The sequence below is a fragment of the Lysinibacillus sp. NPDC093688 genome (genome assembly GCF_050280145.1).
Lineage (GTDB): Bacteria > Bacillota > Bacilli > Bacillales_A > Planococcaceae > Lysinibacillus > Lysinibacillus xylanilyticus_B.
In genome coordinates, this window is sequence record NZ_JBNNUX010000009.1 from 1 (window position 1) to 57,671 (window position 57,671).

Sequence of the window (57,671 nt, forward strand, 5' to 3'; positions counted from 1 at the left end):
AGGCAAAATTAAAAATGAGTCCGGTGCAATACCGAACTCATTTTACCCAAGCTGCCTAATGAAATAACCGTGTCTAACTTTTAGGGGTCACTTCAATGTTCGCAAGGTTTTATCAAACTCAGGTATTAAGAATTTAATAATAAATCTTCTGGGTTTTCAAGTAATTCTTTAACAGTTTTAAGGAAGCCTACAGAATCTTTACCATCGATAATACGGTGGTCATAAGAAAGAGCTAAGTACATCATTGGGCGAATTTCTACTTCACCATTCACTTCAACTGGACGTTTTTTGATAGAGTGCATACCAAGGATACCAGCTTGTGTACCATTCATGATAGGTGTAGACATTAATGAACCGAATACCCCACCATTTGTAATTGTGAATGAGCCACCTGAAAGATCAGCTAAACCTAATTTTTTGTCGCGTGCTTTTTTCGCTAGATCTGCAATTGAATCTTCAATTTCAGCAAAGTTTTTGCGGTCAGCGTCACGTACTACTGGTACTACTAAACCTTCTTCTGTTGATACAGCTACACCAATATCAAAGAAGTTGTTTAAGTGAATTTCATCACCAGAGATTTGTGCATTCACATATGGGTATTTTTTAAGTGCTGCAACTACAGCTTTTGTGAAGAATGACATGAAACCAAGTTTGGAGCCAGTTGACTCGAAGAATTGGTCTTTTTTACGAGAACGTAAAGCCATAACGTTTGTCATATCTACTTCGTTGAATGTTGTTAACATTGCTGTAGATTGTTTTACTTCAAGTAAGCGTTTTGCAATTGTTTGACGACGACGGCTCATTTTCTCAACTGTCACGCGTGATTCATCTACAGCTGCAACTGCTTTAGGTGCTGCTGGTGCTGCTTGTGGTGCTGCTACTGGAGCTGTACCATGAGCTGCAACGTCTTGTACACGTACACGTCCTTGTGGATCTACTGGAGATACAGCAGCAAGGTCAATACCTTTTTCGCGAGCAAGTCTACGTGCTGCTGGAGATGCGATTACACGCTCACCAGAAGTTTCTTCTACAACTGGAGCTGCTGCAACTGGGGCAGGTGCCGCTTGTGGTGCTGCTGGTGCTGGTGCTGGTGCTGCCTCAACTGGAGCCGCCGGAGCAGGTGCTGCACCTTCGCCAGCTTCTACAACTGCGATTACTTGACCTACAAGTACAGTATCGCCTTCTTCAGCTAAAATTTGAGTTAAAACTCCAGCTTCTTCAGAAATGATTTCAGCGTTTACTTTGTCTGTTTCAAGTTCAACGATGAATTCACCTTTTTCAACGCGATCGCCCACTTTTTTAACCCACTGTGCGATACTACCTTCTGTAATCGATTCTGCTAATTCAGGGACTTTAATTTCAGCCACTTTCATTTCCTCCTTTAATTAACGTGCATTGGTGCACATAAAAGGGCTACTGCCTAAGCAAGTAGCCCGGCTTTTAATAGTTATTATGTGATTATTTAACCTTTACAGGCTCAGCAACTGCTTCTTCTACAAGTGCGGCTTGAGCTGCTTTATGAGAATCTGCATCACCTTCAGAAGTCGAGCTCATTGCAGGACGGCCTACATAACGTAGCTTTTTACCTTCTGAAAGGTCGTGTAATGTTTCTAATGCATAATTCCAAGAACCTTGGTTTTTAGGTTCTTCTTGTACCCAAACGATTTCTTTTACATTAGGATACTTAGCAATAATACCAGCAACTTGCTCTTTTGGGAATGGGTAAAGTTGTTCTACACGAGTAATGTGTACGTGATCGAAGCCTTCACCGTCTTTAATACGGTCTGCAATGTCGATCATGACTTTACCTGAACCTAAAACAATGCGCTCTACAGCTTCTGGTTTTGAACCTAGGCCTGGTTGCTCAATTACTTCTTGGAATGAACCATTTGCTAATTGATCAGCATTCGCTGCAGCTAATGGGTGACGAAGTAAGTACTTAGGTGATACAACCACAAGTGGACGAACGCCTTCTGTACCTAATAATGCTGCTTGACGACGTAATAAGTGGTAGTAGTTACCTGCGTTAGAGCAGTTTGCTACGAACCAGTTGTTTTCAGCAGACATTTGTAAGTAACGTTCCATACGGCTTGAAGAGTGTTCTGGACCTTGACCTTCATAACCATGTGGTAAAAGAATAACTAGACCAGATTTTTGACCCCATTTAGCACGTGCACCTGAAATAAAGTTATCGAACATAACTTGTGCCATGTTAGCAAAGTCACCAAATTGAGCTTCCCAAACTGATAGTACATGGCCATTTTCTAAATTGTAACCATATTCAAAGCCCACTACCCCAGCTTCTGTAAGTGGAGAGTTGTGTACTGAAAATGATGCATTTGCACCTGAAATATGGTGAAGTGGCGTGAATAAATTGCCATTGTTTTTGTCATGTAACACTAAGTGACGTTGAGAGAACGTACCACGTTGTGCATCTTGACCTGTAAAACGAACTGGTGTGCCATCTTGAATAATTGTTGCATAAGCTAAAGTTTCTGCATGACCCCAATCGATTTTTGCAGAAGCAAATGCATCACGGCGTTTTTCTAAAATTTTGCCAAGTTTTTTCTGTGGTTCAAAGTTTTCTTCAAACACTAAAAGCTCTTCATTAATTTTTTCTAAACGTTCCGCACCAACTGCTGTATCAATTTGTGGGCATTCTACTTTTAATTCTTCTGGCATTTCTAAATGTTTATGCTCATCTTTATCTGCCATTTCTCTTACATGATCATAAGCTGCTTGCATTTCTGCATAAATAGCTTTATCTAGTGCAGCTACTTCATCAGCAGAAACTACACCTTCAGCCGCTAATTGAGCACCGTATAAAGCGCGAACTGGTTCATGTTTAGCAACTAATTTATATGTTTCAGGGTTTGTTACAGTCGGATCATCCGTTTCATTGTGACCATGACGACGGTAACCCATAAGGTCAACGATTATATCTTTACCGAATTTTTGACGGTAGCTAGCTGCGAAACGACCAACTAAAGTTACAGATTCAGGGCTATCTGCATTTACATGCACAACTGGTACTTCGTAACCTTTTGCTGGGTCAGAAGAGTAAACAGATGAACGAGAGTCTTGTAATTCAGTTGTAAATCCGATCATGTTGTTAGCAATGATGTGAATTGTACCACCAGTAGTGAACCCTTCAGTTTTTGCAAAGTTTAATACTTCTGTTACGATCCCTTGACCTGGGAACGCAGCGTCACCATGCACAAGAATACCTAATCCTTTAGTGCGGTTATGAATAGCTTGCCCTGGTTTAGAAGTGTCATCTTGTGCAGCACGTGCAGTACCTAAAACAACCGGATTTCCTACTTCTAAGTGAGATGGATTGTAAGCAAGTTTAACATTCATACCAGATTCACGGTTGTAAGAAGCACCCATGTGGTACTTTACATCACCAGTCCAGCCTTTAGTAATTTCAAGGCGACCATCTTCTGGCATAAACAATTCATTAGAAACATGTGCAAAGTCAGAGAACATCATGTCGTATGGTTTATTTAAAATGTGTGTTAACACATTTAAACGACCACGGTGGGCCATACCAATACGTACATTTTCAACGTTATTTGTTTCAGATGTTTTTAAAATTTCATCGAAAAGAACGATTTGAGTATCTAAACCTTCACCAGAGAAACGCTTTTGACCTACAAAAGTTTTATGAATAAACTTCTCGAAGTTTTCAACACGAGTTAAACGATCTAATAAAGCTTTTTTCTCATTAGAAGCTAATGCTTGTTTAAATGAGCCTGTTTCAATTTGTGCTTGAATCCAATCACGTTCTTCTGTTGTTACTACGTGATTATATTCAAATGCTACTTTATCTGTATAAACAGATTTTAAGTAATCGATTGCATCTTTACCATTTTTCACGTTTGCTGGCACATCTTTGAAGAAGACAGCTGCAGGAATTTCAGCTAAATCTGCAGCGCTTAAGTTGAACGCGCTTTCTTCAATTTGAGCTGTTTGTAGTTCACGGTTTTTCAAAGGATAAATATCTGCCGCTAAATGACCGTTTGTACGGATTGCATCTGCTAATTTCACAGCTGCTAACACTTTCTTGTAATCGCCAGCAGGAGCTGCTGCTGCATTACTAGCTACAGCTACTTCACCTTCTACTACTACTGGTGCACCAAATTGTTGGAATAATAATACTAACTCCGGTTCTACTTCTTCAGGAGACTGTAAGAATAAGTCGTATTGCTCCATCACATATCCTAGGTTAGGACCAGAGAAAGCTGACCATGGAGAACTTACAGTTGTAACGTTGTTCGACATGAAAAATGACCTCCAAATTTTGCCTTTCGGCAGTTCCATTAATTAAATTACAATTAATTATATAATATTTCTCCGCTCTTTAAAAGGATGTTTAACACAACATACCCATAATTTAAAGAACGTTTTTTCCATCTCAATCTTACTACTCTTCACAAAAAATACAACTCTTTTTAGCAAATTAAGCAAATTTTTTCCCAAAGGATAGAATAATGAAATAAAGCGTGTATTTTTCTCAATATTTTAGCGGGAATTTCATGAAGAAAACGGTTCCAACATTTTTTTCACTCTTGACTTCTACAGAGCCATTGTATTTTTCTAGTAACATTTTCGTAATACTTAGTCCTAAGCCAGTACCTCCGATTTGACGATTTCTGGCCTCATCAACCCGATAAAAACGGTCAAAAATAAATGGAATATTTTCCTCCACTATTCCAATTCCATTATCCTCTATCCTTAACAACATTTCCTTTCCTGAAACAGCTAGTGAAATTTGAATTTGAGGAGTTATTTCACAATAACGAATTGCGTTTTCTATTATATTACGAACAATTTGGCTAAGTGCATTTTCTGTTATAAATATCCGCCCTATTTCCTCATCATTCGACAGCGTTATTCGAGCTTCTGGGTGAAGGAGTCTTGTCTCCTCTATAACTGATTCTATTACAGCTACTGCATCAGCCTCACAATCGATATCTTTTTCCTCACGACGAGCAAGTTCTAGTAATTCTTCGATCATCTTACGCATTCGTGCAATTTCCGTTAGCGAAGTATCAATAGATTCCTCTAAAATTTCCGGATCATCCTTCCCCCATCTTTTCAAAAGGGAGAGATGCCCTTCAATTGCTTGAATAGGCGTTCGTAACTCATGAGAGGCATCTGCAACAAATTGTTGCTGCTGTGCAAATGAAATTTGTAATTCATTCATCATCGTGTTGTACATTTTCAATAAATCACCTATCTCATCATGAGAGGTGTAAGTTAATTGAATTGGTTCATTAAATCCTTTATCCATAACGGTTTTCATCGATGAACGTAACGTACGTAGTGGTTTCATCAAATAATTGGCAAGATAATAGCCAATAGATGCTGACAACAATAATGCTCCTAAGCCCGCTATTAACATCGTCGTCAATAAATAATGCATCAAAGACTGGAACTTTGATAATGGATGAATCACCTGAATATATCCTTGAAAGAAACCAAGTTGAATTGGTTCATTAATGACAAAGACATCTTTTTTATCAATCGTCATATCAATGATTTCCCCCATTGAAGTAAGCGGTGCAGCCTGAGAAGTATTATTAATACGAAGAATCTGAACGCCATCTAAATTAAACATTCTAATGGTTTGATCACGATCAGCAATAGAATCTATAAGACCTTTATTTTGCTGAATTTCCTGTATGGTAAGATTGGGTCCCTGTGACTCTAAAAAATACACCAAATCATCACTTGTTCGTTTGATATTACTGGCCTCATCATTTGATAGCCATGTATGAAGTGAAATATATACGACAATACAAATAATTGTATAGCTAAAAAATATAACAGCACTAGATGTTAGCATCCATTTTCTTTGTAATGACTGATTGACTAAATAATCTCTCCATTTTTTCATTCACGCATCACATACCCAACCCCACGAACGGTTTCGATATAGGCATTCACATCACCCGGTAGTTTTGTTCGTAAATGCCGAATATATACATCTACGACATTTGTCTCTATATCCGTATCATACCCCCAAACAGAGGTTAAAATTAGCTCTCGTGTACAAACTTTATTTTTATGTTCTATTAATAATTTGAGTAAATCATATTCTGTTTTCGTTAAATCAAGCTTGTTCCCTTGTACAATAACTTCATAGGCCTCAATATCAATTTCGATGTCTCGAAAATGTAATGATCCTCCCATTTTTTCATCAGGTGACACCCGACGTAAAATAGTACGAATTCTAGCTAATAGTTCTTCAATAGCGAATGGTTTTACTATGTAGTCATCTGCACCAGCATCTAAGCCAGCTACGCGATCCATCACGGCATCTCGTGCCGTTAACAATATAATAGGTACCTTTGACTGTAAACGTATCCGACGACAAATTTCAATTCCATTTATCCCCGGTAGCATCACATCTAATAACAGCACATCACAATTTTCGGATGCAGCTAGCTCAAGTCCTTCACGTCCATCAAAAGCAACTAATACATCATAGCCTTCATGCTTTAATTCTAGCTCCACAAAACGAGCTATATGCTTCTCATCTTCCACCAGAAGTATTTTTTTAGGCATTTCATCACCTTCTAATTTAAATTAACTAAGAGGGGTTTCCTCTTTAATACGGTTATAGCATACCATCAAACAAAAAGTCTGTACCACAAGCAACTACTTGTAGTACAGACTTTTTTAACTTCTAAAAGAAGTGGACGCATTGTTTATCTGCGTGAAACCGAAGCGACAGCGGCAAATATGCCGAAGCATAATTGATTAAATGTCAGTAATATAGAGATTATTTTTTCCGATTTCCTTCGCTTTATACAAAGCTTGATCTGCTAATTCTAGCAATTCATTTAATGTTTGACCGTGATCCGGAAAATAAGCGATTCCAATGGATGCTGTTGGAGCAAAGTGATGTCCTTCAATCGTCCAACCTTTTTTTAGTTCATTACGGATGCGATGAATAATATCCATCATTTGAGTATTCCTTTTCTTATCATCCCGAGTTAACCCTGTTAAAACAACAATAAATTCATCGCCACCTATACGAATCACTAAATCGTGATTACGTACCGCAGTAAGTAATACTTGACCAAACCTTCGGATAAAATCATCCCCCGTGTCATGACCATGCCGATCATTTACATGCTTAAAGTCATCACCATCGATATAGAGCATAGCTAAGCAATCATTATGTTCCTTTGCTTCTGCCAATAATTTCGGGAACTCCTTGTTTAAAAAACGGCGATTTGGTAGTTGTGTTAACGTATCATGATAGGCTAAATACAATAGATCATTCTCTCGTTTCTTACGATGAGAAATCTCACGAGATACCATCATTATTTGTGAAACTTTTTCGCGCTTTGGATCATGAACAACTGTTACGTTTCCTTCTGTCCAAACAGGCGTACCGTCCTTCGCCTTTAGCAGTAGCTCAAATTTTGTTTCCGTTTGACCAGAAAAATCATTTAGAAACGTTTGCCAAGCCTTCTTGCTTTGTTCATCGACAATGTTATTGTAAAACTGACCTTGTAATTCTACATTTTCGTAGCCCAAATACATCTCATAGGAGGGCGAGGCATAAATAATGATGCCATCTTCGCTTGTAATAACAATTAAATCATTTGTATTTTCTGTAATTAAACGGAATGTGCGCTCAATATTTTTCAATTTCGTTAACATTCTTTTCTTGTCCGTAATATCATAGTTAATGGATAAAAATTGTTCTGTCTCGCCAAATTCATTTTTCAATGGAACAATAGTTGCTTCTACCCAAAAATCAGCATGGAATTTTGTACGATAGCATAGCTCCCCTCGCCAAATACTCCCCGCTTGAAGTGTTTTCTTAAGTAATTGTAATAACTCTTTTGTATTGTTACGAGGCTCGATTAATTCTAAAGAAGATTGACCTATTAGTTCTTCTGCTATGAAGCCAGTTGCATTTAAAAACAAATCATTCACTTCTAAAATTTTTGCATTTCTATCTAAAACAGCAATGGAAGCTGCAGAATTGAGAGCAGCCTTAAAAACCTCTAAACCATGAGATTTTGAGCGTAACTCTGCCTTTTGATCGGTGAATTGTGTGAAATCCTGCATGATAAGAAAAATAGCAAAAGAGTTATCCCCCTGCATAACAGGGGATAGTGAAACTAAATACTTGCGTTCTTTTTTATCCAGTGTATGAAGCGTAATGAGTTTTTCACCAATATTTTCGCCCATAGCTGCTCTTTGTAAATAATTTTGGATGTTTTCTACTTCATCTTTAGGAACGATGGGTAGATAAACGAATAATTGCTGTTTAACCGATTCAGTATCTAATTCAAAGTCTTCTGTGAAGCTGGAATTCACTTCAAAAATAGTCCCCTCAGCTGATAAGATGACCGTCGAAAAGAAGGCATGATCAAACATTGAGCGCAGAAATAAAAACTTATCTTCGATGCTACGATCATAGAGAATCTCTTTAGTTATGGCTAAAATATAGTCTTCTTTATTATGTTTAAGCGGTCGAACAGATGTCTCATATTTACGAACCTCTGATTGATAATAGGCATAATCCACATAATCAACTTGACTATGCATCGAAATCGCTCGATTGTAGTTTTCTTGTATTATAGAAAAATTACGACTTGGGGTAAGGGTAGAAAGCATTTTCCCAATCGCCTCATGTGGAAATAAAGCTCTAGCTGCTTGATTTAAGCGAATATATTGATATTCGTCTCCCACTTTTTTCATTAAAAAGACAAAATCTTTGCCATTAAATAAGTCATTAAATAAGTCTTCGCTTAAAAGATATTCCATGCTGTCCACCCCATAAGTCGTTAATAGTAATATAGAATTTTCATATAGTTTTTGTTCATACAAAAAAATCAATACTACTATTATAACATAATTTAAAAGAACTACCCTTCTCGAATTGGAAAATTTATATCCTTTTAAGGATAATTTTTGATATTTTACCTCTTTTGAAGAAATAACATAATCCTAAAGAAACATTATTTTATTCATAAATTGATATTTTAGACTTAATACTCTTTGAAATTATATATTAACAATTTTTAACCATATACCCGATTACCTATTTTTCAGAATTTTCCGACACGGAAACTTATTTTTCGTTTTAGCGAGGAAAATGATTGCATAAAGCAGTCTGATTGTTATATTATATTAAAAAAACTAGCCTTTTTTCGGTATGGTCGAAAAATCAGTAAGACAGCGGGAGATTATGGTTATCATAGTTTTAACGTCTAGTTCTTTGGGTTTTAATTCCAGTACGAATTTTAGTTTTCTTCTTTATGTTTTAAAGGAATTGTTTTAACTACCCTAGTAAAGGAGGCGTTTCGTATGCTTAAACATCGAGACCTACATGAATGTACAGAGCTCTATGAGCTATTATCACACCCTTCTGTATTCCCTTTTGTCCGTCAAAAAGCCACATCTGCTGATGAATATTGGTTTATGACAAAACAATTGATTGAAGAGGAAGCGAAGGGACTCGCTATTTCAAGGACAATTACTGATGATTGGGGTCAACCAATCGGCACCATTAGCATTCATGATGTGGAGGATGGTGCAGGCTTTATAGGAACGTGGATTGGACTCCCTTATCAAGGGTTAGGTTATAACCAAAAAGCTAAAATGCTTTTTTTGAACGAACTATTTTTTGATTATAACTTCCATACGGTATTTCTCCGTATTCGTGTTGAAAATATAAAATCGCAGCGTGCAGCCTTAAAGCTACCTTATGTTATGAGCGCAAATGAAAGTCACCCAACATTGTTAGCTCAGGTTAACAGAGGCGAGGCGCAATTTAATTTATATAAAATTCCAAAAGACTTGTTCTATCTTACAACTGCCAATCAAGTGGCAGAAGGCGAAGAACAAGCGATGTAATCTATTTGTTTTTTTCATTTATCGAAACTGTAATCAGCGGGGGTTTTCTTCACCCCCACTGATTATTTGTCTTCATCAATCGGGCTTTTACGTCACAGGTAAATTACTGTCCGTTCATGCATGATAAAAATAAGCTATGTGCACTGACTTCATGACAGGCACATAGCTTTTATTTTTAGGCTTTCTACTTTTTATATTGTAAAATCAATTTCGCCATTTCTTCTGGCGTTTTCGGGCTTTGTGTTTTTTCCATCGTTGCAACCATTTCTGCTTTGCTCTCTGTTAACACATGAACCGATTTTTTAAAGGATTCCTTTGTTAACTCTTCCTCTTGTAACACTTCCGCATAGCCTTGTTTTTTAAATAACTTGGCATTTAATATTTGGTCACCACGACTTTTTTGTGCAGATAACGGCACTAATAACATCGGTTTATGAAGTGCTAAAAATTCAAAAATCGAATTAGAGCCAGCACGTGAGACGATAAAGTCTGCCGCGTGTAATAAATCTGGTAATTCCGTTGTCACATATTCAAACTGTTTGTATCCAGCCGTAGATTCATATGATTTGTCGTAATTCCCTTTACCGCACAAATGAATGATGTGAAACTGCTTGACAAGCTCTGGTAAATTTTGACGAAGTGCATCATTCAAGACAACTGACCCTAGACTCCCTCCCATCACAAGAAGAACAGGTTTTAATGTGGTAAAGCCACAAAGAGATAATCCTTTCGCTCGATCTCCCATAAATAACTCTTGGCGAATAATGGAGCCTGTGCATGTGGCCTTTTCTTTCGGTAGGTGCTGTAAAGTTTCCTCGAAAATCGTAAAGATGTGAGATGCAAATGGTAGCGCAATTTTATTGGCCAAGCCAGGTGTAACATCTGATTCATGAATGACTACTGGAACACCAGCAAGTTTCGCAGCCATGACAACAGGTACAGATACAAAGCCGCCCTTTGAAAAAATGACTTGTGGTTTCACTTTTTTGATAATACGAAAAGCCTGCATCATTCCAGCAAGCACTTTAAATGGGTCTGTAAAATTTTTCATTGAGAAATAGCGGCGCAATTTCCCACTTGAAATACCGTAAAACGGAACACTAGGAAACGCCTCACCTATTAATTCTTTTTCAATGCCTTGGTCTGAGCCAATATAATGGACATCATAACCTAGTTCTTGTAAAGACGGGAGTATCGCTTGATTAAGCGATACATGACCAGCTGTCCCTCCACCGGTTAAAATGATTGTTTGTTGTTTCACTTAAATTCTCCTATTCCATCAATTATGCACCGGCATAATTGCGTCCGAAATCGGCTTTGTGTTTAGGCCTGCTGAGGGCCGACACAATGTCGGTCATTTCGGTAATGCCACAGGATGTGGCGTTTTTACCGATGCAGGTCAGTTAGCCGTTATCGCATGGATGCGATGATTTTAGGCTAACATCCTATATTGAACACCTTTCCAATTCCGTGACATCCGCCGGAGGCTTTGGGCCAACACGATGTTGGTCACTCAGTCATTGCCACAGGACGTGGCGTTCTTAGACTGAGTTCCTTCTTTCAGTGGATGCTTGGACACGCACTAAAAAGTAACTTAAACTCGTATTCATCTCGTCACCTATATAGGTGGTGACTTTCGCTGAAAGAAGTTAAAAGCCATTGTAGCCATCACTACTTTTGTATACAGTCTCTTATTTTACTATATGCGAACGAAAAGATACAGATGAAGCTTTTAACTTCTTTCAGCAAGTGTTTTATGTAACGTAAGTGAAACGGCAGTTACAAGTGTCTTTTGTACCGAAAAGCGTAGCGACAGGTACAGAGGTCCAATCACCTGAAATAGAGGAACTCAGTCCGACGAATTATCTCGAGGCAAAAATTGATTTTTTCAACTTTTCTCTATTTAGTATGCTATACTAATTCATTATGTTAATGAAGGAAGATTATTCACTATGAATCAAACAACTACGTTAAAAGAAAAATATGCATTAATCTTAAAAATTATCGTACCTATTTTAGTCACGCAAGTAGCAATTTATCTGATTTCATTCTTTGATATTTTAATGTCGAGTCGGTACGGTACCGCTGACCTAGCTGGAGTATCAATCGGCTCCTCTATTTGGATGCCAATTTACATTGGGTTATCTGGAATTCTCCTTGCGATCACACCTATCGTCTCACAGCTCGTTGGAGCTAAAAAAGAGTTGGCAGCAAAGAAGGCTGTTCAGCAAGGAATCTATGTAGCCATCGTTTTAGCGGTACTTATTTTTATTGTGTTAGTAGTCGGTATAGATTGGATTCTTGGCAATATGGATTTAGAAACCTCAGTACATACGATTGCTAAATCCTATATACAAGCAATGTGCGCCGGACTAATACCACTCTTTTTATTTTTTGTCATGCGCTGTTTTATCGATGCGCTTGGAAAAACTCGCGTTACAATGATTATTACATTACTTACAACTCCTATTAATATTGTCTTGAATTATATTTTTATTTTCGGCAAGTTTGGTGCACCTGAGCTTGGCGGAATCGGTGCAGGCGTTGCAACGGCGATTACATACTGGCTTGTTTTCTTGATCACAGTTTGGATTATTGCAAAACGCGTGCCCTTTGAACACTTCCGACTATTCCATGACTGGCCAAAATTAGAATGGCTTCGTTGGAAGGAAATTTTAATCATTGGTGTACCAATCGGCATATCCTTATTTGCAGAAACGAGTATTTTTTCTGCTGTTACGATGATGATGAGTAGCTTTAGTACAGAAATCATTGCAGCTCATCAAATAGCATTAAATTTCACCAGCTTGTTGTATATGGTACCTCTTAGTATTTCGATGGGCGTTACGATATTAGTTGGTTTTGAAATAGGTGCTGGACGTATGCACGATGCTAGACTCTATAGCTATTTGTGTGTCGGGACCGCGATTTTATTTAGCTTTATTTCAGCTTGTATCCTTTTTATCCTTCGTGAACCCGTTGCAAATATGTATACAACTGATGGAAAAGTGCTTGAATACGCCGTTCATTTTTTAATATTTGCAGCCATTTTCCAGCTATCAGACGCTATCCAAGCGCCTGTACAAGGCGCTTTAAGGGGATACAAGGATGTTACTGTGACCTTTATTATGGCCATCATTTCGTATTGGGTTATCGGTTTGCCTGTCGGTTATGTACTGGCTACTCATACAGACTTCGGACCGTTTGGTTACTGGATTGGACTAGTGGCAGGTCTGACTACAGGAGCAATTACTTTATTAATACGCTTATTACTTGTTCAAAAAAGATATGCAAAGACGGATAAAACAACAATAGCAAACTAGACTTTGTTCTAGTTTGCTTTTTTCATTATTTAACGAATCCTCCAAGTTATATGAATAAAATCTTCTTTCTCCTTACGTTACAACCCCTCCCCTAACATTAAGCCTGCTTTGAAGGTATTGAAAAATAAAATTTCCAAAAAATGATTTACATGTATTTTTTTACAGTTTATAATACAGTTAATATTTATTAACCGGTTAAAAAGGTGGTTATTGTATGAAGCAAAAATCTATTTCAATGATTGAATCTTACGAACAATTAAAGGCTATAAGTGATCCACTGAGAACAAAGATGCTGATTTATTTGGTCGAACAGCCCTATACTGTACACATGTTAGCAAACGAGCTTAACCTATCCAGAGCCAAAATCCTATATCACATTCGGGAATTAGAGAAACATGGAATCATTAAGCTTGTAAGGACTGAAGAACGAGGAGGAAATTTATTAAAGTATTATCAAGCAATAGCAAGAGGATTTATCCCTGCAGATCATTTGCTTAATTATGTTGAATCTAAAGAAGCTACAAGACAATCATTTTTAGAAGTATTAAGTCGCGCTAAAACGCGTGTGCTAGCTGCACCTGATGAAACATTCAGATTACATTCCTCAAATGTAGAAGAATGGAACAATCTTTCTCTCCAAACAGAATTTAAAGTTAGCCAAGAAAAGTTCCTAGAATTCACTCAAAAATATAGAGCGCTTCTAGAAGAATTAATTGGTGGTAACACCGAAGAAGAAGAAAAACAACATTATTATTTAATGACGACTGCGTTTCAAATTGAAGAGCCTATTTTTACGAAAAAGAATTAACGTGAAAACATCTTTGTGATGGAGGGATTGGATTGAGTAATCAAGAGGTACTTTGGTCACCCCCAAACGAGGGGAATTCTTCATCTTTATTTAAAAATCGCGCTTTTATTTTTCTATGGCTATCGAGTACAGCCTCTTTTATAGCTTTATCTACCTACTTATTCGCTGAACAATGGTATATTATTACGGTTTTGAAAATGGAATCAGCCTTAGGAATCGTTATGATGATGACAATGATTTTTCGCATTCTCTTTATGATAGTTGGAGGAGTATGGGCAGACCGGTTTAGAAGGTCACGTATTATGCTTGTTTCAAGCTTTATACGATTTGTTATAGTTGCTGTTATGATTCTCTTCCTTCAAATGAGCATCCTTGAAATTTGGTCGCTTATTGGTTTTGCCATATTATTTGGAATTGTAGATGCATTCTTTTCCCCAGCCAATACGTCAATGCTGCCATTGTTAGTTTCGAGCAGTTCTATAACAAGAGCTAATTCATTTTTACAAAGCTCAAATCAGATTGCCATGTTTTCTGGACCTATGATAGGCGGATGGATTTTATCAAAAGGAACGTTTAGTCTTTTGTTTTCCATGATTGCTGCTTTTTTGTTTATGACCTTCCTATTTTCATGTTGTATTAGAGAGCAGAAAAAGAACGCTCCCTCGAATAATGGTTCTACGAAAGACGAACTTTTGGATGGACTAAAGTATGTTTGGAATATGTCATTTCTGAAAAACATGCTCATAATTCTTATTATCGTTAATTTTTTCTTTTTCGGCCCCCTTCAAATGGGTATTCCTCTTATTATTAATAATGTAATCCATGGAGAAGCATTACATTTAAGTTTTTTACAGAGCTCCTATCAGGGAGGAATGTTGGCAGGGGCGTTAACAGTAGGAATCGTTAATTTCAGAAAAAAAAGAGGTTTATCCATCTTAATCATCATCAACGTACTTGGCATTTGTTTATCCTTACTTGGGTACATTCATTTTCTTTGGCAAGGTATTTTTTTATTATCCATTATGGGGATACTTTCTTCTATCATCAATGTATCGCTTATTTCAATAATTCAAGAAAAGAGCCAGCAAGATAAAATAGGCAGAGTGATGAGCCTAGTAAACGCATTTTCGAACGGGCTCGTTCCACTCTCATATGCTTTTGTTTCTATTGCCCTTGTAATGAATATGACTATATCCAATATAATGTTATATTGTGGATGTCTAATTATGATTATATCTTTGTTGTATATTTTTAAGCCAAATGTTATTAAGGACGTAGATTAAAACAACTTTTTCACACTTTTAAATAAAGATAATTTCGGTTCCGGGCTACTCACTTTCCTATGAGCGTGCGTCGAGCCAATTACTACGACTCGCTTTAATTAATGTGAGTGATGCCAGAAGGTTCATATGAAATCAACCCCTCGTTTTGCCAAAGAGCCATACTTTATTGCCATACTTTATTTATTATGGCACCTTAATTTCACTGACATAATAGTTTTTTGCACTATGAATTTTAACTATAATCATTTCTAATTTGTATTTTTGCAAAAAAAGATGTCCACTAAGCCATTTACGACTTAGTGGACATCCTATTATTCAATGAAGCTATTCAATTTATACGATTATTTTTGGATAAATTGTTGAGTCCAGTAGTTACCTGATTTCACATAGCCAACACCAATATGCGTAAATTTCTCATTTAAAATATTCGCACGGTGACCTGGTGAATTCATCCAACCTTGTACTACTTCTTGAGGTGTACGTTGACCTTGTGCAATATTTTCACCTGCACTCTTATACGTAATACCTAAAGCTTTCATACGATCAAATGGTGAACCGAATGTTGGGCTTGTATGTGAAAAATAGTTTTTAGATTGCATATCTTGTGATTTTTCACGTGCAGCTGCCATCAATTTATCATCTGTTTTAAATGGTGCTAAACCTGCTTTTGTACGTTCAGCATTCGTTAATTTCACAACTTCTTGTTCAAAAGCATTCACATCTGAAGTAGTTGTTGATGGTGAAGATTGAGCTGGTTTAGTAGCTGTATTATCTTTTTGAGTTGTTTGTGTATTGTTATTTGTTGTTGCTTGTGTATTGTTATTTGATGTTTGATTATTTTCTGGTACTTGTACTTCTTTTGATGGTGCTTGTGATTGTGGTAGATTTACATACCACTTATGATTTGACCACTGGTTTGACCATTGATTGGACCATTTATAAGAATAAACTTTATTACAGTCTGTAGTTGTGTTCCCCTCTGTAGTATTTTCTGCAGCGGAAGCCATTTGAATTGGAGCTGCTAATAAAAATGTTGCACAAATTGCAGTTAGTGTTTTTTTCATTTTTGCAATTCCTCCTTCTCTGCAAACAATCGTAAAGTACGATTTTCATAAATTTCTTACCAGCATCTGCTAGCAACACCATCATAGAAATAGATTCGCGTCAAATAGAGGGTTTTTAGCATTGGTTTTTAGCAGGTTTCACCAACCTATGAAATACTTACGTTATAAATAGGGTTGACACCTCTTAAAAACTATCAAATATTTTCAAAATTCAAATAGTTTTTAACGCGCACTCACACAAAAAAACTGCCATAATTTCTACTAACAGAAAGACGATACGAACAAAACTTTCGTCTGACAAGTAGAATTTGACAGTTTTAAGATTTCTATTTTAACTAACTTCAGCGTTTACTCAATACCAATGACGTTTAAACTACTTACATCTTCACCAATGATCACGAGTTTTGCGGGCATTTTTACATACTCTGGAAGCCATTGGACCATGCCGTATGCATATTGAAACAGCATAGGATTTTTGACACCTTCAATTGGCACATAACCTTTCATTCGATACACAGTTTCAGGCAATGTACGTACCCAATCCTCAAATTGCTCTTGTGTAAAGTTAACGTCTTTAAATTCAACTAATCGTGAGCCCAGATGCATCGATGCTATAGGCGCTTTCACAATATCTTGTTTATCCACCTGTACTGTTGCCTTTAAATCTTCTAATAATCGTAACGGCACGCGCCCATTTGTAGTTTGCAAAATAAAGGCATGAGGATTAAAACCTTGTAGCTCATAAACAACCTGTGCCTGCTCAGCTTCTGTTAGTAAATCCGTTTTATTGGCCAATAATAAGTGTGCGTGACGGATTTGTTCCATAAATAAAGAGCGCACTTGCGGAGTTAATGTCTCTCGGTTTAGCCACAGCTTCGAATCAGCAACTGTGACAATTCCTTTGATATTTAACTTTTCTGCAAATAACGGTGAGTAAACAGCGTCTAATGCTTCCACAGGATGTGCAGCACCTGTTGTTTCAATAATGAGGACATCAAAGTCACTATCTAATAGAAGAGATTGAATTTGTGCCTCTGTTTTTTCGGCGCCAGAGCAGCAAATACAGCCCTCTAACATTTCCTTTAACGGAATATCCTTTTCCACAGCCTGTGAGTCAAATGGTAGCTTTCCAAGCTCATTCATAATGACAGCGGGCTTTAAATTTTTTTCCTTTAGTTGTCGAATAACATCTGTTAGCATAGATGTTTTTCCGCTACCTAAAAAACCACTAAATAAGTATACGTCCTTCATAATTATTACCTCCATAAAAAAAGCTGTCGCAAAAGGCCATTAGAGACGCCTACTGCGACAGCTACTTGTTAGTTTGTAGTTTACTCAGTTTTTGCTGGTGTACCTGTTAGCAGTTCCTTTGCTTTTAACAATTGAGGATCCTCTGCTTTTATTTTAGCGCGTAATGCATCCATTAAAGCATACGTTGTATCGCCAGTTAAAACACCAGTTTCTTCAAAACCATTTGCAGCTTGCAGTTTTTTCACTGCACGTTCTGTATTTTGTTCAAAAATACCGTCTGCATTTCCAGGCTCGTATCCTAGAACTTCTAGCATCTCTTGAGCTGCTTTTACAGAGTTAGATTGCACACCCATTTTCATTTCCACAGTTGGATCTAAGTATGGTAATGATGCATAAGGTGGGTATGACACTTTAACATCTGGAGCAATGCCTTTTTCATGAATCCAGTTACCATTTGGTGTTAACCATTTACCTGTTGTGTATTTAAGGTTAGAGCCATCTTTTAATGGTGTGACATTTTGCACTGTACCTTTACCAAACGATGTTTCTCCAACAATTTTAGCACCAACAGATTCTTTTAGTGCACCAGCTAATATTTCAGAAGCAGAAGCACTGCCGCTATCGACAAGTACTGTTACCGGAACATTATATTTTTTACCAGAAACAGCTGTTGTAATTTCCGGCTCCTCGTCTTTTTGTTGCACTTGTACAATCGCTTTACCTTCTGGAACGAATAAATTTGAAATCTCTACTGCAGCATCTAGGAAGCCGCCAGGATTTTGACGTAAATCTAATACGATACCTTTGGCTTTACCATCGTAATCTGCAAGAATCTTCTCAAATTCTTTTGCTGTATTTTCACTAAATGACGTAATTTGAATATGGGCAATATCCCCTTCAAGCATTTCTCCGTAAACCGTTTCAACCGGAATTTCGTCACGGACAATCGTCATATTAATAGGTTCAGCATTAGTTCCTCGTTTCACGGTTAGTTTTACAGGCGTTCCCTTTTCACCGCGAATACGCGCTACCGCTTCAGAAGCACTTAACCCGTGAATGCTTTTTCCATCCACTGTTAAGATAATATCTTTCGGTAATAGCCCTGCCTTTTCTGCAGGTGAGTTTTTAATAGGTGACACAACAGTAATAGAACCGTTACGTTCTTGAATTTCCGCACCAATTCCTTGGAAACTTGAAGACAATCCAGACTGAAATTGTTCTGCTTCGTCTTTCACCATAAAATCAGAATACGGATCATCTAATGCGTCGAACATGCCGTTAATAGCGCCGTCGACCACTTTTACATCGTCGATATCTTTGTAATATTTGTTTTTAAGTAAATCATAGGCTTCGTATAGTTTCGCAAATTCTGCACGCCCACTCGGTACTTTCACTTCAACTACTTTCTTTTCACCGAATGTTAACGCAAATATCGTTAAGCCTGCAGTAATAAGAATTGTAAAGAACATCAACATGATAAATTTAAACGGTTTCATCTGTACAAATCGTACTGCTGGTTTTATTTCAGCAGGGGATGTTTGTTCTGGCTGCTGTTCTACACTATCTTTTTTCTGTTCATCCATCTTGATTGTCACCACTCTCATATACACTAACTTGTTGTCACACTAATACCATCTTAACAGGTTAAAGGGAAGACGAAAAGAAAAAGACTGTCAAAATTTCATGACAAATCTTGTCCTACAACAATCTTCATAAAATCCATCATTTCTAATCACTATATAAGCTCTTTATTCTATGTAGGTGATAATGCTGTAGACTTTGTAAAAGTGAAGGTGTCAGAGAAGCACTTGCTATAGACACCTCAGTTATCTGCTAAGTTATAGGTATATAATGGTACTGATTTTCTATTTTACCTGTTTCCTAGTAGCAGTCAACTAAAATCCTCATAGAATATTAGAAATCACATGTACTCTTATGCAATTATATATCATTTGCGCTGTTGTTATTGCATAAGTTCTCGTAATTTTTTTATCACTGAATGTATTGTTAGCCTCTGAAATGAAAGAAGCTGTCCCTTATAAATGACAGAAAAAATACCATACGGGGTTGGCACCAGTTCCATCAACGCTTCTCTATCTTTGAGATCAATAATTTCCACTTGTATATTTAATTTATTTGCACCGGCTATAATATTTTCTGATGCAACTTCGACATATGGACATTGGAATGAACGTAAAATCGTCAAGTTGGTGAATTTTTTTAATCTCTCCTCCCAATCATTCGGAAAATATGGTTGTTCGGCTTCGCTGCACAAAGGGTATACCAGTAATTCAAAATCATATGGTGCAGTATCAATAAGTTGAAAATCGTTTTTCAAAAAAATTTCTTTACTTGGCGCCCAAGACGTAGTTGAATTTGTAACAACAACAACACCTTTTTTTGCAAGTTTTTTTGCATCTTCTAAACATTTATTAATTAATCGAGTACCGTATCCTTTTCCAACTTCACTTATCCATAAACAATGAATGACTAAATAACCATCAGCATGAACCACTCTTGATGAATTTTCTGCTTCTGTATATTCAATAAACCCAACTTGTTTATTATTGGCAATTACTTGCACATATTTCAAGCCTTCTTCAAATCTATTATTCAGCCATTTATTCTTATTTATATATCCATTTGATTTCTTCTTACTTCTAAGACAATAACTCCCAATGCCCTCTAAAAGTTCATCATTAAATTCTACCAATTCAACTTTACACAATGCCAATCCCCCTCTATTTATCAAGGTGATTATACCATTTTTTAGGTCATGAGCATAACGTGGGATTGATTTCCGTTCCGGCTGGGCGCTTTCCTGGGGGCGTCCGATGAGCCGCTTCGCTTCGCTCCAGGGTCTCATCTGTGACGCTGATCCCCGAGGAGTCGCCCAGCCTTCACTCCAATCAACTAATATCATGGCACTGTTTTAAATAAATTTAATCTTTATTGTATCGAACCCTTTTTGAATAGTATTTAAATCCTTTTGAAAAAAATCCAAAAACTTAAACATACAGCTCCAAATGAAATACAAACATATAAGCTAAATAAATAATTCATTCTTAAAAAATGGAAAAATCAGACTTTTTATATTTTAGCCTGATTTTCACATAATTTATTATTTTTATCAAATTTTTTCTAATTTTTAGCACATAAAAAGAATACAAAAGTGACACTTTTAGTTGTAATTTAATCCATTCGGATACTTATTTGTTTTTGTCCTTTTTACCCTGCACGTCGAGTAATTCAGAAACTGTGACAAATCGATAGCCTTGACTGTCAAGTTCAGTTAAAATTTTTTCCATCGCTTTCACAGTTTGATGACGATTTCCGCCTCCATCATGAAAAAGAACGATATTGCCTTCTTTAACACCATTTATCACAGTATTCACAATTCTATTTGTACCTGGACTTTTCCAATCTAATGTATCTAAATGCCATGACCACATAACCACTTTATATCCTTCTTTAGCAATCGCTTCAATCATTGCATCTGAATACTGGCCTTCAACAGGTCGGAATAAAGTAGGCTTAGTTCCAGTGATGTTCTGAATAGTGTCATCTGTTTGTTTTATTTCCTTAAGTAAATTCGAGACATTTGTTCTTAATGGGTGGGTAAATGTATGGTTGGCTAGTTCATGACCTTCCTTATACATTCTTGCTACAACTTCAGGATTTTTTTCTGCATTTTGACCGACAATAAAAAAAGTTGCTTTCGCATCGTGTTTGGCTAACACATCTAAAATCTGAGATGTGTACTTTCGATGTGGCCCATCATCAAAGGTAAGGGCAATAATTTTTTCATCTGTATTAATTTCCCAAACAATTTGTCCGGCTTCTTCATAATACTTTCTCCCCTTATGTTCATATTTTTCTGCGCCGACTTTTACATAAAAAAAGGAGACAGTTAATAGGCAAATCGGTAAAAACAACAAGAATTTTTTCAACTCTTCACTTCCTCAAATTAATTTTTACTCTTATTATTTGAGGAATGATAAAAAAAATGCTCTTTTTTGATTTTTTGTTACCGTGTATTATTTGAAGCTAAAATGATTGAAGTTAGAGGTTGTCCTTTTAGGATTGTTAGATACATTTTGTCGCCAAGTGATTTGCAACAAAATGCTACTTACTTTTCTAAAAAAGCCTACGCTATATTTAAAATCTGTTTTTTTATATGATGTTCCATATGTTCCAGGTAGTCTTGGATAAGCCACTGTAGCGTCATGAGCTCATTATTTCCAATATCACATTGAAGGGTTAGCTTTTCATTGGGGATATTTTTAATAACATTTAATATTTTTTTATTTAAGCTCACCCACAAATTCAATATTTCATCAATCGGTAATTCTTGATACCCTTGGATTTTCACCCACTGAACTTGATCATATGGAGTTAGTACAAAAGGAACCTTATCGTATTGTACTTTAATGAACCTCTCCAGATTATTAATAGCAGAATCGCATAGATGTCCTAATATTTCTTTTTTTGACCACTTTTGAGGCGCCGGTCGTCGCGAAATCTCTAGTTCAGACATTTGATGGAACTCTACCGGTACTTTATTTATCCATAAATTTAATTGATCAATAATATTTTGCATAATTCCCACCCCCTACTTATAAAAGCTTAAATAATAATCGATTAATTTAATGACTTCGTATATTTTTTTATATTCTTTTTCTATTTTATAGGAAATAAACAATACAGCTACATTAAAACTTAAAACAGCGAGAGCAACTATTTGGACAAATGAGATGCCAATCATCAGCTTTGTATTAATCGCAGAGGCAATGATTGTAATCAACGATAATAGCACACCACATAATGTAATAAACATCGGCTTTGATCTAATAATTTCATTTGCTTGCAATTTTAAAACATCTAGTAAAAATTGAATTTCTTTCAATGTATATTGTTGATCAAAAATCACGAAATATGACATATAAACATCGTTTGCTATATTTTCATTTAGAATATTTTTATGGATTTTTTTCACTAATCGATCGCAAAAATCTTTATCTAATGCTTTTTCAGGTATGAATAGTTCCTCTTTACTTTCAAAAACATTTGTGCCGGGATGCTTCAAACCCCTCATCCTCTCATACTGGTTTACCAGATTTAATGACCTTATTTACAATAGAAAACGTTTATAGTCAAGTCACTCAAATCTTTCAGATAGTTAAAGTATATGAAGGGACGGAAAGGTTGTATGTTATTTTCGACAAAATTTTATTTTAAGTTTGTATAAGGAATTAATTAGTTTAGTTGTCGATATACAGCTAATGCATCTGTAATATTGAACTGCTCTGTTCGTGGGTCACCCTTAGCACCTACTGTTACTAGAATATACTCCTCGCCATTAATTGTCGCTAGACTTGCTAAACATAAGCCTGCTTGTTCTGTGTAGCCAGTTTTGCCGCCAATTATTTCACCGCTCGCCTTTTCATTACCATTCAAATAGTTAAACATACGACTCGTCACCGTAATTCCCTCTGGATGAAGATTCGTTGACTTTATTGAGTATCTTTCAGCCGTATAGATATCCCGAAAGGTGTTATTGGTTAAAGCATATTGTAAAAGTAACGAAATATCTTTCACACTTGTATAATGATCAGGATGATGGAGTCCTGTTGCATTCATAAAATGTGTGTTTTTCATTCCAAGCTGTTTAGCTTTATCGTTCATTAACTTTACAAATTTTCTCTCTGACCCAGCTATATTATCGGCTAAGCCGATAGAAGCATCCGCACCAGAAGGTAGCATTGTAGCATAAAGTAAATCCTCTGCTGTTACCTCCTCATTTGGAAGAAAACCTGCCATAGAAGCATTTTCTTCATACAAATTCTTAAATACACTTTTAGGAAGCAAAATCTTTTCTTGTAAATTCGAGATATTTTCAATTGCGATTAGAACCGTCATTATCTTCGTCAAAGAAGCAGGAAAAATAATTTCATCACTACCTTTGTCCAGTAAAATTTTGTTTGTGTCTAAGTTCACTAAAATAGCATTTGAGCTATGTAAATTTACATCAAGATTTATATCACTTTTCTTCGGTATTTCCAGACGTGGATTATCAAAGTTTTCTAACTTCGAATAAAATGGATATTCTTTTACAAACATGTACACCAGAAAAATAATAATCAGAAATATTACGCTATAAATTCCTTTTCTTTTAAACATAAAAACAACTCCTTCTTTCTATGCCTCTATTGAAACATAAAAGAAGGAGTTGTTTTTTAATAATCCATTATAGAATTCTTAAGGTTTCTTAAGAAAGTGTTGGCAGCATAACCGTGAAAACTGTTTTTTCATCATTACTTGAAGCTGATATCGTTCCTCCATGTGCATGGACTATTTCATTGGCAATTGCAAGACCAAGTCCCGCCCCAGCTACCTGAGTCGATCTGGAGGAATCTAAACGATAGAACTTTTCAAAAATCATTTTTAATTTTTGTGGCGGAATTGTTTTTCCCTTATTTGTAAATGAAATAAATGTCCGGTCATTTTGATGGTGTGCACTAATATGGATTATACTATTATCATCACTATACGCTATGGCATTTTTAAAAATATTGTTAAATACCCTTGCTAATTTATGGGCATCCGCAAAAACCTTAATTTCCCCCTCAATTTTCACAATTGCCTGTTGTCCTTTTGGGGTCAATAAGGGATAAAATTCATCTGCCAATTGCATTAGCATATAATTCAGATTAATGGATTCTTTATCTAACATTATGGCCTGTAAGTTAAATCTAGTGATCTCAAAAAATTCATTAATCAACTGCTCTAGCCTATATGATTTTTCTAGTGAAATCTTCACATACTTTTCTTTTTGGTCTACAGGCATGTCCTTTGCCTCATCCAACAAACTTAAGTAACCAATCATAGAGGTCAGCGGTGTTTTAATATCATGTGCTAAGTAAACAACGAGATCATTTTTGCGTTGCTCAGCCTCCTGTGCATCCTTTGCCCGTTGTTCTAATTTATTTTTAGCATCATTTAATTTTTTCTCCATAAAATCTAACTCAGAAGGAAGACTTATTTCCTGATTTGACTCCTCTGAAAGCATATTAACACCTATAGCAATTTTGTTAAAATACTTCGTAAACTGAGAAAGTGCAAAATAAAAAATTACTAATAGTAAAATAATTAAGCCAATCGCTAACCAAAGGGATTTATTTTGTTGAAATAATTTTAAATAGATTCCCCGTGCTGCATAAAAATCAAGTAACAATACGTTTTCGCAAAATCGAATAAACCAATCAGCAAAAGGAGCCTGAAATACACCATCAATAAGAATATAACTAATGAAAGACCCTATAACCAATGCTATGACTAAGATTATCATAACTTGAAGCATTATTTTCCTTTTCAGTTTCCCAAAGTCATTTTTCAATGGTATACCCAACTCCCCAGACAGTTTTTATGAATTTAGGGTTCTCTACGGTATCATTCATCTTCTCTCGTAAATGTCTAATGTGAACCATTACCGTATTGTTACTGCTATAATATTTCTCCTGCCACACTTCTTGAAATAATTCTTCTGATGAAACGACACGCCCTCGATTTACACATAAAAACCACAAGATTGAGAACTCTGTAGGAGTAAGAGACAGTTGTTTTTCATTTAACATACATTTCCGAGTTTTTTGCTCTATAATCAAACCTGAAAAATCAATAATTGGATTGTTTTGTAATATCCCCTGCTGATTGTACTTTGTGAATCTGCGAATTTGAGCCTTAACCCTTGCAATAACCTCCAATGGACGAAATGGCTTTGTTATGTAGTCATCAGCCCCTAATGTAAGTCCCGTTATTTTATCTATTTCTTCTTCCTTCGCTGTTAACATAATCACCGGAAAATGATATTGTTCCCGAATTCTTCGGCAAATTTCGAAACCATCGATTTCAGGCATCATTACATCAAGAATAGCAAGATCCAATTTGACAGAGTGTATACACGCTAACGCTTCCTTAGCATCATAAAATTTATAAACATTAATATTTTCATTTTTTAAATAAAGCTCAATTAAATCTGCAATTTCCTTTTCGTCATCAACTACAAGAACATTTATATCCATGCTCATAACCACCTTTATTCTAGCTGTTTAAAACCTTGATTTAACAATATTCCCAGAGGCTCCACTAATCATTCAACATCATATCATTCCGTTAATCTTATTGTCATGCAAAGTCTTATTATTTAAGAAAATCTAAAAATATACACTAAAAAAACCACTCCTTTTTTCAACGAAGTGGTTTGAATGTTTCTCAAGCTGGAATACGAGTCATTTGAGTTTTCATTATCTTGCTTGATCATCATAGTAAGCTTCATTAGCAGCCTTTTCATTATTGCCTTTTATATAAGCAAAAATCATATCTGGACGCTTTAATAACAACCAGTCTCCATAATGGTCAAAACGTCTACAAGAAGTGATCATTCCATTTTTAATTGTTCCGTATTTTTTTCCGTTCTTCTTGCCCCATTCTTTTAAACGCTTAGCAAAATCAGCATCCTCTGCCATTAGCATATTCTCATTAAAACCTTTTATTGCCTGAAAGTCTTTTTTATAGCACCAAAAGATGCCGACAGAGATCAAACCGTACTTGAACAGTAAAGGAACAATTAGCAGCATGCTAGAAACTACTATACCTAAGGACATTCTTTCAAAATTACCATTCACGCCTCCTCCAATGTACTGATTAGATGATAAGTGCTTTTCAGCTTCTGATAGCAAATGTTCTGTCATTCGAGTATCAGCATCAATTGTAATTAGAATTTCGCCTTTTGCTAACGCAGCTCCAGCATTTCTAATTTTGGATAAGTTTTTATCGTTATTATTCAATGTTACGCAATTGTAGGACTGTGCGATTTCTTTCGTTTTATCCGTACAACGATTGAGGATAACTATAACTTCTACTTGATCTTTATAAGGTTGTGCAGATTTTGCAATTGACGCTAAACACTCACCAATATAATTTTCTTCATTATGAGCAGGTATGATTATTGAAAATTTCACATCTTCATCAGGAACATCTTTTATAAATGGTGTGTTTTCCGACATTTAAAATCTCCCCTTCATAATTAGTTCTCGTTATTTCAATTTAAGTATATATCCAAACGGCTCACTTAAATTTTTTATTTTTGGGTTTTTATGTCTTTTCCGTAACAACATTAACACTGTGTCAAAATGAATTAAGTCACACTATAGAAATAACATTTCACCCTACCGTTCACATGTAGATCTGAAAAGAAATCATAATCCCATTCATTTCACCATCATCAGTGGCGGGAGTTTTTTGTATCTGTCGCTACGCTTTCGAAAAACATCTGCTGTATGAAGATAAATGGTCAAAAAAATAGAGTTGGTTTGTGATTACCAACTCTTGATTCTTATTTAGTATTATCTTCATTAGACATTAGAACTTTTTTTATATAATCTACTTAAGGCGAAAATCGCGGATGAAAACATAAATATACCTGTACATAGCCACATTGTTATGCCATTCCATTGACCGTTTAATAATGTGATGTTTGTGAGGATAATTAGCTGCATGATACAAGTTGCGATATAAAGAACTAAGGAATGGTTCATGTAAACACCTCCATTCAAAAGCAATTCATTTATTATGTATATTCAGCAAATATTTCAAATATCCTTTATAACAGAACAAAAGCACTGCAATGTTTTATTGCAGCACTCTTAAATCGAATGGTCTTAGCTTCCGAATGCGAAAATAAGCTCTGTTTCACAAGCAATTTCACCGTCAACCGTTGCAACCCCACGTCCTTTACCAATGGCACCCTTTAAACGTGTAATTTCCACTTCAAGACGCAATTGATCACCAGGTTTCACTTGTTTCTTAAAGCGACAGTTATCAATACCTGCCAGCAATCCAAGTCTCCCCTGATTCCCTTCTTTTGTGAGCATAATAATAGCACTTACTTGCGCTAATGCTTCAACAATTAATACACCTGGCATTACTGGGTAATTAGGAAAATGCCCATTAAAAAACTCTTCATTTATCGTTACGTTTTTAATGGCTACTGCTCTCTTTCCCTCTTCTAATTCTAATACTCTATCCACTAACAAAAAAGGATAACGATGTCTTAAAACTTCTTGTATTTGTTGAATATCTAGCATCTAAAAAAACCTCCAAAATTCTTATCACCTAATTCTATCATTAAATATTAGTAGTTGGTACTATTTTTATGTTTTTAAGCAATTATGCCTCGGCATAATTGCGTCCGGGATCGGCTTTGTGCTTGCACAAAGCACCCCTTTCCGATTCCGTGACATCCGCCGGAGGCATTGGGCCAACGTGATGTTGGTCACTCAGTCGTTGCCACAGGACGTGGCGTTCTTAGACTGAGTTCCTCTATTTCAGCGAATGTTTGGACACCCGTTGAAAAGTGATTTAAAACCGTATTCATCTCACCAACTATAGAGATAGGAGACTTCTGTAGCTGACGCTTTGCTTTCGCTACAAAAAACTTTTGCTGAAAGAAGTTAAAAAATAAAGCCACATCCCTTTAGATGTGACTAAAATATTTTTTGTATTAGTAGTCTTCCTTATTTAATGGCCAAATAGAGGCAGGTACATTTTGATATGGGAAGTTTCTCAAATAATTTGAGGCTGCACCTAGTGCATCCACATAAATAATATCTCCCACGATTGGTTCAAATGCTGCTCTAAAATGATTTTTGGCTTTCAGTACAAGTAATTTTTTGTCTGAAGGTTCTATTCCAATATGGCGGAACATCTCTGGGTCATTAGCAGACATTGGAGTACCTATTAATAAGACTTCAACATCTTCACATTTAATATGCACAGCATTTTTCAAGTCCATACGATATTTTTTCTGGAAAGGACCAGAATTATAAAATACACCATCTGAAATAGCAATAACATCTGCCGATACTTCAATAGGAAGTCCGTATTGAGGATTAATCTTACCCCCTAATTGTAACTGGACTTTAGATCCAATTCCTGCTGCCTTACATTTTTCGATACTTTCAACATCGTATATCCCACCGATTAAACAATCTTTAATGTTTAGCGTTAAAACTTCTCTCATTAGTTCTGTTGTATCAGCGCTACCACAACTTAGTGGATTGTCGGATATATCAGCTAGTACAACTGGCTTATCCCCTAAAAGTTGAAGCGCCTGTGAAATCGCTTCTTTAGTTGTTGGTAGAGTTACTAAGAACTCTTCTTTTACATCCATGTATAAGTTTGTCAGATTTTCAAGTGCTTTATTTATAATTTCTTCATCTGTCCCCGTCACAATAATACCTGCTCCCACTTGTGCTACATCCGCATAGGGAAATCCCCCTAATATCGTGATATTATAAATGCCTGCTTTTGATTCTAACATCTTAGATTCTTCCATCAATTTATGCATTGGTCCCTCGGATGTTCTCATATTAATAGAAGGGGGCATTAAGGAGAGTTTTTTCATTTTAACTTTAAATTGCTGCCCAGAAAGTAATTGAATGAGAGCGTTTGCTGCAATTTCACCAGTCTCATACATATCAATGTGAGGGTATGTTTTATAACCTATGATTGCATTCGCTAAATCTATGTAACTTTCTTTGATGTTAGCATGCATATCAAGGGTAATAACTAAAGGAATATTTCCAACAATACTTCTGATCTTATTCATGTATTGCTCTTCCGGATCTTGTAATCCCTCTACTACCATAGCGCCATGTAGTGCTAATAATAGTCCGTCTAATGCCTTTTCTTGCTGAAGTAATGTGACCATTTGATGTTCAATTTGAGAGTAAGCACTTGCCGTAACAATACCGGATGGGATCGCCGCTGCACAAAGTAACGGTACAATTTCAATATCATTATAGCGTTCTAAAACATCAATGAATCCACCTAACTCTGTATTTGTGTCGCGAAATTCAGTCACTAGCTTTTCACCTTTGCAATATCCATAATTTTCAAATTGAGGAATATCGGTTTTATAAGGAACAAAACTATGTGATTCGTGATAAAACATAGCAATACCTATTCTTCTCACCATTATTTAATTCTCCTCCAGACAAATTTTAACGGTCTTCGTTTTTCACTCCATGTATCTTTCTACAACCATTGCCAACCCTTGTCCACCTGCTATACATATAGCAGCTACGCCATAACGTAACTTGCGCTTTTCTAAAGCGTGAACTAATGTAGTTAAGATTCTAGCACCAGACATACCTAGAGGATGACCTAAAGCAATGGCGCCACCGTTTACATTGAGTTTGGATAATGGAAGAGATAATTGTTTTGCGCATGCTAATGTTTGTGCAGCAAAAGCTTCATTAATTTCGAATAAATCTATCTCACGGATATTCAATCCAGCCTTTTCTAACGCTTGCTCAATAGCTGGAACAGGACCAAGACCCATTTCTTTTGGGGAAATGCCAACTGACGAAAATGATACGATTTTTGCAAGTGGCTTACATCCAAGTAAATGTGCCTTTTTATCATCCATGAGTAACAACATTGAAGCTCCATCATTACGTCCTGAGGCATTACCCGCTGTTACGCTACCGTCTTTTTTAAATACGGGTTGCAATTTAGCTAGAACGTCAATATCTGATAGACGAGGGTGTTCATCTACAGCAAAATGGATGGTTTTCTTTTTTCCAGTTTTGACTTCTATTGAGACAATTTCGCTTTCAAAATCACCTTTATCAATAGCTGCTTTAGCTTTTTTCTGACTTTCATATGCAAAATAATCTTGTTCTTCTCTTGAAATATTGAAATTTTCCGCTAACCATTCTGCAGTTTCTCCCATTGAAAAAGTACCGTAAATCGATTCTGGCTGTGACTTTGCTTGACTTTCAATATTCGAGTCATAAATAGTAAGATTTCCGTTTAATGTATTTGTTCGGTCTGGGATGAGGTAGAAAGGTGCTTGTGACATACTTTCTACACCACCAGCGAGTATTACATCAGCTTGATTCGCCATAATGGCCATCGCAGCATTCATAACAGCTTGCATCCCCGAACCACATTGACGATGTACAGTATACGCCGATAGTGTATCGTGGAATTTCGCTTTTAATGCTGCGACCCTTGCGATATTCGGAGCGTGAGTACTTTGTTTCGTTTGTCCTACAATAATTTCATCTAAAATTTCATCCCCATAACCTACAGAAGATAGATTATTTTGCATAACATGGGCAATTAAATCTTCAGGCAAAGTTTGTGCTAGAGATCCTCCGAGTTTACCTATCGGTGTTCGAAATGCATTTACTATAACTACCATATATATTTCCTCCTTGCTACTGTTGTAAAATGTAGTATAAAAATAAAAACCGAACCAAACGTATTGTATATAGTTACATAAAAATACCTATATTTTTCTACGCTCGACCGGTTTTAAAAAGATCCTGAAAAAGGAGACTGCCTTACCTTTTTTAAACTACCAAACATTATTCATTTACATTGTCCCAATAACGTTGAACAGCTGCTTGTAGCGCTACAATTATTGCTTGCTGGCTAGGGGCAAAATAGTTTCTCCTTATTTTCTCAATTAAGTCATCTACCCCTCCTTCTAAGCAATATCCTATTAAAAGTCTTTTGAAGAAAGATTGTGTAAGCTCTGTAACTACTGTAAATTCTGCTTCTACAATTACATGCCTCTCTCTATCTATTTCTAGTACAATCCCTGCATACTTGTAGATTTCATACATCGAAGTCCCTTGAGGTGCTTTGGCATAACCAGTTACAAGTACTGTATTAATTTCTTCCACATACTCGCCTCCTAACATCTATAAATATTACAATCGCGACCTAATATTATCTTAATAGATATTGGGAATATAGGTTCTATTGTTTTTGATTTGGTTGTTTAAAGTTGGTTATGCGCAAGTGCAACTTTATATATTGCTTCGGTATGTTGTTGTACAGTTTCTAATGTCACACCAGGCATTAAATCGACCAAATATAGTTCATGATCTTTAACATGAAATACCGCTAAATTAGTAACAATAATATCAACAGATCTTGTTGAAGTTATTGGAAATGTACATTCTTTTACAAGCTTACTTTTACCTTCCTTAGAGCAATGTGTCATAGCGACAATTATTTGTTTTGCACCTGATAACAAGTCCATTGCGCCTCCGACACCTAAAATAGTCTTGCCGGGTACAGCCCAGTTAGCGATTAATCCTGTTTGATCTACTTGCAATGCTCCTAGTATGGCAACGTCGATATGTCCACCACGAATCATCGCAAAAGAATCTGCGCTATTAAAAAATGAAGAGCCTACTTTTTCGCCAATAGGAAGCTTACCTGCATTGACTAGGTTGGGGTCAATATTATTAGGATCTATGTCTGTAACACCTAATAGTCCGTTTTCTGTATGAAAAATAATCTTATCATCTTTGACATATTCTGATACTAATGTAGGAATGCCGATTCCCAAATTCACAACCGCAGGCCCTAGTATTTCTTTAGCTACACGACTAGCAATGAGATGTTGTTCATTCACAAACATTTCACCCCTTCTTTCGTTAAAACTTTTTTTGCAACTACAATTGCATCTACGAATAGATGAGGAGTAACGATTTCTTCTGCATTTAGAGAACCTACAGGCACAATTTCATCCACCTCTGCAACTACATATTCAGCAGCTGTTGCCATTAGAGGATTAAAATTTCGAGCCGTTTTATAGTATGTTAAATTTCCTAACTCATCTGCCTTATGAGCACGGATGAATGCAACATTGCCCTTAATAGAATGTTCAAAGATATACGTTTCATTATCTAAAACTCGTTGTTCCTTTCCTTCTGCTAATTTTGTTCCAACAGCTGTTTTAGTATAGAAACCACCTATTCCTGCTCCACCAGCTCTTAATGCTTCAGCCATTGTACCTTGGGGTAAAAGTTGAATAGCTAACTCCCCCTTCTGATACTTTTCACCAACATCTCTATTACTTGTGAAGTAAGAACCAATAACTTTCTTAATCTTATTTTGATTTAGAATAAGACCTAACCCTTTACCAGACTCACCTAAATTATTACTGACAACAGTTAACTCACTTACTTCCTTCTCTTTTAAAGCATCTATTAACGTTAGAGGGGCTCCAATTAATCCAAAGCCACCAACTAATAATGTGTCTCCATTTTTTAAAGTATCAAGTGCTTCCATGATCGAACTTTTTATCTTGTTCATACAATTCACCCCAATAGCATCAATTATGCCTCGACAAAATTGCGTACGGAATTGGCCGAAGGCATTAGGCCAACAAATGTTTTCTGTGCGAAAGCGAAGCGGCAGCACAATTGTTTTTTGCGCGAAAGTGAAGCCGCATTGCTAAATGAAGTTAAAACTTCTTTTTCATGCAATAACGATGTTCATCTTTACCAAATTCGTTTTCGCGTGTTTCAATAATTTCAAAACCAAACGCTTCATATAGTTTTATCGCTGCTACATTCTCTGTGTTTACAGTCAGTGTTACATGTTTAAAGCCTTGTTTTTGTATATAATCGAGAAGCTCTACTAAGAATTTCTTTCCTATACCTTTACCTTGTTGATCCGAACGAACATAATAACCAAATACGTAAGCTTCATCAGGATTATCAAAATTACGCATTAATTCTCCAACTGCGATTGGGCGATCATCACCTTCTTCTTTAAACCAAACCATTTTTCCATATCGAGTTAGTGGTACAAGACATTGTTCATCAACGGCACCTACTCCTGGAAAAGCATCTTTTTCTAGTTCCATCATCATATCAATTTCATTAATCTTTAGTTTTTTTGGAACTTCAATATAATATGTTGCTGTCATAATTCACACTCACTCTCTTTTATTGATAGTATTTATCCCAATGTAATTGCATTTTTTCTCTTCCGTTAAAAATATTAGAATGAAATTGGATTGGAGAGGTTTCTCTTATTTTCTTTAATTGTTCTAATGATGCTTGAAGCTCTTTCGAATTCAGCAGTTTATCCATCTTATTTAAAATGCTAAGTCCTGCAACATGACCCTGAGCCATGCAAACTTTAGCACCTTCAATTCCTGTAATATTTCCCGCAACGAAAACGTTCTCAACTGTTGTTTCCAATCTCTCATTATGAATAGGTACTTTGCCACTTAATCCATCAATATCTGCAAATTCACATTTTAAGACAACCGATAATTCCGTTTGAGGTGTTAATCCCGCAGAAATACAAACTGCGTCTACATTTAACGTTCTTGCTTTACTTGTAAGCTCACCTTCAAATGTTACATTTTGTACTTTCACGGCCTTTACTTCTTGATCGCCTTGAATTTCACTGATGCATTTATTTAGATATATTGGAATTTCCCACATTTTTATGCCTCTAGGTGGATAAAATTTATGGGCTAGCTTTCGCCCTACATTACTTTTTATGACATTTGTGCCCATTTTCATAAATGCATTTGGAGCATGACTACCCATTGAGCTAAAAATTTGCATGACTAGATTTGGATTAGAAATTGATTTATTGAACAAGTTTTTAGGAGGTAAATAAATCCCTACGACTTCTACCCCAGCTAACTTCATAGCTCTAGCGATTGAAATTGAAAGAATATCAGCTCCTATAATTGCTACTCTATTTCCTGGCTTAACGAAATATTGATTTGTCAGTACTTGGGCTCCACCCACAGTAATCACTTTAGGTAATGTCCAACCTTTGATAGGAAGCCCTTTTTCAATAGCTCCTGTAGCTAAAAGTAAATAATCCGCTTCCACTATTGGTAGGATCTCTAACCCATCCACTTTCGAAAGGTAAAGCTTATAATTTGCATCAATATTCCATACTTGTGTACCAAGAATAAAAGTAATATTGTTATAACTTCTTGCTTCGTTGACTAGCCTTTCAGCAACGTCTCTACCAATCCACCAATTACCGTTATTTTCTTCATGTAACTGTCCTAAGAGTTTACCACCTAGCATATTATTTTCTTCTATAACAACTACAGAAACCTCTCTTCTTGCTAGTGTAATTGCTGCCTGTAAACCTGCTGGTCCTCCACCAACAATAGCTACATCGTATTTCATACTATTCGATCCCCCTATCAGTGGAGAATACTTCTAACCCTTCAACTATAGGTACGTTACATGCTCTAACCATTCCTTGGTTTTTAATATATACGCGACAATCAAAACAGTTCCCAATACCACAAAATAAACTGCGTCCCATATTATTTTTCTCCGTATGTCTCAAGGTTGTTACACGATTCGCCCAAAGTGCAGCTGCTATCGTATCGCCATCTAGTCCAGTGTATATTTGTTCGTTAAAATAAAATGTTACCTGTTTTTTTGGTGAAATAGTTACAATCGGATGATGTTGAATGCGCATTAAACGTTATCCTCCCTCGCTGCAAGTTGACAAAGTGAAACAGGACGGACAGGGACATGTACTGTTAAACTAGAAGGCTGTGACATACCTTGTGGAATTTGATCAGACATATAATTATCGATTAATGAACGACAAATTCTTCCTTGGCACATTCCCATACCAAGACGTGTCGCCATTTTTATTTCTTGTGATGTTATCAAGCCGTTTTCTTTAGCGGCTTCGATATCTCCTAAACTAACTTCCTCACAACGACAAATAATAACGTCTTTCATAGTTAATCACCTGTTTCTTTCACTTTTTCAAAACGGTCAACACTTAACTTTTTTAGCATGTCTTTTATAACATCGTCCAGTTCGGTATGGTGTATATAGTCATATAAATACGAGCTCATTAGCTTCCCCATTACTGTGGATATACCAAAACCATGCCCATTGTAACCAGCTGAGACGAAGCCATTTTCAAGTGTCATTAATTTACCCATTATTGGTGTAAAATCTGGAGTTAACTCTACTGTTCCCGCGAATGTGCGTAGTAATTTTTTATTTTTCAATTTAGGAAATAACTCTAAAAAACGTCCTGATTGTAGTTGGATGGCTTGGATTGTATTGTTTAATTCATACCCGTCTAATTCCCACGGGCCCCCTCCACCAAAGAGTATATTCCCAGCATGTGTTTGTCTTAAGTATATTCCGTTCCCTGTAAAGAAAGGTTTTATAATATTTTGACGAACAATTTCTGTTGCAAACAATTGGGACCGTCGAGGTCTAATTGGAATATGTTCACTTAGTTCCTTGCAGATTTTTTGAGTCCAAGGACCAGTGGAGATGATGAAATAATCTGCCGTAAAACTTCCTTTTGGCGTTTGTACCGCTAAGATCTTATTTTTTTCAGTAACGATTTTTTCAACATAACAATGATTATAAAGTTTAGCTCCACCTTGCTTTAAAGATTTAATTAAACTTTGAGAAGTTGTGAATGGATAAGCTGATCCATCGTCATGGCTATAGATCCCTAATGGAATATCATCGCTTAAAAATGGCACATACTTCTTCATTGATTTATTGTCTAACAATTCCACATGTATTCCTGCTTGGACATATAATTCATATGATTTTCTTAATATATTTGCTTCTATGTCATTTCGAGCCACCATCAAATGTCCATTTTTTTTGAAGTGTGTTTCAATACCTTTTTCACTTAATTGGCTCCAAATTTTTAAGGCATTTAAAGAATACGGCATTTCTGATAACTCTCGTCCTAATGTCATAATGGCCCCGCCATTTCTACCAGAGGCAGCAGCAGCAAATGATTTCGCTTCGACAATACTTACTTCAAAACCAATTTCTTGTAAAAAATAAGCTGTTAATAGCCCGATGATTCCTCCACCAATGATCAGAACACTTTTTTTCTCAGATAATGATCGCGCTTCATTTAAGTACTGTTCCAAAGCATTTATTTCTTGTTTAGTTCGATGAACATCTTCGATCGTTTCTTTTTCAATGTCGAGAGCTAACATTGTTAATAAATTTTCGGACATAGTATTATCCTCCATAGCTGATATAAACTGATTTCCATTCTGTCATGAAATCTAACATATGATGTGAAACCTCACGTTGCCCATTGCCAGACATTTTTAATCCCCCAAAAGGGACACCTAGTTCTGCATTTGCTGTGCCAGCATTGATATACACTAGTCCAGTAGATAAATCATTTTGTGCTTGCATAGCTATTGATAAATCATTCGTAAAGACAGCAGTTGAAAGTCCATATTTCGTATCATTGTTCCAAGTGATAACTTGCTCGTAATTTTCAAAGGTGATAATTGAAAGGACTGGGCCAAAGACTTCTTCTTGAGCAATTTCAAAAGTAGTCTCAATATCATCTAAAATCGTTAGGGCGTAGTAATATCCTTCATCTTCCATAAGAATGTGTCCACCAGTTACTAATCTAGCACCCTCTTCAATGGCTTTTTGTACAGCGCAGTCGATTTGATTTAAACTTGTTTCATTAATAATAGGACCGATTTGCGTACTATCTTTTAATCCATTGCCAATTCTCAGTTTGCTAGTCTCTCCGATTAATTTTTGTAGAAAAAGGTCTTTAATACTTTCATGTATAAATACTCTTCTTGTCGCTGTACAGCGTTGCCCGCTTGTACCATAACCTGAAGCTATAATCTGTGATACTGCTAAATCTATATCAGCATCTTTCATTACAATGGCAGCATTAATACCACCTAATTCAAGTGTGACGCGCTTTAGTTGTTTTGCAGCTTCTTGTGCAATTTTAATGCCTATATTCGTTGAGCCTGTGAAAGTCAGTAAGGGTACATCTTTATGGCTTACAATATACTCGCCAATGTTTGGAGAACTAGATGTCACTAAGTTCAATATACCTGGCGGTAAACCACTCTCAACCATATATGAAGTAAATTGTGTCGCTGTACAGTTTACTTCCGGAGAAGGTTTCCAAACTACTGTGTTCCCCGCAATAAATGCTGAGAAGATCTTATATGCAGCAAGTGAGATTGGATAATTCCAAGGAGTGATACAACCAACAACTCCTGTAGAAGTTCGCACAGTATGGATATGACGGCCTTGAATCATCGATGGAATGACTTCCCCCATAGCTCTTTTACCTTCACCGCTAAAGTATATTGCGGTTTGAATGGCCACTTCTACTTCTCCTAATGCTTCGTGTAAAGGTTTACCCATTTCTTTAGTGATTAATTCGGCTAACGTATTTTTACGTTCTGATAATATCGTTGCAATATTTTTTAATACTTGAGCCCGTTGTACAGCGGTAAATTTACTCCATTTTAAATAAGCTTGACTAGCATTATTAATGGCCGCTTCTGTATGATTAATTGTAGCCTCAGAAAAGTGACCAATAACTTCCTTCGTTGCAGGATTGAATGAAGGCGTTAAATTTTCTGTTTTGTGCCACTCACCGTTAATTAAAATACTTGCAGATTGTTCATTTTTCATAGTTTGCATTTTCAATTCACAACCTTTTCTAGATTATTTTTAAACCCTAAAAAGGCTGCTAGTTTAGAACTTTTAGGATTGGTTAAAACTTTTTTGGGACAACCTTGTTCCTCAATTTTCCCATCAACCATAAAAATAACTCTATCTGCCACATCACGAGCAAAGTTCATTTCATGTGTGACCACAACCATTGTCATACCTTCACTTGCAACTTGTTTCATTACGTTTAATACTTCACCAACTAATTCAGGATCTAGTGCAGATGTTGGCTCATCGAATAGCATGAGCTTCGGTTTCATAGCCAATGCACGTGCAATCGCAACACGTTGTTGCTGACCACCGGACAGTTTTTTAGGATAATAGTCTTTCTTATCCAAAAGACCGACCTTACCAAGTAGCTCTATAGCCTCTTTTTCAACTTCATGTTTGTTTCTCTTTAAAACATGTAAAGGTGCTACCATAATATTCTCCAGCACAGTCATATGAGGGAATAAATTAAATTGTTGGAATACCATTCCTACTTCCCGTTTAATATGTGCTATATTAGTTTTATTTTCATTTAAATGAATGTTATCCACTGTTATGTTGCCGCTTGTGATTTTTTCTAAATGATTTATACATCTTAGTAGTGTACTTTTCCCAGAACCACTTGAGCCAATTAGAGAAACAACTTCACCCTTTTTTATTGTTATGTCAATGCCTTTTAATACTTCTAAATCACCGAAGCTTTTATGCACATCCACCATCTCAATCATGACCTCTTGTAAATTTTTATGAATATGATTATCTATATTTTTCATTAGGTGTCCTCCTCTACATTTCACTTACAGACATTCTTCTTTCCACACGGTTTAATATAAATGTAAAGAAGGTTGTCATTACTAGATAGAATCCCGCTGCAACTAGATAAAATTCAATAAATGCATAGTTAGAAGCTGCATAGCGTTGCGATACCATTAGTAACTCCGATACTGTTACTAGTGAGGCTAAGGAAGAGTCTTTAAGCATCATAATGGCTTGATTTCCCAATGACGGTAAGGAAACGCGTAACGCTTGAGGTAAGATAACTTTTCTCATTTGTAAAAAATAACTCATCCCTAATGATTCAGCGGCTTCAATTTGGCCTTTAGATATTGACATAATGCCACCGCGGTAAATTTCAGCAATATACGCAGCAGAGTTAATGCCTAATGCAATTACAGCTGCAACCATAGGTGATAGCTCAATCCCAACTTGAGGTAAACCATAGTAAATAAGAAATAGTTGTACAAGCATTGGAGTACCTCGAATAATCCATAAATAAAAGTCCGCTATTAAACGAATAATCTTTACTTTAGAAATTTTCATTAAAGCAACAAAAAGCCCTAAAATTAATCCAACAATTGTGGAATAAAGTGTTAACTTTAACGTTACCCACGAAGCTTGCACCATGAAGGGTAAAAAGTCTGTTACTAAGCTGAAATCCAACATATAGTATCTTCCCTTCTATTTAAAAATACTTCTACCAAACCATTTTTTACTAATTTCATCATAGGTACCGTCTTTCACCATGTCTTTAATATGTTTATCAATTTCATTGACTAAGTCTTTTTGGTTTTTGTTGACTGTAATGCCCGCTGTTTCATCGTATAGTACGTTACCTACAGGAGTAACATCGTAACCGTTTTCAAGAATGATATTGCCACCTACTGCTTTATCAGTAATTGAACCATCAATACGACCGTTAACTAGATCTTGGAAAGACAGTAAATCAGACTTGTACAATACAGGTTCTCCACCTAGTCTAATGACTTCATCTGTAAAAGTAGTTCCTGTCACAACACCAATTTTCTTCCCTTTTACATCAGTTTCTAGATTTTTAATAGCTGAATTAGACTTCGTGAATAGTTGTGCACCTGTATAATAATAAGGTTCTGTGAAATCGACTTTCTTTTTTCGATCCTCTGTAATCGCCATACTTGAAATAATAATTTCATATTTTTTAGAAAGTAGTCCTCCAATGATTGAATCCCATGGTGTAGCAACGAATTCGACTTTTACCCCCATACGCTTAGCAATTTCATTAGTAATGTCTACATCAAATCCTTCTAATTCATTTTTTGAATTGTAGAAGTTGAATGGTGGATAGGCTCCTTCAATACCGACTTTTATGACACCCTCTTTGTTAATTTTTTCGAAAGAATCATTAGCTTTAGAATTATCACTAGAGCCACATGCTGATAAAACAGCAACAAAAATTAACATCAACATACATAAATATTTTTTCATCATTAAGCCTCCCCCGATTTAAATGGTTCTTTCCATTTCATATAATGTCTCTTCAAATATGTTCATAAGCTTTTCGACATCAGCTGTTGTAATATTTAGAGGAGGCGCTATTAAAATATGCTCTCCTTTAGTACCATCTAGACCACCACTACCCGGGTAAAATACAGCACCTTTCTTCATTGCAAGTGAATTAAATTTTGCTGCAAACAGCATTTCTTTATCAAAATATTTAACTTCTTCTTTATTTTCGAAAAATTCAACACCTATTAATAATCCCTTACCTCTTATACTTCCGATTGTCTTACTATTTTTTTTAATTTCATTTAATCGCTTATAAATAAACAAACTTTGATTCTTTACATTCTCTTTAATGTTTTGATTTTCATACTCTGCAATAGCACTATATCCAGCAGCTAAGCACACAGGGTGGCCACTGTATGTAAAGCCATGCAAAAACTTACCGTTGCTATATTTTTTTAATTGTTTCATTAAATTTTCATGAACAATCATTCCTGCTAATGGTGCATAACCCGCAGTAACTCCTTTACCGAAAGTAATAATGTCTGGTACTACATCTTTTTCGTGTAGAATGGCGAAACTCTCACCTGTACGGTAGAAGCCAGTCATTACTTCATCTACAATCATATAAATATCAAATTCACTACATATATTACGTATTCCTTTTAAGTAGATACTTGTAGGCACCATTGCACCTTGTTGACTTCCTACAATAGGTTCTACAATAATAGCTGATACACTTTCTGCTCCTACCTCGTTTATAACTCGTCGTAACTGATTTAAACATCTTTCATCTTCTTGTATCTTATCTCCTTCAGAAAAGTGAGGTGGATAATATGGTGCATCAATATGTTCGGTCTTATTAAGGAGAGGAGTATATGGATAACGTCGTTGAACATCTCCACCAACAGAGAGTGAGCCTATCGTATTACCATGATAAGATTGCCATCTACCGATACTAATAAATTTGGTTGCTTTTCCTCTATCACGATTCATTTGTCTACAAAGTTTTATGGCAGATTCATTTGCCTCAGATCCACCTGAACAAAAAAATACTGATTCCATATTTTTAGGCGCTAATTCTATAATTTTTTGTGAAGTTAAGTGGAGAAGGTTTGTCTCAAACCTCATTGTATGTACAAAACCAATTTTCATAGCTTGTTCATACATAGCTTTGGCAATATTTTCGTTGCTGTGCCCCAAATTAGCGGCTACTGCACCAGAGCTTCCATCAATGTACGCCTCACCATCTTCGGTAAATACATGAGAGCCCTCACCATGTGTAATTATGGGATAATTAGTATTAAAATCTCGATGAAAAACAGAATCAATTATTTTTTCCATATCTCACACCATCCTCTTTTTCTGAATATTGGAATAATTTTAAAGAAAAAAAATCAAGCAGAAGAGAAAAAAGTAATTTGGACATTACTTTTTTTAACTTTGCTTGATTTTATTGAGACCATGATTAGGGGATACCTGATCACTTCAATATAACCGCAATAATTATTTTTTTAATATAAAACATTCTTTTTCGAGCAAATTTAAATCAAAAAGGACGAAAAATTATTTCTTTAAATTTAAATCAATTATTGATGTCTGTCAATATACTTTATGTTTTTAACTATGTATGTATGTAATAGATTCTTTCACTACTGTACGAAGGTTGGTGTTATATGGTGAAGGTATTATTGACATACAAAGATAAAATTTAGCCCTTAAAATGATAGTGGAACGTATCCTATCACTATAAACACAAAAAAATAATTAGAGTGGATCTAACATCTTGATCATATCCATTCCACTATAATTCAATAATACACAAAATTATACAAATATAACTAAACCATTTTCAGATTTTTGTAAATAGTTATATTCTTTCTTTTCAGTATTTCATTATCGACATATATATAGAAGATAGCATATAATATTTTTTGCATTCATTAAGTCAATTTTATTATTCTCTTAACTGGATGTTTAGTTTATTAGAATAGGATGGATAAACATGTTATCTTTTATTGCAATAGTTCTTCTCTTATTTTTAATTCCTGGTCCTGCGGTGATCATTACCATTACGCAAACGCTGAAAGGTGGTAAAAAGAACGGTATTTTCACTGCATTAGGCATTGGACTAGGTGATTTAGTCCATACATTAGCAGCTGTCTTAGGGTTATCCGCAATTTTAATGAAATCTGCTACTGCGTTTGAAGTAGTGAAATATATTGGTGTTGCATATCTTGTTTATTTAGGTATTCAAATGCTAATAACAAAACCACAAAAGATTGAAAAACCAACTGTTGAACAAAGTCCGGCAAGTACTTCGTTCCGACAAGGTTTTTTAGCGGAAATTTTAAATCCAAAAACGGCATTATTTTTCTTAGCGTTTTTACCACAGTTTGTTCAACATAATGGCCAATCCATCACTGTACAATTATTAATTTTAGGCATTACTTTTGTTGTGATGAGCGCTTTGTATACTATTTTGTTAGCTATTATTACAAGCTTTATTGGTGAAAAAATCTTTACGAAAACAACAAACAATGGTTCGCGTTGGCTTGAAAAGGCTGTTGGTTTCGTTTATATAGGGCTAGGCGTTAAATTAGCACTTCAAACTCAAAGTAGATAATAAATATAGTTTCTTAGGGAGAACACGATTAAACGTGCTCTCCCTTTTCTATTTCAAATTTTATCTTTTATTAATGCTGTTTTAGTAAAGATTGTTGCTTAATACCAACGTGATGTTTGTAAAACATATTTGTAGCTAACGTGTACAAAAAACAAAGAGGGACGATGTCTTTTTGTACATTCGCCCTCTAGGAATTCTCTAATCTAACAGCCCTCTTCGAATGAGATTTGCCGTAATTGGTTCCCGTCCAATTTCTCTCGCCCATATTGATAACTGACCTATGTGATGTATCTCATGAACGATGACATGTCTTATAACTTCACCGTATGTGAAATTAAAAAATTTATGAACTTCAAGTTCTCCCGACCAGTCCATAACAAATTTCTCTATGTTTGGGCGACAAGTATCTGATAGTTCTTTAACTGCATCAAGTGATGTATAGTCCTCGTAACTGTAATGAAACTCAGGTTTCCCCTGCAAACCATTAATCCAAGCTTGCTCAACATCTACAACGTGCAATAGAGTTCGAAGAATGCAACCTACTCCACCTATACGGTGCTGTGATAATTCATCAGAAGATAGCTGCTTACACCAATTGAACCATTCATCCCGAACCTGCCAATTGTATTGAAATAGAGCCTGCATTGTGAAACACCTCCTACCAGTATTTAACTTTCTCTGACTAATTCTACAAAGTGTTTTATATCCTCTTTCTCGGCTGTCCTAGTTCAATAATTTGTCTTCATCGGTTGTATTCATCGTCTAGTAGTGGATGAATTCCGCTCATTTATTACTTCCTGAACATTTTGATTCATCAACGTTTAACCCTCCGTTCTATGAACTAATCTGTCCTTTAGTTGAATAACGATTAGATAATTATTCTACAACTAGCAATTATTTTCCTTTACTAATATTTTATTTTATAAAAGCCACAAACTTTACGAAAAGAGCCTTTATTTAAAAAGGAATTTGATCAATTTTATCTAATAATAAACTTAAAAAAAGAAAAAGGAGTTTTAATATGAAGCAACGTCATAAAATTCTATTTCAACAGTTGGAGAGCTATCGAAGTGAAGTATTGCATGTAGTAGAAACCGTTAACGAAGATCTTGCTGACATTACACCCACTGGATTTCATAATAATATTCGCTGGAATATGGGTCATATTTATTTAGACCAATTTTTGTGGATTGAGGCTTTGACAAATGAAAAAGAAGATAAGGAGCTTGTGGCATTTCAGTCTTGGTTCGGCTATGGTACATTTCCATCTAATTTTAATGATGAAACTCCGTCGTTTGAAGCATTAAAGAAGTTATTAAAAGTTCAGCCTTCACAATTAAAAGAAAAGTATGGTGATCGTTTAGAGGTGGAATTTCCTCCTATTGATATGAGCATGAATACGATTGAGCAAGTACTAATTCGAACAATTTTCCATGAAGGAATGCACTTACAAACAATACTTGATATAAAAAAGTTTCTTTAATTGCTAAAAACCAAGTTTACATTTTGTCTTTTCATCAATGAAATTAAGGTGTCAAATTTATTAATGTCTGTCTTCTTCAGCAAAACGAGGGGTTGATGTCCGTTTCGGCTGGGCGCTTTCCTTGGGGCGTTGGGCCAACAGATATTTTTTGCGCGAAAGCGAAGCGGCAGCGGCACCGAGGTTGGTCACGAAGGCGTTATCACAGGACATGATGCTTTTAGCCTTCGTTCTCCTACCCGCTTCGCTGACGCTCCAAGGTCTCATCTGTGAAACTAATCCCAAAGAGTCGCCCAGCCCCCACTCTAATTTATAGTGATACAATGATTTTCAGCAATACTAAAACCATTAGGTAAATCTCCTTAAAAACTGATATTTTACCTTATCGTAAACAATGCTATCTGCAATACTTTGCACTCCTTTCTTTCGATAATTATGATTCAAATACAAATCCCATTTCAATCCTTACTTCCCTTTTTTCAATATCTTTATTTGAGTAACTTACTAAATCACATCCAATAAGATGAAATCCATGCTTTCTGTAAAATTGTATAGCAGGATAATTAGAAGTTTGTGTTTCTAAAACGATTGCCCGCACCGCCATTTCTGCTGCTCGTTTTTTGACCAAAGCCATGAGTTTACTGCCTATGCCTTGCTGTTGATAGGCTTGATCAATATGAATATCATTAATTCTTAACACATTGTGCCACTTCTCATGACTAAAGCTAACAATTCCTGCTTCTTCTCCATCAAAATCAACAATATAGCATTCAATATCCTCTATATGATCCTCAAAAATTTCACCTTCCAAATACTTGTGAAATGGCGTGTCGAGATGTTTTAACGTAAAATCAATTGCCCAGCCATTTTCTTTTTCTTTAAAGGAAACATCATAATAATTATCGGAGCTGTATTGATAAATAATTTTTTTGCCTTGCGGGAAATTTTCTTTATAAATCCTTTTTATTTGTATCAAGTAGAATCACCCTTTTCTCATATCCTTATAATAAAAAAATTTTCTTTAGACAATCATATTGGAAATGGGTATTTCTGCAAACAACATACCCTGCTTTTTGGCAAACTCAAAAGTAATTCTACTTAAACCGGGCCTTAGGAATGTGATGTCAATGGAAATAAAGGTCGTTCTGTCCCGAATTTTATCATCGGCCGAATAAACAATACATCGTCCTCGGCTTCAATTACTTCAGACTCTAGATCCTGGCAATCAGGGATAAAATGAAAAATGATTCTTTTTATATCCGATGTTGTGATGTAGCCTAAAACCTCTTTTACATCAATGTTACTGCGACTAATTACATCAAATAGATGTAATTCCTCACCCTCTTTTTCGAATAATACAATAACGTCTTCTTCTTCGATAAAATAAATTGAATGAGGAAATGCAATTAGAAAATAAAACATAAGTAAACTTTCATTATTTTTCACACCTAAAATCGACGAAGATGGAATTCTTTCCTTCGCATACAATTTCAATAAAGATAAATCGTTGTTATTCTCAACATCTAATTTTCGAATCATTGTGTTTGATTTTTTCTTTAATTTATCAGCATTTATAAAATATCTACTTTCTTGTACTCGCGAAAACCCAAATTTCGGATAAAAATCAAGAACTGTTTCATTCGCAAATAAATAGATAAATTCAAATTGCTCCTCATATTTATCAATGATATCGTTCATTAATTTTCTTGCTAAACCTTTATGACGATAATCTGGATGCGTCATTACTGTACCAACTTGTATGGCTTTATAATCCTTACCGTTTACAGTAACAGTCATTTTACTTATGGATGCATTTGCAATTACTCTTTCTCCATCGATATATGAATAACAAATATATTGATCGTTCCAACATCCTTTTTCATACCATTGGCTAAAATCTAAATCAAAAACTAACTTTGCTAATTCATTAAAACTTTCTCTATAGTTTTGATTGTCCTTATAATCAAATATTAATTGATAATTTATCATAAATACGTGCCCCTTTGCGTTTAATATATTCAAATAAAAAAACGATTACCATTTTCCTCACCTCCTTACAAAACAAAAAAAGACTATAAGAAGAAATCCTTCTCATAGTCAAATTTAAATTCAATATAAATCGTTGCCCCTCAACGTAATTGTAGCTGTCGCTTTGCTTTCCACAGAAATAATACCGCTGGCGCTTTGGCTCCCGCATAAATTATACATTCAGATTTTGCCTTTGAATCCTACTTGAGGCTTATAGCAGATATTGAATATATGATTTGAATAGATATGATGACTTCTAATCGCTATTGTGCAAATGGGCGAACTAAAAAGAACTAAGGTATAAACCTTAATTTGCCTTATTACACTTTAAAATTCTGTTGAATTTCCATTAGCAATTAATAAGTTTCATCATAAATAATCAAACCCTCATTTCAATATGTATTTATCACCACTATACATTTTTATGGATAGTTCTGTAAAGAAAAATTAAAATCCAGTTTTTAAGTACAAGCTTATAGACCATTAGCAAAGCGAAAGTCTATAAGCTTGATGTTGCTTATTCTATTTACTGTTTTGGTGTATTTGCAGTAAGTGGATTACTGTTTGCAACTAATTGTACTGGTGTCGTGCCTTGCTGAGAAGACGGTGTCATTTGTTGTGCATCGTTTGACATTCCATAACGTTTCACTACACCAAAAATAGCTGCCGCGCCTATAATTCCCCATGCTAAAAATCTCACTGAAGAACGCCTCCTTTCTCATACTGACTATTTTTAAAAACAGCCTTAGTATCGGAAATTCTATGCGGTTTATACTGTGTTAGCTATATGAGTTTTTTATTCCATTTACCTAAAAATCACAGAATATGGTAAAATAAAATGGAATGAAATTCGATTGGAGGTAGAGCATGAATATAAAAATTGCAACAATAAATGAGATCCCACAAATAGAAGTATTATATGAAGAACTGTTTGTAGAGATGTCAAAACTACAACCAAAGTACCTCCAGCAAAACAGGATGTGGAGTTTCTTACAAACACAATTTCAGAAGATAAATCAGATATTTTAGTGGCTGAAATAAATAACAGTATCGCCGGCTTTTTGCTAATTCAAGAATTATCTACTCCTCCTTATTCTTGTATCGTCCAGCATAATTATGCATATATTATGGATATAATTGTTGGAGGACAATATCAAAGTAAAGGCATTGGTTCAGCATTGCTACAAGAGGCAAAAAAATGGGCTGAAGAACGTAAATTAGATCACTTAGAGCTAAGTGTATTAGCAGAAAATATTGGCGCTTTTGCCTTGTATGAAAGACATGGATTTAAAGAAGCGAGCCGTACTATGCGCTTAGAAATTAATAACTAAACAAACAAGTAAAACAGATAACTAATAATAGTTATCTGTTTTTACACGCAAATCACATTCTCAGTTTATTAAAATGCGTATCCTTCACCATCTTCTGGCACGAACACATGAGCAGTGATTCCTCTTTCGTTGATAAAGCTTCTTAAGTCCTTTCTTGATAATGTCCAATGATTGACCGCTTCCATATGACTCACGATAATTTTTGCGTTTGGAGCAGCTTTGTATACTTCGTAAATATCATCTTTCCCCATTATGAGAGAGCCACCCTCTAAAAATTGATTGTCTCCTCCATTAACAACAATAATTTCCGGATGATTTTTTTCGAGCACTTCTTGAACTCCGTCATACCATACAGTATCTCCAGCGATGTATAATTTTTTCTCGTTCGGATGGTTAAAGACAACGCCACACACTTGACCAATAAATTTTAAAACTTCTCCTCTGCCATGTTCACCTTTTGTTTTGATTAATTGAATACCTTCAAACATGGTATCTTCTTGTAAAATTTCCACATTGAAAAAACCAGCATTTCTAACCTCATTAGCATCTTCTTCATTTTGAACAAACATTTTAAGATCTTTCGGTATGACTTCTTTAGCGACTTTATCGAAATGATCTAAATGTAAATGAGTTACGATTACAGCATCGACGTTAATGAGATTGTCAATGGATGTAGGTAATTCAACTAATGGGTTATTTTGATCCTGTCTCACAGAATTTTGAACAGGAGGATATGCACCTTTATTCGCTAAAACTGGGTCAACTAAAAATCTTTTCCCTGCATATTCGATTATTAAAGTGGCATTTCGAATTTGTTGGATTTTCATATTTATAACTCCTTTTCTATCAATTATGCCTCGGCATAATTGCGTCCGGAATCGGCTTTGTGCAAGCACAAAGAACTCCTTTCCGATTCCGTGACATCCGCCGGAGGCTTTAACTTCTTTCAGTAGAAGTTAAATTAAATTTAGTTTATACTATGTCCGAATAGTCATTACATAGATAAAATCAAGTCTTTTACCGATTTGACTTGAATAATGAAAGGAGTTGCTACATGTTAGATAGTACAGATCTGCGTATTATAGATGAGCTTTCTAAAAACAGCCGTATTACGATGAAAGAATTGGGTGAGAAGGTTCATTTGACTGGGCAAGCAGCGTCATCGAGAGTGGCAAGACTTGAAGATAATGGGGTTATTGAACGCTATACAATTAATGTGAATCATAATAAATTAGGTAGCAATGTCCATGCATTTATTAATATTTATACAAAAAGTCTGTACCATGAACCTTATCTGTCATTTTTAAAAACGCAGGAGCAATTTGTTCTTAATAACTTTAAAATCAGTGGCGATAGTTGCTATCTTCTTGAATGCAGGTTTCCATCAAACGAAGTATTAGATCAATTTTTAGTTGATTTAAATAAGCATACGAACTATAAATTGTCTATTGTCATTAGTAAATAAGAAGAATACCAGGCCTCTCTAGATTGCCTGGTATTTTTAAATTGTTGAAGATTTGATTTCCCACTTTTACATAAACACTACCGAATAACTTGCCATCAATATAGGCATCCAGCTTCCACATGCCGCTTTTTGGGAAAGTCATATTGGTCGGAGCATGGTTATCTGCCCCACTGTTCGGTCCAAGTAACTTAGCATCTGTAACCAATTCAATTTCTTTATGCGTTAATTGATGAGTACCCTTTACGCTAAGTTTGTCTCCTGTTTTAATGAACTCTCCCCAAAAGTGCCAGCCGTATTTTCCTGGTTTACTAGCAATTATTTTTTCTTCTTTACTTTTCGTAAATCCTACTAATTGCGGTTCACCAATCAAACTTAAATTTTTAGATGTGAAATACTCGCTTTCTTTCCACTCATTTTCCTTGGCTAAAACTTCTCCTATAAGTTTCGAACTATGATCCTGTTGAATGATGTCGTTTGATTCGTTATGTGAGCAACCTACTAATACCAATCCGCAAATTGTGATGAATCCAAAAATTCTTTTCACGCCTATTTCCCCTTTTATTGTTAAACGTTTATTTTTCATTTTTTGTGACAAAGAAAATTTTTATCATCGCCATTTCCGTTATATTCTAAGTGGAATTGCGCAATCTAAAACGTAACAAACAATAACGGAGGTTGTAGCAATGAAAAAATTCTTGTATGTCGGGGCAATGAGCGCATTCTTTCTAACTGCCTGTTCTTCTCATGACGAAGCTCCAGCTAGTGAACAAGCAGAAGCAAAAGAGAAAACCGTAAATGCTGAAACAAAAGAAAATCTTGAGAAAAGTTTTCTATATGAAGCGGAAGATCCATTTACAAATTGATTGCTGAAGACAGATAACTAATTAAGGTTATCTGTTCTTTATTATGTACTTAATATCACTTATAAAAGATACATCACGATGGAAACTTACTAATGGTTTCAAGCATCTGACCAAAACGATTCATCCTATCATGTGGATTTTAAACAAACCTATGCATACCTTATGCTCTTTAGACGGAAAACGGATATTGGACAACATTTTACCACCGATTCCTGAATCTACAGATTTGATTATTATTTTAAAAAAACCAACAAAAATATATCTGAAAGTTGTTAAATTTTTTTGGGTGATGTTTATAAAAAATAATTTTATAACTTTAATAAGGCTTCATTAACTGCCCAGCTTTGATGTTCGTGGAATAAGCTATCAATTGCTTGATTTGGTTCAATCCATTTAAGGAAGTGGTCTACTTCAGTAGGTCTACTTATTTGTCTACCCGCAACGCATAAATAAAAATAACCTTCGCTAAGGTAATATTTATATTCATTGGTAGAATAAAAATATCTCCGGGCACACCCTATAAAATGACCTATTTCAATATCCATCCCCATTTCTTCAAGGGCTTCTCTTTTCAAACACTCTTCGTGTGTTTCATTATTTTCTATTCCACCACCAGGAAGAAAATAATTGCAATCATTTGTTTGAATAATTGCTATTTTATCTTTCTGACTATTGAACATTAAACCATAAACAGCAGGTCTACATATGTATTCTTTGCCATCTTGTTTTTGACCGAATGTAATCATCTCCATACTTAATACTCCTCTGCATCTAATCTGCTTTTATTATCATTTCATCTCCTTACTAAACTGTTTCTATAGTTAAAGAAAAAATCCTGCAGAAACAGGATTATAATCGAACTTTATTTTAAATGAACAATATTTTTATAAACCGCACCCCCATATCAAATGAGAGTGCGGCTCCTATTGAAAGTTCTTATTTTACCATCAATTCACGCTTATATTGCTTTGATCTTTCTTTCTTTTTAAGAACTATAAACGATATGGTTGTACCTTGATTTAGGCTGCTTTTTATTTGAAGTCCCTCACTGTAATGTTGTTTTAAGCGAAGATCTGTATTAAGCAATCCAATGCCAGTTGAAGTTTCCGATTTTCTTTCAAGTAAACGTTCCATCGTAGCTTCATCCATTCCAATACCATCATCTGACACAGAGATTTCAATGTACGTGTCGTAATCTACAATGCAAATATGAATATTCCCGCCCGTTTCTCGAGGCAAAATACCATGTTTCAATGCATTTTCAATTAATGGTTGGATGGTCAGTGATGGTATCATGACGTCAGTAGATACTTCCAAATCCCACGTTACGTTTATCCGTTCCCCGAAACGTTCCTTATGAATATATAGATAGGATTGAACAAGGTTTAACTCGTCCTCAAGTGGCACAAGCTCATCAATATTTTGGAACTTAAAGGATTCCCTTAAAAAATCACTTAGTGCTTCAAGTAGCTTACTAGTACGGTCGATATCAATTTCACTTAACGTGATAATGGCATTTAATGTATTAAATAAAAAATGAGGCTGTATTTGTGCCTGAAGCCACGCTGCCTCCATACGAAGCCTTTCTTGTGCAGATTGTTTAACGTCGGTTAGTGCCTTCACTCTGGATCTTAACTCTAAAGCGTCCACAGGCTTTGTGACATAATCATTAGCACCCGATAAAAATCCATTTTTAATATCTTGAGATTGACTTCTTGCCGTAAGGAGTAAAATAGGTAGTTCGGTTATTGAAAATTGCTGACGAATTGTACGTACTAATTCGTACCCAGACATATTTGGCATCATTACGTCTGATATGACCAAATCCCACTCTTGAGACATTAACATTTCGAGTGCTTTACTACCACTTGTAACCGTTACTAAGTCGTATTTTTCTATGGAGAGTATTGTTTCGATGACTCTTAAGTTAACTGGATCATCATCGACGACCAATACTCTAGGTCGATTTGCTTCCATGATTGAATGATTTTCAGTTCTATCATTCAATGGATTTGTTGAAGTCGCTACCGTTGATTCTTCCTTTGCACTTGAAAGCAGACCCCCATTTTCTGTTGCATCTTGTTCATCAGTTAAGTTAGATATTGGTAAGGTAAAAGTAAATTCTGACCCTTTCCCTACAACTGAATTTGCCTGTAATGTTCCCCCATGTAGTTCAACTAAACGTTTACTAATACTAAGTCCTAGCCCAAATCCGCCTTCAATCATTACTTTACTAAGGGTCCCCTGCTCATAGGGTTCAAATATACGTCGAATCGTTTCCTCATCAATACCAATTCCAGTATCCGAAATCACAATTTCCGCCATACCATTTTTCACATGACCAGAAATCTTCACTTCACCTTCGTTCGTGTATTTCACCGCATTATGAAGTAAATTGAAAACAATTTGAATCACTCTATTTTCATCAGCCATTACTTTCGGAAGATCTTCAGGGATTTTATTCATTAATTGAATCTGCTTTCCGTCACTCATAACATAGAGCATATCTAATACACCCGATACGATTGCGTGAATCGACACAGTTCTAAACTTTAGTTTAGGGTTATTTTCTTTTAAACTCATTACATCTAGTAAATCATTTAACATAAGTGACATACGACTTCCTACAGATAGCACTGTTTCTAAATCTTTGACACTTTTGTCACTAAGTACTCGTTCTTCTCTTTCCAAAACAGCTTTAGAAATGTTAAGTATCCCATGAAGTGGATTTCGTAATTCATGAGACGTATTGGCAAGGAATTCATCCTTTAACTTATCTGTCTTTTGAAGCTTAATAGCAAGTTCTTTCGTATCCGAATAAACTTTAGAATATCCTTTAAACCATAAAATAGCCAAACAAGTCATCGTTATAAAAAGATCAATTGGATACATGATCACTTTTATTCCCAAAATGAGAAGAAGGCCATACCAAATAAGATTATTAGTAAATGCTAAAATGGCAAGAAGTAAAAAAATATTACTTCTAATCTCTTTAATAGATTTTCGCATGACTGTTAGGGTCGTTATAAACAATGGAATTCCTAATAGAACAATATAAAAATCTTGATTACTTACTATATAGCGAGTAGGTAACACGAATGCCATAAATGTAGCTATACCACAGAAAATACTAAACCAACGTATATATTTTCTCACATGTTGAGGCAACCATTGTTTTATGCATTGAAGAAGTGAAAAGCCTATTCCTACCATAGCAACATGAACTAATTTAAAGCCCCAGTCGTAATTAATCGGAAACCAATAAGATAATAATTTGTCATCGCTTCCTAATAGGTAATAATTCATAGTGCTTATCGATAACAAAGAAAAGTAAAGTAATCTTCTTTCTTCCATATTTCCTACAAAAAATAAAATGATGGAATAGATCGCGTGTATTAAAAAAACCACTGCAACTAGTTGTTGCATAGCCATCGACAATTGAGTTTCTCTAGCTAATATATCCTCTTTTCCTAATTTAATGGAGCGAACAATTCCACCATTACGAGGATCCTTAAAGTTAGCAGCCTGAACAATGATTTCGATCTCATTGTGACCGTTTGCTTCAAAGGAGACAGTATACGGAACGTTCTTGGCAACTGTTTTTTCTGCATTTTCCCCTATCTCACCTGATTTAGCTAATTGTCTACCATTTACATATATTTCTGAGGCACTTCGAACACTCGGAACTCGAATACTGTAGGTTATCTTGTCTTCCGGATTGACGAGTAATTTTAAGCGATAAGAACCGTAGCCATAAGGCGTTATCTCTTCCTCTTGTAAAGAAGTACCCCAGCCCCCTGGAACTTGTATGTATGTAGCATGCTTCTTTGTGGATTCTAAATGTTGTTCTTCACTAATCAACCAATTATAAGGATAAAACTCCCACTCTCCATCAAGTGTAATAGCATGACCGTTATTAAAATTCCAATTTCTTAAATCCATTTGCCCTTTTACAACAAATGGTTGATCTGAATTATCAAATAAATTCAGCCATAAAAATCGTGAGCCTGTTAGAAATAGAATAAACAAGCTAATGATGAGAACAATTTTTCTCTTTTTCATTCAAAATAATTGTCAAAAGGTAGTTTGTGTTTTTCTGTTATTAACACAACACAAGCCCCTTAGGCCAAACTACACCTCCTACGATATATTATCCTAACATGGTTACGTTTACTTTTAAATCTAATTATTTATTATAAATCCAAATTTTACATTGCAATATTATTATGTCGATGATTGTTTAACAGGTGGTTTAATGCAAGAGCCAAATTTTAGGTAGTCAATATCGTACAATAAAAACTAAAAGATTTGTGCTACACTTACTTCTATATTACCGATAAAAAGGTGGCCATGAGATGTTAGAAAAAAGAACCGTTCATTTTGATTATGATTTACAGATTGAAGCCTATCGTTTCTGTGGAATCATGAAAAAAATTCCCAAACCACTTCCATGAATACTATGTGATTGGGTTCATAGAGAGACAAAGACGATTAACTTGCAAGAACAAAGAATATATCATCAATACTGGTGATTTAATATGTTTTAATCCTCTGGATAATCATGCTTGTGAACAGATTGACAACAAAACATTAGATTATCGTTGTTTAAATATTAAGCCTGAAATCATGCGAAAAGTAACCAAAAAGATTACTGGAAAAGACTATCTGCCCCAGTTTAAAACTCCAGTTGTTTATTCAAGTGAACATACAAGCATATTACATAATCTTCATCGAATGATCATGAACGAATTACCAAAAGATGAAAAGCAAGAAACATTTTATATGTTTATCAAGCAGTTAATTGACGAATATACAGAGCCTCCTACTGAAGCTGATTCTGGCGCAAAAACAGAAATGATTAAAAACCTTTGTCAGTATATAGAAGCACATTATCAAGAGCACATTACTTTAGATGATTTAGCGAGAATGGCAAATTTGAATAAATATTCTTTAGTACGAGCATTTACCCGTGTTCGCGGCATTACGCCGTATCGTTATCTACAAACAATACGTATCAATGAAGCAAAGAAGCTTTTGGAACAGGGAGTGACGCCATTAGATGCGCCCTGTATAGTGGCTTCGGCGATCAAAGTCACTTTAGCCATTTTTTTATGGAATTTATCGGTTTGACCCCTAAACAATACCAAAATATTTTTACTAAACTTAATTAATAGTCGACTATTAGAAAGGCTAGTATATGGAGAAAAAAAATACTGTTGGTCATACAGCAGCACTTATTACCATTTTGATCTGGGGAACAACTTTCATCTCTACTAAAATATTATTGAATGATTTTACCCCTATTGAAATCCTTTTTTATCGTTTTGTCATAGGTTTCGTTGTGTTACTGACCTCCAATGTCTCTATTGCTCATATTTTTCCTAGAGTAATACTAATTTATCCCTACACCTTCTATAAGAATGACTAAGGGTCACTTTCCTCCAGTGACCCTTTTATCTTTCATATACGTCTAGCTTGACGACTTTATCAACAAATATTATTTTAGAATCAAATCCTTTTCATTCGTCCCCTACATCCATCTCCTTCAAAAATTTATATAGATACATAGAAAAAAATGAAAGTCCAACCAATAGCAGAATTCCGCCAAATATGAAATTCGATAAAATATACCCTTTCTTTATTACTAGGAAACTTTCTGTATCCATGCTTCCACCCATTGATGTACTTAAGTACTCATTTGCTGAATCTACACCATTTTCAACACCGTTTATTACTATTAAAAATCCAATCGCGATTAGGACAAATGTAAACAATCCAAATCCATACTTTTTAATATGCTTCATATTTTCACCCATTCCCCTCTTTTCAAAAATATTATATGTGTGAATGCTTCTCACGGTCGTGAAATGATTTGAATGAATCCTTGTTATCTCTAAATATTCGACAAAACAAGTCACTTAGTTTGAAAATATAAACCCTTACCTATTGGCTGAACAATGTAGCTGACGCTACAAAAAACATTTGCTGAAAAAGGAAAATATCGTTTCAATGATAAAGACCAAGACAGTAATTAATCTTGGTCCTGGGCATTTATGATGTTTTAACCTTTGTTAAAGAAAAAATATTAGTGTCATACGGAACACCGTTTTGGTGCATATAATTTTTTAGTATCCCTTCTTTTTCAAAGCCTAATCTGGTTAATAGTTTATTTGAAGCTTCATTTTCAGTGAAAACAATAGCTCCAATACGCATTAATTCCATCTCTTTAAAGCCAAATGATACGACTCTATCAACAGCTTCCTTTGCATATCCTTTACCCCAGCTCTCAGGAAACAGTGCATAGCTGATTTCAGCTCTTTTATGCTCAGTAGACCACTCTTGAAAACCGATAGTACCAATAATACCTTCTTGGCCTTTTAAGGCAATACCCCATTTAATTCCACGTTTTTCATCATAATTCTTTGAAAAATTTTTAATTATTTGTTTAACCTGCTCTAAATTTGTTAAAGGATTTTGCCCATAGTGGCGTAATACATCAGGATTTGAAAAACAATTTAAAACTTCTTGGGCGTCATGTTCAGTAAGTTCTCTTAACACTAATCGTTCAGTATCTAAAATAGGAAACATCTTCTTCACTCCATTTCCAAATAAGGTATAAGTTAGATTCTATATTAAAAGAGTAAGAGTTGCATTACTGATTTTTTCTAAATCTTCAACAAATTCGGTAGAACAATAACCTTTATAAATGGCAATCTATCCAACAAGGTTCATTCCAATCAATGCATGAAGACCCATACAAAGAAAGATAGAAAAATTCTAAAAATAGCTCTTTATTGATAGATAATGAAATGATCTCTCATGCCAATAAACTTAGCAATTTCAACCCTAACTTGTCGTGTTGAATTAATTTTATCAATAATTCATGATTAAAAACCTTCCTTACATAAGGTAATTGGCCCTGAGTTCTTTACTTAGTACAACATACTATAAAGATAAAAAAGAAGTTTCATGTGTTTGTGGTTGTAATATAAATTTGCCACAACCATTGTTCGAATAGCACCTTATTCCCTATTTTATCAATGATACTAGTGCGCCCCTGAAGGCACGTCTTAAAATTGTGGCAATCAGTCATTAATTGTGGTGCTTGCTTCTATGGGCCTAGTCGAAGTAGGAAATATCGCATTCCAACGTTTAGTAATTAATTTCAAATGTTCGTAAAGGAAAACTATGTAGAAATGGATGCCGGTAAATATGAACTACACTTTAAAATAACAGTAGAAAATCGACATAATTCCCTTCTACCCAGTGCCCATAGCTGTATTTTATCAATAAAAAGGAAATGTATTAATAAAGGCTATGACGTATTGTTACAGCTTTTTATAAAATATAGGACTGTTCCTTTCTTCAAATAATCCTACTATAAATTTTTATAAGGAGGGGATTGTTTTGAGTTATCCATCTAATGGAGTAAATACACCAGGTACAAATTTTGCCTTTGCTATTGTTTTATTCGTTCTATTGATTATTGCCGGTCTTGGCTTGTTTTATTTATTAAGAACTTTAGTATGGACCGGTGTGTAGTATTATCCTAAATGCTCAGGATATAATCTGTTGTTAACTACTTATAACTTGTTTTTGGAAAACAAATTGGGATATTAAATTACGTAGTATAGTGTTAATTAAAAATGGG

54 protein-coding genes and 2 pseudogenes are annotated in these 57,671 nt (G+C 35.3%); 12 read left to right on the top strand and 44 right to left on the bottom strand.

What is annotated here, in order from left to right:
* Positions 1-125 precede the first annotated feature (125 nt).
* From odhB to ACQKN2_RS09375, 5 genes are all read right to left on the bottom strand, one after another.
* Positions 126-1,367: a 2-oxoglutarate dehydrogenase complex dihydrolipoyllysine-residue succinyltransferase gene (gene odhB / locus ACQKN2_RS09355; protein WP_427414731.1), complete on the bottom strand. Its 1,242-nt coding sequence runs from the start codon at positions 1,365-1,367 to the stop codon at positions 126-128.
* Between the two features lie 91 nt (positions 1,368-1,458).
* Positions 1,459-4,284 carry a 2-oxoglutarate dehydrogenase E1 component gene (locus ACQKN2_RS09360; RefSeq protein WP_427414732.1) on the bottom strand — a complete coding sequence of 942 codons (2,826 nt, stop codon included), beginning with the start codon at positions 4,282-4,284 and terminating at the stop codon, positions 1,459-1,461.
* 232 nt (positions 4,285-4,516) lie between these two features.
* Positions 4,517-5,902 carry a sensor histidine kinase gene (locus tag ACQKN2_RS09365; protein ID WP_427414733.1) on the bottom strand — a complete coding sequence of 462 codons (1,386 nt, stop codon included), beginning with the start codon at positions 5,900-5,902 and terminating at the stop codon, positions 4,517-4,519.
* A complete protein-coding gene (locus tag ACQKN2_RS09370) occupies positions 5,899-6,573 on the bottom strand; it encodes a response regulator transcription factor (protein ID WP_427414734.1) in 675 nt (224 codons plus the stop codon). Before ACQKN2_RS09370 ends, ACQKN2_RS09365 begins: the two co-directional genes overlap by 4 nt.
* Before the next feature lie 195 nt (positions 6,574-6,768).
* Positions 6,769-8,796 carry a diguanylate cyclase domain-containing protein gene (locus ACQKN2_RS09375; RefSeq protein WP_427414735.1) on the bottom strand — a complete coding sequence of 676 codons (2,028 nt, stop codon included), beginning with the start codon at positions 8,794-8,796 and terminating at the stop codon, positions 6,769-6,771.
* 543 nt (positions 8,797-9,339) lie between these two features.
* On the opposite strand from ACQKN2_RS09375, the gene ACQKN2_RS09380 reads away from it, so the two are divergent.
* Entirely contained in the window at positions 9,340-9,888 is a 549-nt protein-coding gene (locus ACQKN2_RS09380) for a GNAT family N-acetyltransferase (protein WP_427414736.1), read from the top strand.
* A gap of 184 nt (positions 9,889-10,072) precedes the next feature.
* On the opposite strand, the gene ACQKN2_RS09385 is transcribed toward ACQKN2_RS09380, so the two are convergent.
* Positions 10,073-11,149, bottom strand: coding sequence for an undecaprenyldiphospho-muramoylpentapeptide beta-N-acetylglucosaminyltransferase (locus ACQKN2_RS09385; RefSeq protein WP_427414737.1), 1,077 nt, complete (start codon positions 11,147-11,149; stop codon positions 10,073-10,075).
* Between the two features lie 691 nt (positions 11,150-11,840).
* On the opposite strand from ACQKN2_RS09385, the gene ACQKN2_RS09390 reads away from it, so the two are divergent.
* From ACQKN2_RS09390 to ACQKN2_RS09400, 3 genes are all read left to right on the top strand, one after another.
* Positions 11,841-13,211 carry an MATE family efflux transporter gene (locus tag ACQKN2_RS09390; protein WP_427414738.1) on the top strand — a complete coding sequence of 457 codons (1,371 nt, stop codon included), beginning with the start codon at positions 11,841-11,843 and terminating at the stop codon, positions 13,209-13,211.
* 214 nt (positions 13,212-13,425) lie between these two features.
* Positions 13,426-14,019 (top strand): ArsR/SmtB family transcription factor, encoded by a 594-nt coding sequence (locus tag ACQKN2_RS09395; protein WP_427414739.1) that lies wholly within the window; start codon positions 13,426-13,428, stop codon positions 14,017-14,019.
* A gap of 32 nt (positions 14,020-14,051) precedes the next feature.
* Positions 14,052-15,302, top strand: coding sequence for an MFS transporter (locus ACQKN2_RS09400; protein ID WP_427414740.1), 1,251 nt, complete (start codon positions 14,052-14,054; stop codon positions 15,300-15,302).
* A gap of 341 nt (positions 15,303-15,643) precedes the next feature.
* Here ACQKN2_RS09400 and ACQKN2_RS09405 read toward each other — a convergent pair whose 3' ends face one another.
* From ACQKN2_RS09405 to ACQKN2_RS09540, 28 genes are all read right to left on the bottom strand, one after another.
* Positions 15,644-16,366 carry a CAP domain-containing protein gene (locus tag ACQKN2_RS09405; RefSeq protein ID WP_427414741.1) on the bottom strand — a complete coding sequence of 241 codons (723 nt, stop codon included), beginning with the start codon at positions 16,364-16,366 and terminating at the stop codon, positions 15,644-15,646.
* A 348-nt stretch (positions 16,367-16,714) separates the two neighbouring features.
* Entirely contained in the window at positions 16,715-17,617 is a 903-nt protein-coding gene (locus ACQKN2_RS09410) for a CobW family GTP-binding protein (protein WP_427414742.1), read from the bottom strand.
* An 80-nt stretch (positions 17,618-17,697) separates the two neighbouring features.
* Positions 17,698-19,200, bottom strand: a complete 1,503-nt coding sequence (locus ACQKN2_RS09415) for a S41 family peptidase (protein ID WP_427414743.1) — start codon at positions 19,198-19,200, stop codon at positions 17,698-17,700.
* Between the two features lie 380 nt (positions 19,201-19,580).
* Positions 19,581-20,345, bottom strand: coding sequence for a GNAT family N-acetyltransferase (locus ACQKN2_RS09420; RefSeq protein WP_427414744.1), 765 nt, complete (start codon positions 20,343-20,345; stop codon positions 19,581-19,583).
* A gap of 481 nt (positions 20,346-20,826) precedes the next feature.
* A complete protein-coding gene (locus ACQKN2_RS09425; RefSeq protein WP_427414745.1) occupies positions 20,827-21,567 on the bottom strand; it encodes a polysaccharide deacetylase family protein in 741 nt (246 codons plus the stop codon).
* A gap of 197 nt (positions 21,568-21,764) precedes the next feature.
* Positions 21,765-22,217 carry a DinB family protein gene (locus ACQKN2_RS09430; protein WP_427414746.1) on the bottom strand — a complete coding sequence of 151 codons (453 nt, stop codon included), beginning with the start codon at positions 22,215-22,217 and terminating at the stop codon, positions 21,765-21,767.
* A gap of 12 nt (positions 22,218-22,229) precedes the next feature.
* Positions 22,230-22,703, bottom strand: coding sequence for a hydroxymyristoyl-ACP dehydratase (locus tag ACQKN2_RS09435; RefSeq protein WP_427414747.1), 474 nt, complete (start codon positions 22,701-22,703; stop codon positions 22,230-22,232).
* Between the two features lie 170 nt (positions 22,704-22,873).
* Positions 22,874-23,797 (bottom strand): D-alanyl-D-alanine carboxypeptidase family protein, encoded by a 924-nt coding sequence (locus ACQKN2_RS09440; protein ID WP_427414748.1) that lies wholly within the window; start codon positions 23,795-23,797, stop codon positions 22,874-22,876.
* A gap of 88 nt (positions 23,798-23,885) precedes the next feature.
* A complete protein-coding gene (locus ACQKN2_RS09445) occupies positions 23,886-24,977 on the bottom strand; it encodes a sensor histidine kinase (protein WP_427414864.1) in 1,092 nt (363 codons plus the stop codon).
* A gap of 25 nt (positions 24,978-25,002) precedes the next feature.
* The gene (gene vanR / locus ACQKN2_RS09450; protein WP_427414749.1) at positions 25,003-25,698 is read right to left on the bottom strand and encodes a VanR-ABDEGLN family response regulator transcription factor; all 696 of its coding nucleotides are present in this window, start codon (positions 25,696-25,698) and stop codon (positions 25,003-25,005) included.
* 222 nt (positions 25,699-25,920) lie between these two features.
* Positions 25,921-26,682: a glycosyltransferase gene (locus ACQKN2_RS09455; protein WP_427414750.1), complete on the bottom strand. Its 762-nt coding sequence runs from the start codon at positions 26,680-26,682 to the stop codon at positions 25,921-25,923.
* A 348-nt stretch (positions 26,683-27,030) separates the two neighbouring features.
* Positions 27,031-27,213: a hypothetical protein gene (locus ACQKN2_RS09460; RefSeq protein WP_427414751.1), complete on the bottom strand. Its 183-nt coding sequence runs from the start codon at positions 27,211-27,213 to the stop codon at positions 27,031-27,033.
* A 123-nt stretch (positions 27,214-27,336) separates the two neighbouring features.
* Complete coding sequence (fabZ, locus tag ACQKN2_RS09465) at positions 27,337-27,762, bottom strand: 3-hydroxyacyl-ACP dehydratase FabZ (RefSeq protein ID WP_376074467.1); 426 nt, start codon at positions 27,760-27,762, stop codon at positions 27,337-27,339.
* Between the two features lie 416 nt (positions 27,763-28,178).
* On the bottom strand, positions 28,179-29,654 hold the full coding sequence (locus tag ACQKN2_RS09470; protein ID WP_427414752.1) for a M81 family metallopeptidase: 1,476 nt from the start codon (positions 29,652-29,654) through the stop codon (positions 28,179-28,181).
* Positions 29,655-29,696: 42 nt separating this feature from the next.
* Entirely contained in the window at positions 29,697-30,887 is a 1,191-nt protein-coding gene (locus ACQKN2_RS09475; protein ID WP_427414753.1) for a thiolase family protein, read from the bottom strand.
* Between the two features lie 166 nt (positions 30,888-31,053).
* Positions 31,054-31,374 (bottom strand): DUF3870 domain-containing protein, encoded by a 321-nt coding sequence (locus tag ACQKN2_RS09480; protein WP_427414754.1) that lies wholly within the window; start codon positions 31,372-31,374, stop codon positions 31,054-31,056.
* Between the two features lie 98 nt (positions 31,375-31,472).
* The gene (locus ACQKN2_RS09485; protein WP_427414755.1) at positions 31,473-32,120 is read right to left on the bottom strand and encodes a 3-oxoacid CoA-transferase subunit B; all 648 of its coding nucleotides are present in this window, start codon (positions 32,118-32,120) and stop codon (positions 31,473-31,475) included.
* Entirely contained in the window at positions 32,111-32,797 is a 687-nt protein-coding gene (locus tag ACQKN2_RS09490; RefSeq protein ID WP_427414756.1) for a CoA transferase subunit A, read from the bottom strand. The genes ACQKN2_RS09485 and ACQKN2_RS09490 overlap by 10 nt, the downstream gene beginning before the upstream one ends.
* A gap of 151 nt (positions 32,798-32,948) precedes the next feature.
* Positions 32,949-33,416, bottom strand: a complete 468-nt coding sequence (locus ACQKN2_RS09495) for a GNAT family N-acetyltransferase (protein WP_427414757.1) — start codon at positions 33,414-33,416, stop codon at positions 32,949-32,951.
* Between the two features lie 19 nt (positions 33,417-33,435).
* The gene (locus ACQKN2_RS09500; RefSeq protein WP_427414758.1) at positions 33,436-34,653 is read right to left on the bottom strand and encodes an NAD(P)/FAD-dependent oxidoreductase; all 1,218 of its coding nucleotides are present in this window, start codon (positions 34,651-34,653) and stop codon (positions 33,436-33,438) included.
* A 1-nt stretch (position 34,654) separates the two neighbouring features.
* The gene (locus ACQKN2_RS09505) at positions 34,655-34,954 is read right to left on the bottom strand and encodes a (2Fe-2S)-binding protein (protein WP_427414759.1); all 300 of its coding nucleotides are present in this window, start codon (positions 34,952-34,954) and stop codon (positions 34,655-34,657) included.
* The gene (locus ACQKN2_RS09510) at positions 34,954-35,226 is read right to left on the bottom strand and encodes a (2Fe-2S)-binding protein (RefSeq protein ID WP_427414760.1); all 273 of its coding nucleotides are present in this window, start codon (positions 35,224-35,226) and stop codon (positions 34,954-34,956) included. Before ACQKN2_RS09510 ends, ACQKN2_RS09505 begins: the two co-directional genes overlap by 1 nt.
* Positions 35,227-35,228: 2 nt before the next feature.
* The gene (locus tag ACQKN2_RS09515) at positions 35,229-36,491 is read right to left on the bottom strand and encodes an NAD(P)/FAD-dependent oxidoreductase (RefSeq protein ID WP_427414761.1); all 1,263 of its coding nucleotides are present in this window, start codon (positions 36,489-36,491) and stop codon (positions 35,229-35,231) included.
* 4 nt (positions 36,492-36,495) lie between these two features.
* Positions 36,496-37,950 (bottom strand): aldehyde dehydrogenase family protein, encoded by a 1,455-nt coding sequence (locus ACQKN2_RS09520; RefSeq protein ID WP_427414762.1) that lies wholly within the window; start codon positions 37,948-37,950, stop codon positions 36,496-36,498.
* Between the two features lie 2 nt (positions 37,951-37,952).
* Positions 37,953-38,696 carry an amino acid ABC transporter ATP-binding protein gene (locus ACQKN2_RS09525; protein ID WP_427414865.1) on the bottom strand — a complete coding sequence of 248 codons (744 nt, stop codon included), beginning with the start codon at positions 38,694-38,696 and terminating at the stop codon, positions 37,953-37,955.
* Positions 38,697-38,754: 58 nt separating this feature from the next.
* Complete coding sequence (locus tag ACQKN2_RS09530; protein ID WP_427414763.1) at positions 38,755-39,411, bottom strand: amino acid ABC transporter permease; 657 nt, start codon at positions 39,409-39,411, stop codon at positions 38,755-38,757.
* Positions 39,412-39,426: 15 nt separating this feature from the next.
* Positions 39,427-40,212: a transporter substrate-binding domain-containing protein gene (locus tag ACQKN2_RS09535; protein ID WP_427414764.1), complete on the bottom strand. Its 786-nt coding sequence runs from the start codon at positions 40,210-40,212 to the stop codon at positions 39,427-39,429.
* A 15-nt stretch (positions 40,213-40,227) separates the two neighbouring features.
* Positions 40,228-41,571 (bottom strand): aspartate aminotransferase family protein, encoded by a 1,344-nt coding sequence (locus ACQKN2_RS09540; RefSeq protein WP_427414765.1) that lies wholly within the window; start codon positions 41,569-41,571, stop codon positions 40,228-40,230.
* A 661-nt stretch (positions 41,572-42,232) separates the two neighbouring features.
* On the opposite strand from ACQKN2_RS09540, the gene ACQKN2_RS09545 reads away from it, so the two are divergent.
* Positions 42,233-42,853: a LysE family translocator gene (locus tag ACQKN2_RS09545; protein ID WP_427414766.1), complete on the top strand. Its 621-nt coding sequence runs from the start codon at positions 42,233-42,235 to the stop codon at positions 42,851-42,853.
* A 198-nt stretch (positions 42,854-43,051) separates the two neighbouring features.
* Here the strand turns inward: ACQKN2_RS09545 and ACQKN2_RS09550 are convergent, their stop codons facing one another.
* Entirely contained in the window at positions 43,052-43,498 is a 447-nt protein-coding gene (locus tag ACQKN2_RS09550) for a DinB family protein (protein WP_427414767.1), read from the bottom strand.
* A 376-nt stretch (positions 43,499-43,874) separates the two neighbouring features.
* On the opposite strand from ACQKN2_RS09550, the gene ACQKN2_RS09555 reads away from it, so the two are divergent.
* Positions 43,875-44,336, top strand: coding sequence for a DinB family protein (locus tag ACQKN2_RS09555; protein ID WP_427414768.1), 462 nt, complete (start codon positions 43,875-43,877; stop codon positions 44,334-44,336).
* 430 nt (positions 44,337-44,766) lie between these two features.
* Here ACQKN2_RS09555 and ACQKN2_RS09560 read toward each other — a convergent pair whose 3' ends face one another.
* The 3 genes from ACQKN2_RS09560 to ACQKN2_RS09570 form a co-directional block, all read right to left on the bottom strand.
* Positions 44,767-45,309 carry a GNAT family N-acetyltransferase gene (locus ACQKN2_RS09560; protein WP_427414769.1) on the bottom strand — a complete coding sequence of 181 codons (543 nt, stop codon included), beginning with the start codon at positions 45,307-45,309 and terminating at the stop codon, positions 44,767-44,769.
* A gap of 134 nt (positions 45,310-45,443) precedes the next feature.
* A complete protein-coding gene (locus ACQKN2_RS09565; protein ID WP_427414770.1) occupies positions 45,444-46,322 on the bottom strand; it encodes a GNAT family N-acetyltransferase in 879 nt (292 codons plus the stop codon).
* A 565-nt stretch (positions 46,323-46,887) separates the two neighbouring features.
* Positions 46,888-47,061 carry a hypothetical protein gene (locus ACQKN2_RS09570; protein WP_323650011.1) on the bottom strand — a complete coding sequence of 58 codons (174 nt, stop codon included), beginning with the start codon at positions 47,059-47,061 and terminating at the stop codon, positions 46,888-46,890.
* 280 nt (positions 47,062-47,341) lie between these two features.
* Between ACQKN2_RS09570 and ACQKN2_RS09575 the strand changes: the two genes are divergently transcribed.
* Positions 47,342-47,692 (top strand): N-acetyltransferase family protein, encoded by a 351-nt coding sequence (locus ACQKN2_RS09575; RefSeq protein WP_427414771.1) that lies wholly within the window; start codon positions 47,342-47,344, stop codon positions 47,690-47,692.
* A 68-nt stretch (positions 47,693-47,760) separates the two neighbouring features.
* On the opposite strand, the gene ACQKN2_RS09580 is transcribed toward ACQKN2_RS09575, so the two are convergent.
* Positions 47,761-48,519, bottom strand: coding sequence for an MBL fold metallo-hydrolase (locus ACQKN2_RS09580; protein WP_427414772.1), 759 nt, complete (start codon positions 48,517-48,519; stop codon positions 47,761-47,763).
* Positions 48,520-48,746: 227 nt separating this feature from the next.
* Here ACQKN2_RS09580 and ACQKN2_RS09585 point away from each other — a divergent pair, with 227 nt between their 5' ends.
* Complete coding sequence (locus tag ACQKN2_RS09585; protein ID WP_427414773.1) at positions 48,747-49,157, top strand: Lrp/AsnC family transcriptional regulator; 411 nt, start codon at positions 48,747-48,749, stop codon at positions 49,155-49,157.
* Here the strand turns inward: ACQKN2_RS09585 and ACQKN2_RS09590 are convergent.
* Positions 49,147-49,701, bottom strand: coding sequence for a hypothetical protein (locus ACQKN2_RS09590; RefSeq protein ID WP_427414774.1), 555 nt, complete (start codon positions 49,699-49,701; stop codon positions 49,147-49,149). The genes ACQKN2_RS09585 and ACQKN2_RS09590 overlap by 11 nt on opposite strands.
* Positions 49,702-49,840: 139 nt before the next feature.
* Between ACQKN2_RS09590 and ACQKN2_RS09595 the strand changes: the two genes are divergently transcribed.
* The gene (locus tag ACQKN2_RS09595) at positions 49,841-50,020 is read left to right on the top strand and encodes a hypothetical protein (RefSeq protein ID WP_427414775.1); all 180 of its coding nucleotides are present in this window, start codon (positions 49,841-49,843) and stop codon (positions 50,018-50,020) included.
* A 308-nt stretch (positions 50,021-50,328) separates the two neighbouring features.
* On the opposite strand, the gene ACQKN2_RS09600 is transcribed toward ACQKN2_RS09595, so the two are convergent.
* Together ACQKN2_RS09600 and ACQKN2_RS09605 are read right to left on the bottom strand one after the other, a co-directional pair.
* Positions 50,329-50,772: an NUDIX hydrolase gene (locus ACQKN2_RS09600; protein ID WP_427414776.1), complete on the bottom strand. Its 444-nt coding sequence runs from the start codon at positions 50,770-50,772 to the stop codon at positions 50,329-50,331.
* A 184-nt stretch (positions 50,773-50,956) separates the two neighbouring features.
* Positions 50,957-54,082: an ATP-binding protein gene (locus ACQKN2_RS09605; RefSeq protein WP_427414777.1), complete on the bottom strand. Its 3,126-nt coding sequence runs from the start codon at positions 54,080-54,082 to the stop codon at positions 50,957-50,959.
* 293 nt (positions 54,083-54,375) lie between these two features.
* Here ACQKN2_RS09605 and ACQKN2_RS09610 point away from each other — a divergent pair.
* A pseudogene (locus ACQKN2_RS09610) lies at positions 54,376-55,191 on the top strand (helix-turn-helix domain-containing protein).
* Positions 55,192-55,217: 26 nt separating this feature from the next.
* Positions 55,218-55,370: pseudogene (locus ACQKN2_RS09615) on the top strand (EamA family transporter); the annotation flags it as partial.
* Between the two features lie 169 nt (positions 55,371-55,539).
* Here ACQKN2_RS09615 and ACQKN2_RS09620 read toward each other — a convergent pair.
* Both ACQKN2_RS09620 and ACQKN2_RS09625 read right to left on the bottom strand, forming a co-directional pair.
* Positions 55,540-55,836 carry a hypothetical protein gene (locus tag ACQKN2_RS09620; protein WP_427414778.1) on the bottom strand — a complete coding sequence of 99 codons (297 nt, stop codon included), beginning with the start codon at positions 55,834-55,836 and terminating at the stop codon, positions 55,540-55,542.
* Between the two features lie 235 nt (positions 55,837-56,071).
* Positions 56,072-56,608 (bottom strand): GNAT family N-acetyltransferase, encoded by a 537-nt coding sequence (locus tag ACQKN2_RS09625; RefSeq protein WP_427414779.1) that lies wholly within the window; start codon positions 56,606-56,608, stop codon positions 56,072-56,074.
* Between the two features lie 819 nt (positions 56,609-57,427).
* Here ACQKN2_RS09625 and ACQKN2_RS09630 point away from each other — a divergent pair.
* Positions 57,428-57,562: a hypothetical protein gene (locus tag ACQKN2_RS09630; protein WP_427414780.1), complete on the top strand. Its 135-nt coding sequence runs from the start codon at positions 57,428-57,430 to the stop codon at positions 57,560-57,562.
* The last annotated feature ends 109 nt before the right edge of the window (positions 57,563-57,671 follow it).

Bases quoted from the DNA above. Each gene is read 5' to 3' on its own strand.
- ACQKN2_RS09360 (WP_427414732.1), bottom strand. From the start codon at position 4,284: ATGTCGAACAACGTTACAACTGTAAGTTCTCCATGGTCAGCTTTCTCT.
- ACQKN2_RS09365 (WP_427414733.1), bottom strand. From the start codon at position 5,902: ATGAAAAAATGGAGAGATTATTTAGTCAATCAGTCATTACAAAGAAAA.
- ACQKN2_RS09370 (WP_427414734.1), bottom strand. From the start codon at position 6,573: ATGCCTAAAAAAATACTTCTGGTGGAAGATGAGAAGCATATAGCTCGT.
- ACQKN2_RS09375 (WP_427414735.1), bottom strand. From the start codon at position 8,796: ATGGAATATCTTTTAAGCGAAGACTTATTTAATGACTTATTTAATGGC.
- ACQKN2_RS09380 (WP_427414736.1), top strand. From the start codon at position 9,340: ATGCTTAAACATCGAGACCTACATGAATGTACAGAGCTCTATGAGCTA.
- ACQKN2_RS09390 (WP_427414738.1), top strand. From the start codon at position 11,841: ATGAATCAAACAACTACGTTAAAAGAAAAATATGCATTAATCTTAAAA.
- ACQKN2_RS09395 (WP_427414739.1), top strand. From the start codon at position 13,426: ATGAAGCAAAAATCTATTTCAATGATTGAATCTTACGAACAATTAAAG.
- ACQKN2_RS09405 (WP_427414741.1), bottom strand. From the start codon at position 16,366: ATGAAAAAAACACTAACTGCAATTTGTGCAACATTTTTATTAGCAGCT.
- ACQKN2_RS09410 (WP_427414742.1), bottom strand. From the start codon at position 17,617: ATGAAGGACGTATACTTATTTAGTGGTTTTTTAGGTAGCGGAAAAACA.
- ACQKN2_RS09415 (WP_427414743.1), bottom strand. From the start codon at position 19,200: ATGGATGAACAGAAAAAAGATAGTGTAGAACAGCAGCCAGAACAAACA.
- ACQKN2_RS09430 (WP_427414746.1), bottom strand. From the start codon at position 22,217: ATGCAAAATATTATTGATCAATTAAATTTATGGATAAATAAAGTACCG.
- ACQKN2_RS09440 (WP_427414748.1), bottom strand. From the start codon at position 23,797: ATGTTTAAAAGAAAAGGAATTTATAGCGTAATATTTCTGATTATTATT.
- ACQKN2_RS09445 (WP_427414864.1), bottom strand. From the start codon at position 24,977: ATGCTTCAAGTTATGATAATCTTAGTCATAGCATTGGTTATAGGGTCT.
- vanR (WP_427414749.1), bottom strand. From the start codon at position 25,698: ATGGATATAAATGTTCTTGTAGTTGATGACGAAAAGGAAATTGCAGAT.
- ACQKN2_RS09455 (WP_427414750.1), bottom strand. From the start codon at position 26,682: ATGTCGGAAAACACACCATTTATAAAAGATGTTCCTGATGAAGATGTG.
- ACQKN2_RS09460 (WP_427414751.1), bottom strand. From the start codon at position 27,213: ATGAACCATTCCTTAGTTCTTTATATCGCAACTTGTATCATGCAGCTA.
- fabZ (WP_376074467.1), bottom strand. From the start codon at position 27,762: ATGCTAGATATTCAACAAATACAAGAAGTTTTAAGACATCGTTATCCT.
- ACQKN2_RS09470 (WP_427414752.1), bottom strand. From the start codon at position 29,654: ATGGTGAGAAGAATAGGTATTGCTATGTTTTATCACGAATCACATAGT.
- ACQKN2_RS09475 (WP_427414753.1), bottom strand. From the start codon at position 30,887: ATGGTAGTTATAGTAAATGCATTTCGAACACCGATAGGTAAACTCGGA.
- ACQKN2_RS09485 (WP_427414755.1), bottom strand. From the start codon at position 32,120: ATGTTTGTGAATGAACAACATCTCATTGCTAGTCGTGTAGCTAAAGAA.
- ACQKN2_RS09490 (WP_427414756.1), bottom strand. From the start codon at position 32,797: ATGAACAAGATAAAAAGTTCGATCATGGAAGCACTTGATACTTTAAAA.
- ACQKN2_RS09495 (WP_427414757.1), bottom strand. From the start codon at position 33,416: ATGACAGCAACATATTATATTGAAGTTCCAAAAAAACTAAAGATTAAT.
- ACQKN2_RS09500 (WP_427414758.1), bottom strand. From the start codon at position 34,653: ATGAAATACGATGTAGCTATTGTTGGTGGAGGACCAGCAGGTTTACAG.
- ACQKN2_RS09505 (WP_427414759.1), bottom strand. From the start codon at position 34,954: ATGCGCATTCAACATCATCCGATTGTAACTATTTCACCAAAAAAACAG.
- ACQKN2_RS09510 (WP_427414760.1), bottom strand. From the start codon at position 35,226: ATGAAAGACGTTATTATTTGTCGTTGTGAGGAAGTTAGTTTAGGAGAT.
- ACQKN2_RS09515 (WP_427414761.1), bottom strand. From the start codon at position 36,491: ATGTCCGAAAATTTATTAACAATGTTAGCTCTCGACATTGAAAAAGAA.
- ACQKN2_RS09520 (WP_427414762.1), bottom strand. From the start codon at position 37,950: ATGCAAACTATGAAAAATGAACAATCTGCAAGTATTTTAATTAACGGT.
- ACQKN2_RS09525 (WP_427414865.1), bottom strand. From the start codon at position 38,696: ATGATTGAGATGGTGGATGTGCATAAAAGCTTCGGTGATTTAGAAGTA.
- ACQKN2_RS09530 (WP_427414763.1), bottom strand. From the start codon at position 39,411: ATGTTGGATTTCAGCTTAGTAACAGACTTTTTACCCTTCATGGTGCAA.
- ACQKN2_RS09535 (WP_427414764.1), bottom strand. From the start codon at position 40,212: ATGATGAAAAAATATTTATGTATGTTGATGTTAATTTTTGTTGCTGTT.
- ACQKN2_RS09540 (WP_427414765.1), bottom strand. From the start codon at position 41,571: ATGGAAAAAATAATTGATTCTGTTTTTCATCGAGATTTTAATACTAAT.
- ACQKN2_RS09545 (WP_427414766.1), top strand. From the start codon at position 42,233: ATGTTATCTTTTATTGCAATAGTTCTTCTCTTATTTTTAATTCCTGGT.
- ACQKN2_RS09550 (WP_427414767.1), bottom strand. From the start codon at position 43,498: ATGCAGGCTCTATTTCAATACAATTGGCAGGTTCGGGATGAATGGTTC.
- ACQKN2_RS09555 (WP_427414768.1), top strand. From the start codon at position 43,875: ATGAAGCAACGTCATAAAATTCTATTTCAACAGTTGGAGAGCTATCGA.
- ACQKN2_RS09565 (WP_427414770.1), bottom strand. From the start codon at position 46,322: ATGATAAATTATCAATTAATATTTGATTATAAGGACAATCAAAACTAT.
- ACQKN2_RS09580 (WP_427414772.1), bottom strand. From the start codon at position 48,519: ATGAAAATCCAACAAATTCGAAATGCCACTTTAATAATCGAATATGCA.
- ACQKN2_RS09585 (WP_427414773.1), top strand. From the start codon at position 48,747: ATGTTAGATAGTACAGATCTGCGTATTATAGATGAGCTTTCTAAAAAC.
- ACQKN2_RS09595 (WP_427414775.1), top strand. From the start codon at position 49,841: ATGAAAAAATTCTTGTATGTCGGGGCAATGAGCGCATTCTTTCTAACT.
- ACQKN2_RS09600 (WP_427414776.1), bottom strand. From the start codon at position 50,772: ATGGAGATGATTACATTCGGTCAAAAACAAGATGGCAAAGAATACATA.
- ACQKN2_RS09605 (WP_427414777.1), bottom strand. From the start codon at position 54,082: ATGAAAAAGAGAAAAATTGTTCTCATCATTAGCTTGTTTATTCTATTT.
- ACQKN2_RS09620 (WP_427414778.1), bottom strand. From the start codon at position 55,836: ATGGGTGAAAATATGAAGCATATTAAAAAGTATGGATTTGGATTGTTT.
- ACQKN2_RS09625 (WP_427414779.1), bottom strand. From the start codon at position 56,608: ATGTTTCCTATTTTAGATACTGAACGATTAGTGTTAAGAGAACTTACT.